46 protein-coding genes and 1 tRNA gene (2 of these 47 running past the window's edge) are annotated in these 57,671 nt (G+C 53.2%); 32 read left to right on the top strand and 15 right to left on the bottom strand.

Going from position 1 to position 57,671, the window contains the following annotated elements; all coding sequences use genetic code 11:
* From IEY39_RS10835 to IEY39_RS10825, 3 genes are all read right to left on the bottom strand, one after another.
* Positions 1–574 carry the 5' portion of an START domain-containing protein gene (locus tag IEY39_RS10835; protein ID WP_188931306.1) on the bottom strand. 38 nt of this gene lie to the left of the window's left edge, so the window shows 574 of its 612 coding nt (coding positions 1–574); it begins with the start codon at positions 572–574; the stop codon falls past the left edge of the window.
* A 120-nt stretch (positions 575–694) separates the two neighbouring features.
* Entirely contained in the window at positions 695–1,777 is a 1,083-nt protein-coding gene (locus tag IEY39_RS10830) for a fatty acid desaturase family protein (protein ID WP_188931304.1), read from the bottom strand.
* A gap of 42 nt (positions 1,778–1,819) precedes the next feature.
* Entirely contained in the window at positions 1,820–2,281 is a 462-nt protein-coding gene (locus IEY39_RS10825; RefSeq protein WP_188931302.1) for a YybH family protein, read from the bottom strand.
* Between the two features lie 75 nt (positions 2,282–2,356).
* Between IEY39_RS10825 and IEY39_RS10820 the strand changes: the two genes are divergently transcribed.
* Positions 2,357–2,728: an anthrone oxygenase family protein gene (locus IEY39_RS10820; protein ID WP_262892853.1), complete on the top strand. Its 372-nt coding sequence runs from the start codon at positions 2,357–2,359 to the stop codon at positions 2,726–2,728.
* Between the two features lie 27 nt (positions 2,729–2,755).
* Here IEY39_RS10820 and IEY39_RS10815 read toward each other — a convergent pair whose 3' ends face one another.
* Both IEY39_RS10815 and IEY39_RS10810 read right to left on the bottom strand, forming a co-directional pair.
* A complete protein-coding gene (locus IEY39_RS10815) occupies positions 2,756–4,060 on the bottom strand; it encodes a RagB/SusD family nutrient uptake outer membrane protein (RefSeq protein WP_188931298.1) in 1,305 nt (434 codons plus the stop codon).
* 19 nt (positions 4,061–4,079) lie between these two features.
* Positions 4,080–7,043, bottom strand: a complete 2,964-nt coding sequence (locus tag IEY39_RS10810) for a SusC/RagA family TonB-linked outer membrane protein (protein WP_188931297.1) — start codon at positions 7,041–7,043, stop codon at positions 4,080–4,082.
* A 337-nt stretch (positions 7,044–7,380) separates the two neighbouring features.
* Between IEY39_RS10810 and IEY39_RS10805 the strand changes: the two genes are divergently transcribed.
* The 4 genes from IEY39_RS10805 to IEY39_RS10790 all read left to right on the top strand — a co-directional run bounded on the left by IEY39_RS10805 (position 7,381) and on the right by IEY39_RS10790 (position 13,273).
* Positions 7,381–9,807 carry an ABC transporter permease gene (locus tag IEY39_RS10805; protein WP_188931296.1) on the top strand — a complete coding sequence of 809 codons (2,427 nt, stop codon included), beginning with the start codon at positions 7,381–7,383 and terminating at the stop codon, positions 9,805–9,807.
* A 156-nt stretch (positions 9,808–9,963) separates the two neighbouring features.
* Entirely contained in the window at positions 9,964–12,468 is a 2,505-nt protein-coding gene (locus IEY39_RS10800) for a glycosyl hydrolase family 28-related protein (RefSeq protein WP_188931295.1), read from the top strand.
* A 103-nt stretch (positions 12,469–12,571) separates the two neighbouring features.
* Entirely contained in the window at positions 12,572–12,694 is a 123-nt protein-coding gene (locus IEY39_RS30230; protein ID WP_188932267.1) for a glycoside hydrolase domain-containing protein, read from the top strand.
* Between the two features lie 318 nt (positions 12,695–13,012).
* Entirely contained in the window at positions 13,013–13,273 is a 261-nt protein-coding gene (locus IEY39_RS10790; RefSeq protein ID WP_188931294.1) for an addiction module protein, read from the top strand.
* Positions 13,274–13,454: 181 nt separating this feature from the next.
* Here IEY39_RS10790 and IEY39_RS10785 read toward each other — a convergent pair whose 3' ends face one another.
* Together IEY39_RS10785 and IEY39_RS10780 are read right to left on the bottom strand one after the other, a co-directional pair.
* A complete protein-coding gene (locus IEY39_RS10785; RefSeq protein WP_188931292.1) occupies positions 13,455–13,976 on the bottom strand; it encodes a jacalin-like lectin in 522 nt (173 codons plus the stop codon).
* A gap of 512 nt (positions 13,977–14,488) precedes the next feature.
* Positions 14,489–15,532, bottom strand: coding sequence for a Fic family protein (locus IEY39_RS10780; RefSeq protein ID WP_188931290.1), 1,044 nt, complete (start codon positions 15,530–15,532; stop codon positions 14,489–14,491).
* Positions 15,533–15,849: 317 nt separating this feature from the next.
* Between IEY39_RS10780 and IEY39_RS10775 the strand changes: the two genes are divergently transcribed.
* Together IEY39_RS10775 and IEY39_RS10770 are read left to right on the top strand one after the other, a co-directional pair.
* Positions 15,850–16,767, top strand: coding sequence for an NADP-dependent oxidoreductase (locus tag IEY39_RS10775; protein ID WP_188931288.1), 918 nt, complete (start codon positions 15,850–15,852; stop codon positions 16,765–16,767).
* A gap of 475 nt (positions 16,768–17,242) precedes the next feature.
* Positions 17,243–18,136 carry an RpnC/YadD family protein gene (locus IEY39_RS10770; protein ID WP_188931287.1) on the top strand — a complete coding sequence of 298 codons (894 nt, stop codon included), beginning with the start codon at positions 17,243–17,245 and terminating at the stop codon, positions 18,134–18,136.
* A 1,101-nt stretch (positions 18,137–19,237) separates the two neighbouring features.
* Here the strand turns inward: IEY39_RS10770 and IEY39_RS10765 are convergent.
* The 4 genes from IEY39_RS10765 to IEY39_RS10750 form a co-directional block, all read right to left on the bottom strand.
* Positions 19,238–19,319, bottom strand: a tRNA-Leu gene (locus IEY39_RS10765).
* Between the two features lie 128 nt (positions 19,320–19,447).
* Positions 19,448–19,951, bottom strand: coding sequence for a hypothetical protein (locus tag IEY39_RS10760; protein ID WP_188931286.1), 504 nt, complete (start codon positions 19,949–19,951; stop codon positions 19,448–19,450).
* Between the two features lie 226 nt (positions 19,952–20,177).
* A complete protein-coding gene (locus IEY39_RS10755) occupies positions 20,178–21,140 on the bottom strand; it encodes a DMT family transporter (RefSeq protein ID WP_188931285.1) in 963 nt (320 codons plus the stop codon).
* Positions 21,141–21,148: 8 nt separating this feature from the next.
* Positions 21,149–21,964 carry a 2,3,4,5-tetrahydropyridine-2,6-dicarboxylate N-succinyltransferase gene (locus IEY39_RS10750; protein ID WP_188931284.1) on the bottom strand — a complete coding sequence of 272 codons (816 nt, stop codon included), beginning with the start codon at positions 21,962–21,964 and terminating at the stop codon, positions 21,149–21,151.
* 17 nt (positions 21,965–21,981) lie between these two features.
* Here IEY39_RS10750 and IEY39_RS10745 point away from each other — a divergent pair, with 17 nt between their 5' ends.
* The 16 genes from IEY39_RS10745 to IEY39_RS10670 all read left to right on the top strand — a co-directional run bounded on the left by IEY39_RS10745 (position 21,982) and on the right by IEY39_RS10670 (position 44,775).
* Positions 21,982–22,587 (top strand): L-threonylcarbamoyladenylate synthase, encoded by a 606-nt coding sequence (locus tag IEY39_RS10745; protein WP_229688869.1) that lies wholly within the window; start codon positions 21,982–21,984, stop codon positions 22,585–22,587.
* Positions 22,588–22,604: 17 nt separating this feature from the next.
* Complete coding sequence (locus IEY39_RS10740; protein ID WP_188931280.1) at positions 22,605–23,654, top strand: glycosyltransferase family 9 protein; 1,050 nt, start codon at positions 22,605–22,607, stop codon at positions 23,652–23,654.
* Between the two features lie 106 nt (positions 23,655–23,760).
* Positions 23,761–25,179, top strand: a complete 1,419-nt coding sequence (locus tag IEY39_RS10735; protein ID WP_188931278.1) for a CCA tRNA nucleotidyltransferase — start codon at positions 23,761–23,763, stop codon at positions 25,177–25,179.
* 69 nt (positions 25,180–25,248) lie between these two features.
* Positions 25,249–25,833, top strand: coding sequence for an IS1096 element passenger TnpR family protein (locus tag IEY39_RS10730; protein ID WP_188931276.1), 585 nt, complete (start codon positions 25,249–25,251; stop codon positions 25,831–25,833).
* Between the two features lie 5 nt (positions 25,834–25,838).
* Positions 25,839–26,729, top strand: coding sequence for a tRNA (adenosine(37)-N6)-dimethylallyltransferase MiaA (gene miaA / locus IEY39_RS10725; RefSeq protein WP_188931274.1), 891 nt, complete (start codon positions 25,839–25,841; stop codon positions 26,727–26,729).
* A gap of 28 nt (positions 26,730–26,757) precedes the next feature.
* On the top strand, positions 26,758–27,480 hold the full coding sequence (locus IEY39_RS10720; protein ID WP_188931272.1) for a hypothetical protein: 723 nt from the start codon (positions 26,758–26,760) through the stop codon (positions 27,478–27,480).
* A gap of 92 nt (positions 27,481–27,572) precedes the next feature.
* Entirely contained in the window at positions 27,573–28,937 is a 1,365-nt protein-coding gene (locus IEY39_RS10715) for a GH1 family beta-glucosidase (protein WP_229688868.1), read from the top strand.
* 184 nt (positions 28,938–29,121) lie between these two features.
* The gene (locus tag IEY39_RS10710; protein WP_188931270.1) at positions 29,122–30,330 is read left to right on the top strand and encodes an ROK family protein; all 1,209 of its coding nucleotides are present in this window, start codon (positions 29,122–29,124) and stop codon (positions 30,328–30,330) included.
* A gap of 18 nt (positions 30,331–30,348) precedes the next feature.
* Positions 30,349–33,732, top strand: coding sequence for a SusC/RagA family TonB-linked outer membrane protein (locus IEY39_RS10705; protein WP_229688867.1), 3,384 nt, complete (start codon positions 30,349–30,351; stop codon positions 33,730–33,732).
* Positions 33,733–33,759: 27 nt separating this feature from the next.
* Positions 33,760–35,361 (top strand): SusD/RagB family nutrient-binding outer membrane lipoprotein, encoded by a 1,602-nt coding sequence (locus tag IEY39_RS10700; RefSeq protein WP_188931268.1) that lies wholly within the window; start codon positions 33,760–33,762, stop codon positions 35,359–35,361.
* A gap of 60 nt (positions 35,362–35,421) precedes the next feature.
* The gene (locus IEY39_RS10695; protein WP_188931266.1) at positions 35,422–35,928 is read left to right on the top strand and encodes a redoxin family protein; all 507 of its coding nucleotides are present in this window, start codon (positions 35,422–35,424) and stop codon (positions 35,926–35,928) included.
* 6 nt (positions 35,929–35,934) lie between these two features.
* Entirely contained in the window at positions 35,935–37,242 is a 1,308-nt protein-coding gene (locus IEY39_RS10690; RefSeq protein WP_188931265.1) for a c-type cytochrome, read from the top strand.
* The gene (locus IEY39_RS10685) at positions 37,239–40,772 is read left to right on the top strand and encodes a VCBS repeat-containing protein (protein WP_188931263.1); all 3,534 of its coding nucleotides are present in this window, start codon (positions 37,239–37,241) and stop codon (positions 40,770–40,772) included. The genes IEY39_RS10690 and IEY39_RS10685 overlap by 4 nt, the downstream gene beginning before the upstream one ends.
* Positions 40,769–42,163: a vanadium-dependent haloperoxidase gene (locus IEY39_RS10680; protein ID WP_188931262.1), complete on the top strand. Its 1,395-nt coding sequence runs from the start codon at positions 40,769–40,771 to the stop codon at positions 42,161–42,163. Before IEY39_RS10685 ends, IEY39_RS10680 begins: the two co-directional genes overlap by 4 nt.
* Before the next feature lie 3 nt (positions 42,164–42,166).
* Positions 42,167–43,420, top strand: a complete 1,254-nt coding sequence (locus tag IEY39_RS10675; RefSeq protein WP_188931261.1) for a multiheme c-type cytochrome — start codon at positions 42,167–42,169, stop codon at positions 43,418–43,420.
* 143 nt (positions 43,421–43,563) lie between these two features.
* Positions 43,564–44,775, top strand: a complete 1,212-nt coding sequence (locus IEY39_RS10670; protein WP_229688866.1) for an ROK family protein — start codon at positions 43,564–43,566, stop codon at positions 44,773–44,775.
* 17 nt (positions 44,776–44,792) lie between these two features.
* Here the strand turns inward: IEY39_RS10670 and IEY39_RS10665 are convergent, their stop codons facing one another.
* Both IEY39_RS10665 and msrC read right to left on the bottom strand, forming a co-directional pair.
* Positions 44,793–45,566 (bottom strand): polysaccharide deacetylase family protein, encoded by a 774-nt coding sequence (locus tag IEY39_RS10665; RefSeq protein ID WP_229688865.1) that lies wholly within the window; start codon positions 45,564–45,566, stop codon positions 44,793–44,795.
* Positions 45,567–45,615: 49 nt separating this feature from the next.
* Positions 45,616–46,098: a free L-methionine (R)-S-oxide reductase MsrC gene (gene msrC, locus IEY39_RS10660; protein WP_188931259.1), complete on the bottom strand. Its 483-nt coding sequence runs from the start codon at positions 46,096–46,098 to the stop codon at positions 45,616–45,618.
* A 38-nt stretch (positions 46,099–46,136) separates the two neighbouring features.
* Between msrC and IEY39_RS10655 the strand changes: the two genes are divergently transcribed.
* Genes IEY39_RS10655 through IEY39_RS10645 form a run of 3 tightly spaced genes read left to right on the top strand, consistent with a single transcriptional unit; the run spans position 46,137 to position 49,984 of the window.
* Positions 46,137–47,216 (top strand): aromatic ring-hydroxylating oxygenase subunit alpha, encoded by a 1,080-nt coding sequence (locus IEY39_RS10655; protein ID WP_188931258.1) that lies wholly within the window; start codon positions 46,137–46,139, stop codon positions 47,214–47,216.
* A gap of 25 nt (positions 47,217–47,241) precedes the next feature.
* On the top strand, positions 47,242–48,675 hold the full coding sequence (locus IEY39_RS10650) for an APC family permease (protein WP_188931257.1): 1,434 nt from the start codon (positions 47,242–47,244) through the stop codon (positions 48,673–48,675).
* Entirely contained in the window at positions 48,665–49,984 is a 1,320-nt protein-coding gene (locus IEY39_RS10645) for a metal-dependent hydrolase family protein (protein ID WP_188931255.1), read from the top strand. The genes IEY39_RS10650 and IEY39_RS10645 overlap by 11 nt, the downstream gene beginning before the upstream one ends.
* Here IEY39_RS10645 and IEY39_RS10640 read toward each other — a convergent pair.
* Both IEY39_RS10640 and IEY39_RS10635 read right to left on the bottom strand, forming a co-directional pair.
* Complete coding sequence (locus tag IEY39_RS10640) at positions 49,981–50,493, bottom strand: cupin domain-containing protein (RefSeq protein WP_188931254.1); 513 nt, start codon at positions 50,491–50,493, stop codon at positions 49,981–49,983. The two genes, IEY39_RS10645 and IEY39_RS10640, sit on opposite strands and share 4 nt — an antisense overlap.
* Positions 50,494–50,497: 4 nt before the next feature.
* Positions 50,498–51,490 (bottom strand): hypothetical protein, encoded by a 993-nt coding sequence (locus IEY39_RS10635; RefSeq protein ID WP_188931251.1) that lies wholly within the window; start codon positions 51,488–51,490, stop codon positions 50,498–50,500.
* An 80-nt stretch (positions 51,491–51,570) separates the two neighbouring features.
* On the opposite strand from IEY39_RS10635, the gene IEY39_RS10630 reads away from it, so the two are divergent.
* From IEY39_RS10630 to IEY39_RS10605, 6 genes are all read left to right on the top strand, one after another.
* Complete coding sequence (locus tag IEY39_RS10630; RefSeq protein ID WP_188931250.1) at positions 51,571–51,981, top strand: hypothetical protein; 411 nt, start codon at positions 51,571–51,573, stop codon at positions 51,979–51,981.
* A 383-nt stretch (positions 51,982–52,364) separates the two neighbouring features.
* The gene (locus IEY39_RS10625) at positions 52,365–53,789 is read left to right on the top strand and encodes an L-serine ammonia-lyase (RefSeq protein ID WP_188931248.1); all 1,425 of its coding nucleotides are present in this window, start codon (positions 52,365–52,367) and stop codon (positions 53,787–53,789) included.
* 185 nt (positions 53,790–53,974) lie between these two features.
* Positions 53,975–54,646 (top strand): hypothetical protein, encoded by a 672-nt coding sequence (locus tag IEY39_RS10620; protein ID WP_188931246.1) that lies wholly within the window; start codon positions 53,975–53,977, stop codon positions 54,644–54,646.
* 68 nt (positions 54,647–54,714) lie between these two features.
* The gene (locus IEY39_RS10615; protein WP_188931245.1) at positions 54,715–55,644 is read left to right on the top strand and encodes a hypothetical protein; all 930 of its coding nucleotides are present in this window, start codon (positions 54,715–54,717) and stop codon (positions 55,642–55,644) included.
* 95 nt (positions 55,645–55,739) lie between these two features.
* Positions 55,740–56,537, top strand: a complete 798-nt coding sequence (locus IEY39_RS10610; RefSeq protein ID WP_188931244.1) for an alpha/beta fold hydrolase — start codon at positions 55,740–55,742, stop codon at positions 56,535–56,537.
* A 126-nt stretch (positions 56,538–56,663) separates the two neighbouring features.
* On the top strand, positions 56,664–57,671 hold the 5' end (the start) of the coding sequence (locus IEY39_RS10605) for an ABC transporter permease (RefSeq protein ID WP_188931243.1). Its footprint extends 1,380 nt past the window's final position; only the first 1,008 of its 2,388 coding nucleotides appear in the window; the start codon lies at positions 56,664–56,666; the stop codon falls past the right edge of the window.

The raw sequence follows: 57,671 nt of genomic DNA, 5'->3' as shown, positions 1-57,671 counted from the left end.
TGAAAGTTTCCAGGGGGCCCTTGCTGGCGAACATATTTACGATCCATGCGGGCAAGGCTCCGCCCGGATCTATTTCCAATACATATTGGAGGTGGATTGTTTTATCCGACTTGGTAGAAATGGTCCACACCGCTCTCGATCTGGGCACGCGCACAAGACCCTTTTTCTCCGGCAGGAAATCTTTTAACCCGTTTGAAACCAGGCAAATGGAATGCATACTGCTGTCTCGGGTAACCTTTATGTCGGCATAAAGATCACGATTGGCCAACGGCCATGGGGCACTGATCTCTGAGTAATAAACGAGCTCATCCTTGCCGATCTGTTTTATCAGGTCAGCCGACTTTGTACAGTACGCCCATTGTGGATATTTTTCAACATCCAACAGGATGCAGGACAATTGATCCACGGTACCGGGAAGATCCATTTCTACTTTAAGGTCATTGAATTTGGAAAGGGCCGAACGCCGGCTGTAAACGGTAACGCCGTCTTTTTCAGTTTTTAGCGCCCAGGGGCTTGCTCCGTCTCTAAATAGGATCAACGGTAAAAAGAGATAATAAATTGAGATCGGGCGCATAAACCTAAATTATTACAAAAAGATCCTGGTATTCGATCTCATTAACGTTTCCCGCCGCTTCCAAAGTATTAGAAAAAGAATATATTTATCAGCCGGTCGCAACGCCTCACCGATCTTAATTCACAAAATCGTGCCTGGTTTCCCTCCCAGCGTCCTGATAAATCGGAAATGCGAAATAACGGCAGCCTTGAAAGTAGGCAGGGAATTATATGGCAGATTAAAAGCCGCACATTCTTTTTGTACAATTCTGCTTAATGCCGGATAGTGGATATGACTGATTCGTGGGAATAAATGATGTTCTATCTGGTAATTTAGCCCGCCGGCAAACCAGGAAATTATCGGGCTATCAGGCGAAAAGTTAGCAGTTGTCTTTATCTGGTGGATAGCCCACTCATTCTCTATCTTTTTTTCATCACCGGTTGCTGAATCGAATTCTGTTTCCTCAACCACGTGTGCCAATTGAAAAACTATGGATAACGTAAATCCCAAACCAATGTTCATGCACAAAAAGAATAGTAACCAGGACTGCCAGCCCGTCAACGCAATGGGGATCGCAATATAAAAAAGCAGATAGAGTATCTTGCTTATCCAGAAGATCATATGGTCAGCTGTCGACATTCTTGAAAGAGGAGTATTGACTATTTTCTTTTTGAAATATTTGTCAAAATCCTGGAAAAGTACCCAGATTATAGAGCTGAAGGAGTATAACAACGGAGTATAAAGGTGTTGCAGTCGATGTGCAGGTACCCAAGGTTGTGAACTGCACATGCGGATATAAGGGCTTTTAGCGATGTCGTCGTCGATACCGTCGATATTCGTATAAGTGTGATGAACAATGTTGTGCTTTTGTTTCCAGATGAAATTATTTCCACCCAAAGCATTCAGCGTAAGTCCCAGTATTTTGTTGACCCATTTACGGGAAGAATAGCTGCCGTGGTTGGCATCATGCATGACATTAAATCCAATACATGCAAGTACGAAACCCAAAAACAAGCTGGATATGATCCTGGGCAGCGGAGACATAGGAACAAATAACAATAATGTATATAAGGAAATCGCCGCAAGGATAAGAATAACTGACTTGGCGTACAGTCGAATATCGCCTGTTCTTCTTTTTTTAGTATATGTAAAATACTTGTTTACAGAAGTTTTCAACGAAGTATAAAAGACGTGATCGCTGTTATTAAAGCTTACTTTAGGCATATCCGGTTGGCGAGGCTTTTGGAAGGTTAATGCAAATGTCGTCTATTTCGTTGCAAAACCGTGGTTGCTACTAAACGAATCACGGAACATTTTCCAGCCGCTTTTGGTCTTCTTCCAAAGTACTAAAAATTTCCCGTCGTCAAATAATTCCCCTTTTGCATTAAAGGATTGCCAGAATCCTTCTTCCGTTACATATTCTTTTCCATCCCCATACACGTTTGTGGTGATGAATTTGCCATTTCTCAGACCATAGTCCTGATAAGCCGATCGGAAGAATTTGGCAAATGCTTCACGGCCGCACGCGGCCGGCGCATTCGGGGCCAGGATACAGGCATTTTCCGCATAGCTATTTATGAAAATGGAAGAGTCATTTTTAACAAAAGACTCAAAATAAATGGCGTTGCTTTCCGCGATGGATTTTTTTGCTTCATCCACTTGAGCGCTGACCAAAAGATGCGCGCAGACCAAAATTACAGCGAGCAGAGATTTTTTGCTATTTCTCATATTTATAAATTTTAGTAAAGGTAAAAGGTGCTTGGAAGGGTAGATTGTAAAAAAGCGAACAAACACTGGTTTATTATGACCTGGCTCATTTCATCAAGGAGTCCAAATCGTACACAGGAATGGCCCCGTCCCAGTTGCCCAGCACTTGTCGCATTGGCCTGCCTGATTCTATTCTGGAAAACTACTCCTTCCATCCGTCTGAGCCTGGCTGCAGCGCTGCTTTTGTATGTATTGGCGGACGTCCTGACCTTTGCTTATTTTTATCCGCGGAACGCGATCTTGTTTGTTAGTAATGCTACCCAGGATGGGCCTACCCTGAAAAAGGTGTGGATGGAATGGAGCCCTATGAATTGGCTGAGGACAATGATCGTCCTTGCAGGGCTGGCCCTGTCGATGATTTCCCTTCACCGGTGTTACAACCACGACCCCCAGCGTCTGGCTGTATAAGCAGTTGTACATGGGCCGGCCCCTGCATCATTCCGTAGCGGGCCGCGGAAACTGTGTCCATACGTGATCGCCCGGCCTGTCCAGCGGCAGCAGGTTTAATTTATTATATCGCCGCATATCGATCCACCGATGGCCTTCGCCAAATAAAGAATACCTCCGCTGATTGAGGATCTCATTGATAAGGCTGTTCAGGTCGGTGCCGCCTGCGTAATTGGCCAGGCCGGCCGCATTCCGGATAACATTTATGGCGCCTACAGCATTGGCCGAACTGCCGGACTGGGCCTGTACTTCCGCGTAGATCAGGATCAGTTCCTCATTTCTGATGAGGGGGATCGATGCGACGTTGGATTGGTAAACATAGAAATCATAGTCACTTTGCAACCCGTCCTGGAAAGCGGTGGCCGTGCGTTTACTCGTTTTAGTGGTAACGCGGTTATCACCTGCCGCTGCATCGGTAATAAAGGAGGGTTCTACCACCCTTGTTTCCCCATTCGAATTCAGCGGAAAATATTGGGGGTTGAGCTGGTCGCCACCCGCTGTGGAAAATAAGTGGTAGGCGCCGAAATTCAAATTGCCGTTTAGATTGAAAAAGGATCCGGACAGTGCAGTACCTGCCTGGTTCCAATCCTGCCGGTAAATGGCCACTCTGGCGGCGAAAGCCCGGTTAAGCTTGGAAAAATCACTTGCCACGTTGCTGTAAAGGCTGGTGGTGAAAGGGAGGCTCGCGCTGTTGCCTTGAAGATCGGTGTTCGCCTTATTCAACAGATCTTGGATGGCGTTAAGCGAGGAATCCTTTGACAGAAAGGGCCCCAGGTTGTTGGGGTCCGCTACATCCACCCGAATCCCATTGCCGTACTGCTGATTGAAAACCATTAACAGCTCGTATGCCTGTATCGTCTCCGCATAGGCGATCCCCGCCTTGCGTTGCGCATCCGTAATGGCCGCCTTCGTGTTTTGCAAGGCCTTGATGAGAATATTGGTATTCTTTACTACCCGGTATCGGGCATCAAACGGATTGGTAGTATAAAAAGTGTTATTATCCAGTACGGCGCTGCCTTTCCCGAGCAGGTCGGAGGTAAAACGCGGATCGGAAGTGGAATACCGGTAGAACTCCCTCCCGATGACCCCAACGCCGTCGTAATAATTATTCAGGTTGTCACGCATCCCGGATTCTGACCCATCAACAAGGTTTTGCAGCTCGGCCAGGGAAGCATTCACGGTAATCGTATTCGCACCAGGATTATTGGGGTCGTTAATAACATCCACTTTACAGGATGACCAGGCCAGTATTGCCGCAAACAACAGTATCGAAATATATTTTGAATTTTTCATAATTACTCATTTTTACAGTTTAGAAGGTAACCGTTAGATTAAAAAAGATGCTCTTGGCGGAAGGAAAGGGTGTGACCTCCACATTGCTGGAAATCGCGTTCGTACCGAAGTTGGATACTTCCGGGTCATAACTGTTGTAGCTGAAAACATTGATCAGATTCCGCGCCGATACGCCTACCTTGATAAGCGATATTCCCTGGACGATCCCCTTGGGTAGTCGATAGCTTAGCCCCATCTCCCGAACACGGAAATACGAAGCGTCTTCGATCCAGGTGCGGGCCGACACGCCTAATTGGGATAGCCGGTACGCGCCGTTAACCTTCTGCCCGGTCGGGTCGAGCGATTTCTTGTCGAAGTCCGGCGAAGTACCGAATATGTCACTTAGCAGGGTCGTCAGATTGATATTGCTGCCGCCTTTTTTCCAGTGCATCAGGACGGTGAATTCGAAGTTCTTCCAGCTTACCGTATTGCCGCAGGAAAATTGAAAATCGGGCTCTGCATCGCCGAATCTATGAAGACCCGATTGCGGATCTTTTGACTCCCCGGGACCTGCTATGCCGACCAATTGTGTCGGGCTCTGATCCAACTGGATCCTGTACGTACCCAGTGTGGCCCCGAAAGCACCTGTGTTGAAGGCAGGCACGTCCAGCCGGGTCACCTTCGCCGTATTCTTCCAGAACCGGATCTGCAGATTCCATTTCCAATCATTGTTGATGACGGGGATGGTGTTCACGGCAAGTTCGACACCATTATTCCGGATGGCGGCAACATTTTTCCAGGCGAGGGTGAAACCGGATGATCCCGGAACCTGCACATTCAGCAACAGGTCGTCTACCGTTCGGATATAATACGTTCCTTCAAACGTCACCCTGTTCTTCAGGATGCCGAGATCGAGGCCGAATTCCAGTTCCTTCTGCTTTTCCGGGCCCAGGTTGATATTGCCCTGCGTAGTGCCGATGAGCGAACCTGTCGATCCGTTAAAGATCACAGGTACGAGAGGAGTATAAATGGCCCCGAAGGGAGCGAAATTGCCGGCTTGTCCATAGGCAACCCTTAGTTTTACCTGGTTCACCTCCGTCCATCTCCATGACGGCAGATTATGGAGATTGAAAGCGCCGGATGCTTTGGGGTAATAGTAATACTTATTGGGATCGCCATTTCGACTGGACTTATCTCCCCTTAGTCCGGCGGTTAAGATGGCAATGTCCTTGTAATTGAATTCTTCCTGTGCAAAGAAGCCCCTGTCTTTCTGAATGAGCTTGTTTTGTTGCACCTGGATGGACCCCGCCTGATTCAGATTGGTCTGCGTGCCTATTAATTGGGTAGCCGTGCTTACTACCGTATTCTGATCGATATTTTCAGCGGTTATCCCGGCCTGGGTTCGAAAACTCATAGAAGTAGATGGCCTGAAGTCATAGACTGCAAAGGCATTGATATTGGAGTTTTTCGAAAGCGTCGTTCCATAGATAGAAGCGCCGTTCGTTCCATTGCCTCCGTTCTCGAATTGTAACACTTTCGGGAAAATGGCGGTCGTCGCCAGCGTATATTGATCGATCCCCGCCCTGGCCGTTATTTTCAGGCTGTGCATGTCAGAATTGACAATCCGCCAGTTTGCCGTGCCTCCTAATAATGTTCGCGTTACATTTTCCCTGTTGGTGATGAGATCTCTCGTTTGTATGAAATTGGAAGGGGCGACGGGGTTGTTCGGGTAGTTGCCATTCGCGTCGGGATAGAGGTTTACCCAGCTGGGCGTGGAAACGAACGAAACACCCAATGTCGTACTGGTATTGTCATTATTAAAGAATCCCCGGTTCGACTCGGATTCCACATAATTGGCGTTTAAGGACACGTCGATGGTATTGGTGATCTTTTGATCGAGGTTCAACCGGTAGGAAGTTTTTTGATAGCCCGTATGTTTTACGATTCCCTGGTCATTTTTATAGGTCACGCCTGCATAATAGGTGGTTTTATCGCTGCCGCCGCTTACGTCCAGCCGCGTATTGTTCATTACCCCGTGACGGCCATATAATTCATCTTCGTAATTATAAATTTTCCCGTTGTTGGCATTATAGATCGCCAGGCCGGCAGCCCCGAACGCATCTTTCACCTTAGCGGTATCCCAGCTGCGTTGACCGAGTTTACGCAACTGCCATTGTTCCCCCACAGTTTGCCCCACTTCAACCCTGGGGTTGCCCCTGATCCCTCTCTTGGTGGTGATAATAACGACACCTCCCGCGGCCTTCGAGCCATAGATGGCGGCTGCGGAAGCCCCCTTTAAGATTTCGATCCTGTCTATGTCTTCCGGATCCAGATCGGCAATCCGGTTGGAGGGGTTGTCCTGGAACAGGGTGCTACCCTGGCCTGCCGCTTTTGAGACGATATTGAGCCCGGCATTAATGGACGAATTATCAAAATAGACCCCATCTACAATAAACAAGGGTTGTGAATTTGCTACGATGGAAGTAATGCCCCTTAGCTTCACCGAGATCCCGCCGCCGGGAGCGCCCGAATTGGCGGAGACATTGGCGCCCGTGAATTTTCCATACAAGGCGCCATCGACGGTCTCCTGGGTGGTGGTGCCTATCAATTCCTTACTGGAAATGGAGGCGACCGAATTGGCCAGATTCGACCGTTTGATGGAAGTGGCAAGACCGCTTACGACCACTTCTTCCAGTTTGCCGGCTTCTTCGGTGAGAATAACCGACAAGCTTTTGTTATTGGCATCGACGTTGATGGTCTGGGGGCTGAATCCGATATTGGAAACGACTATGACGCCCTTGTCACCGGGGACGGTCATAGAGAATTTGCCGCTATTATCCGCGGTGGTGGAAAAATTGCTGTTTTTCAAACTGATGGTTGCTCCGGGTAATGGATTCTTTTTTGAGTCCGTAACTGTTCCCGTAATGGCCACCTGTGCCACCGAGAGATAAGGTAATGACAGTAAAAGCAATGGCAAGGCAACAATCGTTAGTAATTTTCTCATGGCAATTCGTTTTGGTAAATGAATGAAATGGTTTCAGGAGAGGCCGATGTACGGAGGATAGCCCAGGGCCGGAGGTAGGTGATATAATCCCTACAAAATATAAGAAAAAAAAGACATATTATGAAATCTAAATGTAGTAACTCATTGCTAACCGTTAGGAGCAAATAAGGGAGAATGTGGGGTTCGGCCTTTTAACCTTGCAAAGTTGTATCGTATTCGAACATGGCTGTAGCAACCACGTACACTCTCTCGCGGTCAGCCAATTTCAACAAATTGATTGTCAGCAATCTAAAATCCAGTCCGTATTTTGATATACAAACGGCATCAACCCCCGCACATGATCAAAAATTATTTCAAAACTGCCTTCCGCAGTCTGCTTAAAAATAAAGGGTTTACCGCCATCAATGTCCTTGGCCTTACGCTGGGCATCGCCACCTGCTTGCTCATCGTCTTCTATGTGTTTGACGAACTGAGCTATGACAGATACAATGACAAAGCAGACCGCATATATCGTGTCAACAACGACATCAAATTCGGCGGCAACGAGAATTCCTATGCCGTTGCACCTGCGCCCGCCGCTATGGCTCTAAAAGCGGACTTCCCGGAAATAGAACAGGCGGCTAGGATCATCTCTGTCGGTGGTGTACGTGTCAGGAAAGGCGGCCAGTTCCTCCAGGAAGACCGGGTCCTCTATGCCGACTCCACTCTATTTTCCGTTTTCACCTTCCCCATGATTGAGGGCAATCCCACAGATGCGCTTAAAGCGCCAAACTCCATTGTGATCAACGAGCGGACGGCCAGGAAATATTTCAATCGTACGGATGTCGTCGGTCAGTCACTGACGCTTGGCGACGACGGCGTCTTCCAGATTACGGGAGTGATAAAAGACATTCCAATACAATCCCATTTTAACGCCGATATTTTTATCTCGATGTCCGGCCGGCCAGACAGCCGGGAAGATGCCTGGCTCAGCAATAATTTTTTTACGTATATCCTGTTGAAACCAGGCTCGGATCCTGCAGCCCTGCAGGCGAAATTCGCTGCCTTTTTACAGCGTCATGCCGGCCAGCAGGTCCAAAACTTGCTCCATATGGATTTTGCCGCCATGGAAAAGAGCGGGAATTATTTCCGGTTTAGCCTTGTCCCGCTGACCGATATTCATCTCCGGTCCAGAGCAGTAGGCGACCTGCTTCCCGGTGGCAGCATCGCCTACGTCTATATCTTTTCGGCCATCGCCGCCTTCATCCTGATCCTCGCCTGTATCAATTTCATGAACCTGTCCACAGCCCGCTCGGCTAACCGTGCCAGGGAGGTCGGAGTTAGGAAGGTGCTGGGCTCACCCCGCAAATACCTGATCGCCCAATTCCTCACCGAATCGGTGATGGTCACACTGGCGGGCGCCATCCTGGCAGTGGTGACGGCCTGGGCGCTGCTACCTCTTTTCAATGACATCTCCGGGAAGGAATTGGTGGTCAGTTCTCGCCTGGTCCGCTGGATGGTACCCATCTTGCTGGTCTTCGTGCTGATCATCGGTTGTCTGGCCGGATCCTATCCTGCCTTCTTCCTGTCCGCCTTTCAGCCCATCGACGTACTCAAAAGCAAATTGGCGCGAGGGTTCAAAGGCGGCGGTCTGCGGAGTTTCCTGGTCGTATTTCAGTTCGCTATTTCCATATTTCTGATAACCGGTACCCTCGTAGTCTACAACCAGCTGAAATATATCCAGTCCAGGGATCTCGGCTTTAATCGGGACCATGTATTGATCGTACAAAATGTATATGGGCTGGGCAATCAGGCCAAATCCTTCAAACAGGAAGTCAAAAAAATAAGGGATGTAGACGATGTTACCATGACGGGCGCGTTGCCTACCGCAAATTATCTCCAGGGCTCGTCCTTTTTTAAGGACCGGAGCCTGAGCCAGGAATCAGCGGTCCTCAGTCAACGCTGGTATGTCGATGAAGGCTATATCACTACGCTCGGAATAAAACTAAAATCGGGAAGGAATTTCTCCGCCGCGATGCCGACAGATTCCAGTGCGATCCTCATCAACGAAGCCGAGGAAAAGATGCTGGGCTATTCGGACCCACTAAATCACACTCTGTATGCTCCATTGGATAATACCCTTCAGCATATTGGGGCCTTTCATATCGTCGGGGTGGTTAAGAATTTCAATTTTCGCTCACTTCGCCAGCAAGTGACGCCGATGGTCCTTCATTTCGCGGAGAACCGTAGTGCCCTGAGTATCCGCATCCATGCCGGCGCCAATATCGCGGCGGTCACGGCGCAGATCAGCAACAAATGGAAAGAGCTATCTTCATCTCAGGAGTTCACCTATACTTTTATGGAGCAGGACTTCGAGGCCCTTTACCGTTCGGAACAACGCATGGGCAAGCTGGCTATATCCTTTACTTGCTTTGCCATTCTCATCGCCTGTCTCGGTCTTTTCGGTCTTGCCGCTTATGCGGCCGAACAGCGGACCAAGGAGATCGGAATCCGGAAAGTACTGGGAGCCGGTGTATCGACGATCGTAGGGATGCTCTCAAAAGATTTTATCAAGTTGGTGCTTATCGCCATCCTCATCGCCTCACCCCTGGCCTGGCTGGCCATGCACAAATGGCTACAGGGCTTTGCCTATCGGCAGGACATGCAATGGTGGGTGTTTGCGCTCGCAGGTTTTTCGGCGGTGCTGATTGCTTTTATTACCATCAGCTTTCAATCGATCAAGGCGGCACTAAGCAATCCCGTCAAAAGTCTGAAATCGGAGTAGCAACGAATGAGAACGCCCCTCATCTTCGACTGCACGACGCCGGCACTCGGACAGGAAGAAGCGCTCGTATGCTGGCAAATTTTCACATTGTTTTAATGTGTAAGTCTCGTTATGAATTCGGTCGTTCGTTACCTTTAGTTACATAAAACCTTTTCTATGAGCACAAGTATGCCTTCCGCTGCCGACCTCGGTATCGTGTCCGGCGGCACTGTCGATCAGTCAGGATTGATCAATGCAGCCCTCGCCAATCCAAATTATGCAGGTATCGTTTTCGATTTCTCCCCTCCCGGTTTTGTATACATCAGCAACAACATAATCGGGCACAACAAGGTGTTGCGATTCGAGCCCGGCAGCTATCTATCGGGCCCCACCGGGTCTACACCAGTAGCCTCGGTCAATTCCTTTGTACTGGATTGCGGGCTCAGGCAAAAGTGCTTCGATCCTGGGGCTGCGCTTACCTTCAATCCTATAGGAACTACGCTTGGGAAGATATCCCCTTGGGTCTTTGGCGCTGTAGCCGATGACACAACGGATGATGCCCCGGCGATCCAGAAGACGATCAACCTGATCATAGCGAATACCGGCGTTCAGACCCTGTTCATTCCTTCCGGGACGTATAAATGTAATTCACCGCTCATCTGCGCCAATTCTACGGGGACGGATTATGCTTTTTTCCAGATATCGATAGAAGGAGAAGCCAACTTCTGGGAAGCATCGGGATATGGCACTGTGTTGGACTTCCGTGGGTTCAACAACACTTTCGGCATAGGCTTGCACCAGGCGAAAGGGGCATCGATCAAGCGTATCAAGCTATGGGGTGCATGGAATTACACCTTCACCGACGCGTACACCTTCTACAATACGGCGCTAAGCGCGTTTACGGACGGCGTATGCAGGGATAAACCCTATTCTCCCTATGCGGGTATCGTCATCGACCCTTTTGGCCCTTCGGTGCCCTCGGACGGCGGTTATCCGGGATTAAGCGCATATTACCATGGCTCCGATGCCGGAAGCACAGGCGTTACGCTGGAAGATGTCTTTATCACCAATTTCGTGATAGGGTTTATTACCTCTCCCAACGGGCAGACGCTAAATGCGGAGCTTATAAGGGCGGAGAAGATACAGTTTTCGAATATGAAGATCTGCATCCTCAGCTGCCAGGCGCAGGAAAAGATGAATGTATTTCGACACCTGGGAATATGGGGCGTTTGCCACACCATATTCGTGGCGGGATCCGGCGGCGGTGCAGCCTACGGCGCCAACAGCCCGGGAAATTATTACGTGGAAGACGTGAACCTGGCCGGATACAATAACCAATTTGTCTATCTTAATTCACAGGGCTATTTCCCTTCCTATTTCAAGAACATCTATGCCGAGTCGCTTGGCAAGTTCGGGACGGTCTTTACGTCAGTCGGTGGCACCGTCGAAAGCAGCAGTTTCGATTTCGCCAACTATATGGATGCCGGTTCCTATCAAAATCAAATAGACGCGGCTATTTCTTTCATTGGCTGTAGCTTCCGGATGTATGGGACAGGCAAACCCGTTACCATCACTGCCGGCTGGGGACCGTATTTCAACAGTTGTAGTTTTGAAACGGTGCCCTTGTTTCCGCTGGGCGCCCACCGGGGGAGTGCCATTTTCGAGAATTGTTCGGTTGGCGACTTCGGCATTGTCCTGGGGCCGCCGTCGTCGCTGTCCGTGTATGAGTACTCGAACACGTTTGCCTATGGCGATAGAAAGATCACCTCCACCTCCCGGGGCATCACTTTTGACTATAACAGCCCTAATCCCGCTGCGCCTATGCCGATCAACAGGACGACCGCCAACTACGCGATCAGCAAGTCACTGGTGGGGGGCTTTTATCAGGCGGTCGTCACCTGTTCCAGTGACGAATTGAACCGGGTGTTCGTGGGAGATGTCGTCGCAGGTGATACGACCGGCGACAATCAAAACTTACAGATCATCGGAATGGTGAGTGCCGTCGGATCGGGCAATTTTACGATCAACTATATACCGGCATGGGTGGTGACCGGCAACTATTACCTGTACGTTTGGCTGCCGTTATACAATGTTGCCTTTACCGGCGATACCACCAACGGCAGCAATCAAATCACGAATGTCAATGTCGTTGCCGGCGATCTTCCTACCATGATGAGCAGGGGCGGGCTTCTTTCCACAACTTCGGTGCAGGTCTCCGATGGCTGGCAGTCCGCTCTTATCCGTTTGCTCGGCTATAATGCCGCCTCCGGAACACTCACTTTCGACAAAACGGCCACGGCCACGGCCACGATGAACCTTTTCACGAATACGAATGCGGCTCCCGGGACCTTATCCCCGTCGATTGCGGCGGGTCCGGGGGCAGGCAGTTCGCCAGTGGTGGCCATCACCAAGGTCAACTATAAAAATATGCAGATCAGCATCACCACGGGAACTACACCCTCTGCATCTGCGGTCGTCGCTTCGATCAGTTTCGGTGTGCCGTTTGCCGGCGGTTATGTACCCAGTCCCCGGTTTAGTCCCGCCAACGCGGCCGCTGCAGCCCTCAGCGGTGCCAGCGAGGTATTTATGGATGCGAATTCAAGCAGTGGATTTACGATATCTTCCGGTCCTTCAGCACTTGCGGCGTCAACGTTGTACCTGTGGAATGTAGAAGTCGGGTAGCCTATCGCACTAACCCTGTTATCCTACCCATATCTACTCGTACTGCCGGGCTGAACGCATCTCCGCTTCCAGAAATCCATGAAATAGTCATAGCCGTTGCCGTATTGGGCTGTATCCGCTATGCCCTGGCGACAGCCGCTTTGAGATTACGAGCCCGGTCTTTGAAGAAGCGACCATCCGGCTGCATATGGGTATACGAAGAGCCCGGGGACTGTTTTCACCGTAAAGGTGGCACATTGCAGCTGATCATGGGAGAGCAGCCGAGCAGGAGGGGCGTACCCGAAGCCCCCGCGCGCTTCGCTCGTTCGTTTTTGCATTCATCCGCTTAGGCAAGCAAAGCTTGCCCCGCTGCCGAAATGCCAAAACCCCTCAACATTCGTTGAAGGGCCTTCGTGCCCAGGACTGGATTTGTAATTATTTGATTATCAAAATACAATATTTAAATGAGTCAATGGTGTGGCAGGAAAAGGGGTAAAAATGGCAGGAAAATGATAACTTCATTTTCTTCAACTCAATGACTGATTTTGTCGAAGAATTAATATTTATGAACCCAGATAAAAGCGCATCCACACGGCATAAACTCTACGATTACATACGGCTTGCGGATGATAAAAAATTGAATGCCATCTATAGCCTTCTTGAGGGAGAAATTGAAGAAGCCAGTGAGTGGTGGAAAGATAAGGGCTTCGTGGACGAATTGGATAGACGTTATAAAGCTTTGGAAAGTGGATCCGATGAAGGATTTACTGTTGAAGAACTGAAGGCTTCCATAGGTAAACTGCGTATAAAGCGCTATGGCAAATAAGCCGGCAATTTCCGTTGTTATTTGCAGTCGTGCTCAAAAGGAAATTGCAGAATCCTGCATCGGGCTGCTGATGACAGAGCTAACGGGTTTATTCCTTCTTTATACGATTTGGACCATGCACGTGACTGCTGAGTATTGACGATGAATCGTTTCTGCCGCGGAGTGGTCTTAGCTGTCAATGCTATCCTCTCGGGTTCGCAATAACGCTCCTCAACACAATACCCACCCGGTCGATGAGAGCGCCCGATGCCCCCCAAAAACCAATAATTTCATATCCGTCCGGTGCGTTGTATTCAAATCTGACAGACCCGCTTGTGCCAAAGGCAATATTTTGTCCCAGGTTGGTGTCGATCTGGAAATTTTTCACCACATCGCTGTACTCTCCAAATATATGCGTGATAAACTCCCCCTCCTGCAGCTGCATGATTTGCTCACCACCCCCATTTCCGCCCATTTTATAGGAACCATAAGAAACGTCATTTGCGCCAACATAAGAAACGGTGATGGAATCGATGCTCTCGCCGGAATTGATGATCAATTCCCGTATCCGCGCATCGGGGGTGCCAAACAGATCGTTTAAAAGCGGGAAATGCTGACTGGCTGTCACATCGATAAATTGGGGCTGATCCTTTTTTACTCTCGGATCGATTATGCCGCCACCGGTCCCGCCCGAAGGCCCCTGATAAAATAAATTAACCGCCATAGAAAGGTTTTTTGATGATAGGTTGTTTTTTGGTTACTTCTACTCGTTACTCCGGTTTGGAGGAGCCCTGGAACAATGACCCTTCTTGTCTACTTACCCGAATATACTTCCTTGCCAATTGCTTTCCCACGGTGAAAACACCCATTTTTAAGGGGTTTTATTATCGGTCTTTTTCACAGGCCGACCTTTGCCATTCTCGCTTCCATCATTCCAGACTAAATACTGGCGCCCCCTTTGGATCCAGGTTCCTGAACGGCTATTTCCCGCTTGACTGAGGGGTAACAGACGAACTGCCGGAGGAGTTGGTGGAGGAGCCGGACGAAGAGCTCCCTGAGGAGCTGCTCGATGAGCTGCTTTGGGTGTTAACGGTCGACTTGGACAGCGGTAGATTGAAGGATAGCTTGTAGATCCATTCTCGGTTTAGCGCCATGGGGATGGTCCTAGAGGATTGGCTGGCGAAGGGTTGCCTCAACTGGGCACAGGTTGCTCCAGAAAGGCACCCATGGTATTCATCACCTGAAATAATTATTCACCGCAAACGTAAACTGCTCGATAAACAGTTTTTTATAAGCCGCCAGATTAGTCTGCTCATAAAAAAGTATCATAGCCTTTTTGTAATCCACCGGTTTAACACTCCGGTAAGATAGGGGGCAGTATCCATTCTCGATCAGAATTCCGCTGCTGGTGATTCGACCTGTTCTTTTGTTCCCATCCTCAAATGGCTGGATATAGGAAATGAATAGAACAGCCAGCAAAGCCTTTTCGAAAATGGAAGCGCGGAGGTTGATTACTTCGCAAGCCCGGTCCATATATTCCCGTATTTGGAATTCATTTTCCGGGGGAGTATAGCTCGTTCCCGTTATCCCGACGATCCTTTTGCGGATGTTTTTACTTACTCCAAGGTCTGCGATTAACAGGGAATGGATATCTTCGATGGCACTTGTGCGTAATGGGTTTAAGACGACCCTGCCTTCATAGATATAGTCCAATGCTGTTTTGTGATTGAGCAGCATGGTGGCCTCATCTTTCTGCTTTCCTTCTGCAGGAATATTCTCAGACAAAAGGACTTCCGTTTCGAGTAGGCTGTAGGTGTTCCCTTCGATTTGGGATGATTTCCAGCTGAGCTCGATCGTGAGACGGTTTCTTTCCTTTCTTATGATATCCTGTGGTAGGGTCCGGATGCTTTCACGGAAATCCTTTTGAAGAGCATTCAGTTGATTTAACTCTCCCTCGGTAAATATGTCTACCTTTTCCAAGTAGGTGAATACCTCGGGGTCAATCCTTTTATTTCCTTTTCGTTCGTCGACATCCTTATCGAAATAGGAGTCGCCAATGTTTCCGTAAATAAGCCGGTATGCTGGAGCTACTGTGTAAACCGTCGAGCGGCCTTTACCAGTTCTTAACAGTAAGTGGCTGTCTACCAGTGATTTGAGATCTCTGTTGACCGTAGAGACAGGCTGTTGATCTGGTAAATGTTTTAAAATATCGGCGATCCCGGCTTCAGGATTTTCTAAAATCCAATCCAGTATCTGCCGTTTACGCACGCTAAGTTCCATAGATCGTTTCTTTCCTCTCAAAAATACACTTATTTCCTCTCACTTTGAGAGGAAATAAAGGCCAAAATGAGGGGAAAATAGTCTTTCCTCTCAAAATGAACGACTTTTCCCCTCATACCTAGGGGGAAATCGCCAGAAAATGAGAGGAAAACCGAAATTGCCACTGGGAAGGCAGGTTAGAGTGTAAATCCCCGAAAAGAGGATGAAGGAAGCCGAAATATCAGATCCTCCTGAAGCAAGGAATGTATCTCTGATTTTCGCTGGTTGATGATAGCATGGGCACTGCATTTGCTGATAAGCAAAAAGGGAGGTGCGCTATGAAAGCAATAGTGGTAACAGATCAGGCTGCGGGAACGGCCGGGATGAAACTGGTGGAGCGGCCCGAACCGCAGGCAGCGATAAACGATGTCGTCGTGGAGGTTCACGCGTCGAGTATCACCGGGGATGAGCTGTCGTGGCCCTCGACCTGGACGAATCGCGTCGACCGTGACCGGACGCCGTCGATCCCCGGCCACGAACTGGCCGGAGTGGTCACCGCCCTTGGCTATGGCACAACGGGGCTATCGGTGGGACAGCGAGTGTTTGGCCTTACGGACTGGTATCGCGACGGCACCCTAGCGGAGTATGTGGCCGTCGAGGCGCGCAACCTCGCGCCGCTGCCGGGTGACGTTGACTTCACGGTGGGTGCGGCCCTCGTGATGCCGGGCCTGACCGCGTGGCAGGGGCTGTTCGAGCACGGTCGCCTTCGGGCGGGCCAGAGCGTCCTTGTGCATGGTGCGGCCGGCATTGTCGGTTCAATGGCGTCCCAGCTCGCACGTGAAGCCGGTGCATACGTCATCGGCACTGGGCGCGCTACCAGCCGTCAGACGGCTCTCGACTTCGGCGCACAGGATTTCGTCGACCTCGATAACGACGTCTTAGAAGACGTTGGCGGGGTTGATCTGGTTTTTGATGTCCTCGGCGGCGACATCGCGAAGCGGTCTGCGGGTATGATTCGCCCCGGAGGAACGTTGGTGACTGTCACTGGTCCGACCGAGGCGCGGCCCGCAGGGGGTCTGACTATTGACTTCGTCGTCGAACCGGATCGCGCTCAATTGAGTGAGATCGTCCGGCGGTTCCGGGAGGGTCGGCTGCGGACAAACATCGGCAACATCGTTACCCTCGAAGGTGCCGTGGACGCCTTCAATCCGACCAAGCGAACCAAGGGAAAGACGATCATCCGCGTTGTCCCATAAAGAGTCGGCGAGGTCCAGCGGCTGTGGCCTCCCGGTGGACGGGTATAGCGATGAACCGTCACAGCGTGCATAAAATGTAGAAGTGCACCTGGATGAAGGTGTTCCAGGGATCAATATAAAAGATGGCCCCGATTCGGATTCAGTCGAGAAGAAGCCGCTCAGTTTATCCGGGCGATCGTATTAGCCTGTCTGGCTGAAATAGCCCATTCAAGAAAAGGGGAGGAAGACCCACAAAAGACCTAAAATTGTAATTCCTACCTGCGCGTTTCCGTTAGAATAATTTTGTCACTGTCTCCTATTGTTCTATCTTTATAGTACTTCCCACTTACTTTCCAACTCTCACTTTTTGAATCGAAATGACTCTTGCGCCAGATCGTTTCCTTGCGCGCGCAAGCAATTACTTAACAATTAACGGGAGGTAATGATTAAGCCGATCGTGATATAGGCGATTTTGCAGAATTATAAATCTTGAAGTATGCAGCACAATAAGGATATTCTGTGGAAGGGCGTTTTACAGTGGGTTTTAGACGATCTGCTGCGGTTTGTTTTTCCGGATGCAGACCAGGTATTCGATTTGCAAAAAAGATTCGTATACCTGGATAAGGAACTCGCGGAGCTAAACCCTGGACCTGGAAAGAAAACGGATGTTAGGTATGTAGATAACCTGGTCAAGGTTTTCCGCAAGGATGGCGGAGAGGAATGGGTACTTATCCATGTGGAGGTACAGGATATAACGAAAGCGGAGGACCGACCTATTTTTCCTGAAAGAATGTTTCGATACTATTATCGCTGCTTTGATCGGCACCATAAGCCGGTGGTAGCAATTGCCATTTTTTGCGGACCCGACGGGAATCTCTTGCAGGGAAGCTACAGTTATGAGTTCATGAATACCCGCCTGCAATATGACTACAATACACTTAGTGTCCTGGATTATTCGGATGAAGAACTGGCGGAGAGTAACAATCCCTTTGCCTGGGTGGTTTTGACCGCCAAAAATGCCCTTCTGAAGGGAAAAAACGTTGACAAAAAACTGCTCGAAGGGAAATTGTTTATTTTCAGGAAATTGTATGAGAACGGCATTTTCGAGAAGAAGAAGCTGCAAGCCATTTTGAAATTTCTGGATAAATATGTCCTCTTTGAAAAACGCGAGACAATTCGTACTTTTGGGAAAGAAGTAGATAAGATCACCGGTAAAAAGAATACTATGGATATCTTGAGTGAAATCTATGCAGAGGAAAAGACCTGGGCGATTGTAAAAAATCTCCTCACAAAAACTACTCATACCATGGAGGAGATAGCCGCTTTGGCCGAAGTGCCTGTTGACTTTGTGAAAGAGGTGAGGAAGAGCCTTAGGAAGCAGAAAAAATAGCTTCTCGTTGTAGATACGATATTGAAACCGTCGGGATGATCCCGGCGGTTTTTTGTTTTATGACCTGCTCAACGGGCTACGCGCTTGTGCGTAGCCGATGCAGCGCGCGCTACGCGGACTACGGGGGCTCAATAGGGAATTCTACGAGTTTTGGGGCGCTTGTGCGTTGTGGTATAAACCGGATCGCTGGACTGCTTTAGTTTAGATGTCACAAACTAAAACCGAGCAGTCATGATGAAGCCGTTTGATGCGTTGTTCCAGGATTTGGAAAAAGCCTTGAAGATGGTGGACAAAAGCTATGGGAGGCCCGAAAAGTAGAAGGGCAAGCGCTTCCTTGTTGTGGTTTTTTTGTATTTGATCCTTGGGCTTGGTGTAAATAAATATGCCGGTTGTGGGCCGCTGCCTTGGATCGCGACCAAAGTCATAATAGAATGTGATTTTGTCGCCCTTTGCATTCTTTCGCTTCAAGATATTTATAGCGAGTAAAGTTGAAGGGTTGAAGAATAAGGATACAAGGTAAGTGCCGGTTTGAGGACATCAGCCTCCCGGGCAATGCTGCGACGCAGGGGTTGTTGAACACGGTAAAATGTGAGAAGACCTGTGAAGGAAAATATTTTGTTACTGGCTGACTATGCCGGGGCCTTTCTGCCAAAGTGGCTTTGAAAGGCATGTCATTGTAGCCTGACGTTTCGCTTTTCGGTTGTTGCGCGCCGTGAGGTTCTGATAACGGAAGTTCCCCCTTCTTTTCGACCGAGGTGTGTTGGTCTTGTGCTGGCGGCAAGCACGCAATTTCGTGTGTCATTTGGAGTGTCAAATTTGTGTCGTGAATAGTGGTAGAAAGCGGGGAAAAGCGACACAAATTTGACGCAGGGGGAATAAAAAAGCCTTGTAAGTCAATACTTTACAAGGCTTTTGTTGTGCCCAGGACTGGATTATCTCCGGCCTGACGGCCTCCGCTGATCCAGATACTCCTGCGAGGGGCGTACCCGAAGGCCCCCACTCGCTTCGCTCGTTCGTTTTTGCATTCATCCGCTTAGGCAAGCAAAGCTTGCCCCGCTGCTGAAATGCAAAAACCCCTCAACATTCGTTGAGGGGCCTTCGTGCCCAGGACTGGATTCGAACCAGCACACCTTACGGCGCTGCTACCTGAAAACAGTGCGTCTACCAATTTCGCCACCTGGGCATCCTCTTGATAATGAACACTCTCCGTAGAGAGAATTCCTTATTCGGGGCTGCAAATATAGGAAAAGAAAAAATTGTAACCCAAGAAAACTTTGTTTTTTATCCGGAATGGCGAAATTCTTTCGACCCCTAATTTATCCTTACCAGGTTCTTCGCTATACTTTGCGGCAAATTGTTGATGTTGGCGATCTTCAGAGTGGGCGTCTGTTCGACGCTACCGGTAGCATCCTTTGCCAATCTCGCATCCACAGCCGGAGTCTCCAACTTGTACATGGCCCCCGTAGCAGGATCGATAACTAAAAAGCCGAGAAGACCTCCGATGAGAAGGTTTCCCCAATACCAGCCATTGACCTTGCATTCCAGGGGGATATCCTGAGAAGCGTATCCCGCGAACTCAAAATGGACAGTGTAGGACTCCTTCTTGAAAAAGCCGGCTCCCGATTTTAAAGTGAGCATTACAGGTGTGGTCCCTTTATACACCTGTACCCCGTGACGGTTGGTGATCATGACGGTGGCGCCCGCCGGATCACTGGCCACGTGCACCGGCCAGTTCGATTTGCTGACAATAGAAGCGCATGAATTAAGTACGGTCAGAGCAATAATTAAAATAAAGGCGTAGAGTGTCCTTTTCATATCGGTTATTTAGGTTTAGAGAACCAAAATAACATCTTAGGTGTTAAGGACAAAGCAGATGCCATTTGCGGGGTGGGAAATTGGGGAAAACACCAAGGAAAAAATCAAGAGAAATGCACGACTATCCTTAAAGCGTACACGCCGTCGGGCGAAATTGACACGACGGTGAAGTCTTGTTTTTTTACCATAATAACAAATGAATAACCTTTCAAGCGCCGTCTCCGCCCTAATGCGCCGCCTCCTCCGCCTCTATCGCGGCCTCCGCCTTCCTTCCCTTCCACCCGATGATCAGCACTCCTGTGATCACCAGCACCGTCCCCACCACCTGCTCCGCGAAGATCGGATCACCCAAAAGAAAATGTGCCTGGAGGATCGTCGACACCGGCCCCACACTCGTCACTATGGCCGCATTGTTCGGCCCGATGATCTTCATCCCCGCCGACAGCATAAAGGAAGGGATCACCGTCGCCACCAGCGCCAGCAACACGCCATAACCCCAAAGCCCGCCGCTGCCGGTCGACACAGGCAGCAACACGCCACCCTGGGCCAACTGCCGTACAAAGTAATGCAACAACACCGCCCCCGTCGCCGCCAGCATACTATACGTCGTAAACTTCGCCGCACCAAGCACCGGCACCATCCGCCCCGTACCCGACAGGTAGAAAGCATAGGTAATGGAACACAAAAAAATAAGAAAACTACCCCAGTAGAAATGCGGATTCGCCGTATCGATCTTTAACTCTCCGAAATAAGCGATGCCGATCCCCAGATAGGTAAGCGCCAGCGCCCAAAACTGCGCCCGGCTGATGCGCTGCCGGAACACCACGGCATTGATCAATACCGAAAAACTCGGATATAGGAACAGGATCAGCCGCTCCAACCCCGCCGAAATATACTGCAGCCCGATAAAATCAAAGAAACTGCTCAGGTAATATCCCAGCAATCCAAGCAACACCACATAAAACCACTGCCGCCGACTCATCCGCACATTCCCCTCTTTCCGGCTACCCCAAAACGCCACTATCAGATAGAAGGGTAGGGAGAGCAGCATCCGCAACATCAGCAGCGTCAGGCCATCCGTATGCGTGCTGCGGAAGGCCAGCTTCACCAAAATGGCTTTTGTGGAAAAGATAATGGCGCCTGAAAAAGAGATCAGGAACCCGGTCAATAAGGTCTTGCGCGTTGCCATCGCTAAGGCTAAACAGACACGTTAAAGTCCCTCAGCGCATCATTCAAACTCGTCTTCAGATCAGTACTCGGCTTCCGCTGCCCGATGATCAGCGCACAGGTCACATTATATTCACCCGCAGGGAACTTCTTCGTATAGCTACCCGGTATCACCACGCTCCGCGCCGGCACCCGGCCTTTATATTCTACCGGTGACGCGCCGCTTACATCGATGATCTTTGTCGATTGGGTCAGCACCACATTGGCGCCAAGCACCGCCTCCTTTTCAACGATGACCCCTTCTACCACGATGCTCCGGCTTCCGAGAAAAGCCCCATCCTCGATGATCACCGGCGCTGCTTGCAACGGCTCCAGCACTCCGCCGATGCCGACACCCCCACTGAGGTGTACCCCCTTGCCTATCTGCGCACAACTGCCAACCGTCGCCCACGTGTCCACCATGGTCCCTTCGTCGACATAGGCGCCGATGTTCACATAGCTGGGCATCAGCACGACATTCCGGGCCAGGAAAGCCCCATAACGTGCTACCGCATGCGGCACCGCCCTTACTCCCAGGGATTTATAATCTTTTTTCAGCAGCATCTTATCATAGAATTCAAAGGGCGCCAAATCCCAGGTCTGCATCTGCTGGATGCCAAAATATAGAAGGATGGCCTGCTTCACCCATTCATTCACCGTCCATCCGCCCCCATCTTTGGGCGACGCCACCCGCAACCGGCCTTTATCTACTTCCTCGATGACGGTCCGCACCGCGTCGGAATAGTTGTTCTCTTTTAATAATTCCCGGTTACCCCAGGCTTCCGTGATCAATTGTTTCAATTCCATTTCAGCGTTTTTTGAGGATGCGAATTTACAAGTATTTTTGCACCTTCAGCACCATGAACTTCGACATCGATATCGACCGCTCCCTCGCCGTCCTCCAATCTGGAGGACTCATCCTATATCCAACCGACACCATCTGGGGCATCGGCTGCGACGCCACCGACCCGCAAGCCGTCGCCAAAGTCTACTCGCTCAAACAACGTGAAGCCGCCAAAAGCCTAATCGTGCTGGTGGCCGACAAACGCGATATTTTGAAATATACCAGCCAGCCCGACCTCCGCATCTTCGACTTTCTGGATATCGTCAAAAAACCTACCACCGTCATCTACGAAGGCGCCATCGGACTCGCACCTAATCTCATCAATGCCGACGGCACCATCGCCATCCGCCTTGTCGACGACCCCTTCTGCCGGCATCTGATAAAGCGATTCCGGAAACCCCTCGTCTCCACTTCTGCTAATATCTCCGGCGAGCCCGCCCCCCCTTTTTACAAAGAGATCGATCCACGCATAAAACAAGGCGTCGACTACATCGTCGAACACCGCCGTGACGACGAAACACCCCGCGAACCCTCCGCCATCGTCAAATGGAACGCTGACGGCACCCCCACGGTCATCCGCTCTTAATATACTAAATTTGCCCGGTGCAAAAATTCCTGGTTATACAAACCGCCTTCATTGGCGACGTCGTCCTCGCAACGGCCCTCATCGAAAAGCTCCACGCGTGCTACCCCGACGCCCGCATCGACTTCCTGGTCAGAAAAGGCAACGAAGCCCTGCTCACCGGCCATCCCTATCTCACCGAAGTCCTCATCTGGGACAAAAAACAAAACAAGTTCAAGAACCTCCTGGACCTCACCCGTCGCATCCGTAAAACAAAGTACGACAAGGTGATCAATGTTCAGCGTTTCGCCGCCACCGGCCTGCTCACCACTTTCTCCGGTGCAAAGGAAACCATCGGTTTCGACAAAAACCCCCTCAGCCGCTTCTTCACCCACCGCATCCCGCATATCGTCAGCGCCCCCGAAAAAACGGCGCTCCCCATGACTGGCGCGGGCGCGCCGCTTCACGAGATCGAGCGCAACCAGGCCCTCATCGCCGCCTTCACCGACGACAAACCGGCCAAACCCCGGCTCTATCCCACACCCACAGACGAGGATAAAGTCAAGCCGTACAAGACAAAACCCTATATCACCATCTCACCCGCCTCCGTCTGGTTTACCAAACAATATCCAAAGGAGAAATGGATCAGCTTCATCCAAAATCTCCCGCCGCAAACCACCGTCTATCTGCTCGGCGCCCCTTCCGATAAAGACCTCTGTCAGTACATCCAAACTAACGCCCCCGGCGAAGACATTATCGACCTCTCCGGCCGGCTCACCTTCCTCCAATCCACCGCCCTGATGCGCGACGCCGTCATGAACTATGTCAACGATTCCGCCCCCATGCACTTCGCCTCCGCCGTCAACGCCCCCGTCACGGCTGTCTACTGCTCTACCATCCCCGCCTTTGGCTTCGGCCCCCTCAGCGATAAAAGCTACATAGTCGAGACCCCAGAACCCCTCGACTGCCGCCCCTGCGGTCTCCATGGCTATAAGGCCTGCCCCCGCGGACACTTCAACTGCGCCAATAAAATTCAAGACCGCCAACTTTTGGAAACCATGATGGACGGCCGCCCGTCGGTCGGATATTAGGACACATTCTTTAACTTCGCCCCTGGCGCCTGCGCCCAAGAACAGACATTAGCGCTTTGCTGGAAATGCGCTATTTTTCCTGAGGCGCATTTCCAGCACATGAATTATGGACATCAACTGCACAGAAAAGGAATTATTCGTCTTCGAAAAGATCGCCCGCGCCGCGGCCGCCCTGGAAGCCCCGGTCTATCTTATAGGCGGCTTCGTCCGTGACAAACTCATCGGCCGGCCCACAAAAGACGCCGACATTGTCTGTGTCGGGGACGGCATCGCTCTTGCTCACAAGGTTGCCGAATCGCTGAAGCCAAAACCTTTGGTCTCTTATTTCAAGAACTTCGGCACCGCCCAGATAAAATACGAGGATTGGGAGATAGAATTCGTCGGCGCCCGAAAGGAGAGCTATCGCGCCGAATCCCGGAATCCCGAGGTCGAACCCGGCACTTTGCAGGACGACCAGCTTCGCCGCGACTTTACCATCAATGCCATGGCCATCAGCCTCAACGCCCCCGACTATGGCCAACTCATCGATCCCTTCGAGGGAATAAACGACCTCGAGGCAAAGATCATCCGTACCCCGCTCGATCCGCTGAGGACCTTCAGCGACGACCCGTTGCGCATGCTCCGCGCCATCCGCTTTGCCACCCAGCTCAACTTCACCATCGCCGAAGCCACGCTCAACGCCATTAGGGAAGACGCCCCCAGGATAAAGATCATTTCCCAGGAACGTATCACTGACGAGCTGAATAAGATCATCCTCAGTGCAAAACCCTCCATTGGCTTCGATCTGCTCTATCGCACCGGCCTCCTTAAGATCATCTTCCCGCAGATGGTCGACCTCGCCGGCGCGGAATACATCGATGGCCACGGCCACAAGGACAACTTTTACCACACCCTCCAGGTGCTCGATAACATCAGCCGCAATACTACCGATCTCTGGCTACGCTGGGCCGCCATCCTCCATGATATCGGCAAGCCGGCCACAAAGAAATTTGAGAAAGACCATGGCTGGACCTTCCACGGCCACGAGGTCGTCGGCGGTCGCATGGTTCCCAAAATATTTACAAAGCTCAAACTGCCGCTCAACGAAAAAATGCGCTTTGTACGCAAATTGGTGGAATACCATCTGCGGCCCATAAGCCTGACAAAGGAGAACATCACGGATTCGGCCATCCGCCGGCTGCTTTTCGATACCGGTGACGACATCGACGCTCTCATGACACTCTGTGAGGCCGACATTACAAGCAAGAATAAACAAAAGGTCAAACGCTACCTGGAGGATTTCGAACTGGTTCGCCAGCGCCTCAAAGAGGTGGAAGAGAAGGACAAGATCCGCAACTGGCAACCCCCGATCACCGGCGAGATGATCATGGAGAAGTTTGGCCTCCCTCCCGGCCGCACCGTTGGCGATATCAAGAATGCCATCCGCGATGCCATTCTCGACGGCGTCATCGACAACAATTATGACTCCGCCCATGATTTCATGATGAAGAAAGCGGCTGAGTTGCAGTTGGTTCCGGTGAAATAACAGATTTCCAGTGAGATAGCAGAATTGCACAATTATTGTATCTTGTGAACTCTAAATTGCATTGTAGCCATGGCGATATTGAAATTCCGGGTATATTTCGAAGAAGACGATAGCATTTACAGGGATGTGGCTGTACGGCACACGCAGTCCTTTTTGCAATTACACCAGGTGATTCTGAAGGCATATGAATTCGATAACAAGCATCAGGCAACTTTCTATCGGAGCAACGACCATTGGCAGCGGGGCCGGGAGATCTCGCTTGAGAAATACGATAAGCCCTATAAGGCAGAACCCTTAATGATGGATGCGACCACCATCGGCTCGGAGATTCGCGATCCCAACCAGAAATTCATCTATGTCTACGACTTCGTAAAGAACTGGGGCTTTCTCGTCGAATTGATCAGCGTCTCCAAGGAAGAGAACGGAAAACTGGATTATCCTGCCATCGTAAAGGCCGAAGGCATCGCACCCTCCCAATATGGAACAAAGGGTCTCGTCGGCGACAAACTCACCGAGATGGAAGAAAAATACGATCTCACAAAGGGCACCGAGGGCTTTGGCGTCGAAGGCGACAAAGAGTCGGAGGAAGAAAGCGAAGAAGGTGAAGGTGAAGGTGAAGGTGAAGAGGAAGGTGGTGTCGACGAAGTACTGTAAATCCTATGGCCCTTACAGCACCCATCGTAATCATTGTTGTTGGGCCGACGGCCGTCGGCAAGACGGCTGCCGCAATTCGTCTCGCCCGTCACTTTAAAACAAAGATCATCTCCGCCGACTCCCGTCAATGTTATCGCGAGCTCAACATCGGCGTCGCAAAACCATCTCCCGCCGAACTCGAAGCCGTGCATCATTATTTTATCAATTCTCATTCTATTGAGGAAGAGGTCAACGCCGCCACCTTTGAAGAGCTCGCGCTTGGCTGGGCTGCTGACATCTTCCGCACGGCGCCCGTCGCGGTCATGGTAGGCGGAACGGGGCTTTATATCCGCGCCTTCACCGATGGTCTCGACACCATTCCCCCCGTCGACCAGGCTATCCGCAGCCATATCCGCTTTCACTATGAAGAGCGCGGCCTCACCTGGCTACAGGAAGAAGTAAAAAAATATGATCCCGCCTTCTACGAGCAAGGCGAGATCCAAAACCCCCAGCGGCTCATGCGCGCACTCGAGGTCCGGATGTCCACCGGTCAGTCGATCCTTTCCTTCCGCACCCGGGAGCCGCGCACGCGGCCCTTTACCATCCGCACCATCGGGCTGCAGCTGCCAAAAGAACAACTCCACCAGCGCATCAACCAGCGCGTCGACGCCATGATGGAGGCCGGCCTCCTCAATGAGGTAAAAAGCCTTTTGCCCTACCGCAACCACAACGCCCTCCAGACAGTGGGGTATAAGGAGCTCTTCGATCACCTCGACGGCAAACATACCCTGGCCGAAGCCGTCACGGCTATAAAGACGAACACCCGCCAGTACGCCAAACGGCAGCTCACCTGGTTTCGCCGCGATCTGTCCGTTCGCTGGGCCGATCCTGCCACTCCTCTCGAAACGCTTGTGTAGTTCGCGCCGGGTTTTGTATATTCCGGATATGAAGCACATGCTGACTGCTGCCCTCCTTATCCTCTTTCTGGTGCAAACCAGGGCCCAGAAGATCATCGACGTCACCAATAGCGACGGCACCGGCGCCATCGACTACAATACTACCTCCGCTGTCATTGGCCAACTCTACACCGGCATCAAATACGTCCGTGTCACGGCAGGTACCCCCTTCTTCAAAGAGCAATTCATGAAGGCCCGGCTCTTCGACGACGGCGGTGGCCACTACCGCTGCAATGCCGTCCGCATTAATCTCCTCGACAACGAGATCAATTACCTCGGCTCCGATGGAAAGGAAATGATCGCCTCCTCACCCGTCCGGCGCATCATCCTCACCGATAGTACCACCGGCGAGCAATATTATTTCGTCTGGGGCTGGGAGCTCACCCCTACCGATAAGGCGCTGGAAAAGGTCTGGTTCCAGGTACTCGTCAACGACGAGGTCAGCCTCTGCCGCCAGATAAAGAAAAGGATACACGAGACCCCCTCTTACGGCACCGCCACCACCGACCAGGATATCGTCACCATCGAGACATACTATCTCCACCGCAAAGGCGCCCTTGTCCTGGTGAAAAGCTGGCAGGATCTGCAAGACCAGCTCCAGGACCGCAAGGCCATCCTTACGCAATATATCCACGACCATCACCTGAAAGGCCGCAACACCGATGACTATATCCAGCTGGTCACCGCTTACAATGCTGTAAAAAATAACTGAATGGTAATATTGAGTTAACACGCTTTCGTCCGAATATTGCACGCGCAAATCCAAATTGGACGGAGTCCAATTCACGTCATTAAATACAACGTTTGGTCAATCCACACCTGCACAAACTGATAGCCAGGGAATTCGGCGAAGATTTTCAATGGGGCGTGGCGATGGCCGCAGTACAGAATGAAGGTGCATGGAACAGCTACGGTAAAGGTCCCTCCATCTGGGACGCCTTCTCCCGCCGCCAGGGCAAGATAAAAGGCGGTGGCCGGCCCACTGTCGCCTGCGATTTCTACCACCGTTATAAAGATGACATCCTGCTGGTAAAAGCCCTTGGCTTTTCCGTCTTCCGTTTTTCCCTTTCCTGGGCGCGTATCCTCCCCGAAGGCATGGGGCGGGTAAATAAGGAAGGCATCGCCTTTTATCACCGGGTTATTGACGAATGCCTCAAACTCGGCCTGACCCCCTATGTCACCCTCTACCACTGGGACATGCCCGTGACCCTGGAAAAAGAGGGGGGATGGACCAGCCACTTCATGCTCAAATGGTTCACCCGGTTTGCAACGGTATGTGCCGAGGAATATGGCGACAAGGTGAAGAATTGGATCGTCCTCAACGAGCCCTTTGGCTTTACGAGCCTCGGCTATATGCTGGGCCGCCATGCACCCGGCAGGGTAGGGCTCTCCAACTTTCTGCCCGCTATCCACCACGCCGCCCTGGCCCAGGCGGAGGGTGGTCGCATCCTCCGGCAACTGGTACCCAACGCCCACATCGGCACCACCTTCTCCTGCTCCGAAGTGCTGCCTTTTACGAATAACCCCGAAGACATCCAGGCGGCAAAACGCATGGATATCCTCATGAACCGCCTTTTCATCGAACCTGCTCTCGGTCGCGGCTATCCCCGCGAGGACTTCAAATTCCTCGAAAAGCTCGAACTCCACAATCGCAGCTGGAAATACACAGAGCGTATGAGCTTCAACTTTGATTTCATCGGTATCCAGAACTATTTCCCCATCGTCGTCCGCTTTAACCCGCTCATCCCGATCGTCCAGGCTTCTGAGGTAAAAGCCGCTGCCCGCGGGGTACCCCACACCGCTATGGGCTGGGAGATCAACCCCGACAGCTTCTATCGCATCCTGAAAAAGTTCTGGCTCTACGGCGGCGTAAAAGAGATCATCATCAGCGAAAGCGGCGCCGCCTTCCGGGATGAGGTGGTCAATGGGGCCGTCGACGACCAGTCCCGCATCGACTACTATCAGCAATACCTGCTCGCCCTGCTCAGGGCCAAAAAAGAAGGGGTAAATATAAAAGGCTATTTCGCCTGGACCCTTATGGACAATTTCGAATGGGCCGAAGGGTATAAAGCCCGATTCGGACTCATCCATGTTGACTTTGATTCTCAACTCCGTACCATCAAAAACTCGGGGTATTGGTTTCGTGACTTCCTCAACGGCAAAAAATAAACCCCACCTTTTTCCTCTCTTTTAATAACTCCGCGTTAAAAACCTGGAAATCACTGTTCCGGGTTTTGTTTTTCCTATATGTTCGCCAACTTCTCTAAAAAAAATAATTTCTTTTTAACTTTTTTATAAAAGTTTATTAACTTTAAATTCATTTATAATCGGACCTGTACACTAACCGAAGCTTATGCGTGAGAAAAACTTGCTATATAAGGGAAAGATTATCAAAGAATTATATTTCGCTGGCGCCTTATCCTGTTCCGATCTGAGCACCCAGATCAAAACAAGTCTCCCCTTAACGACCAAAATGGTAAATGAATTGATTAGGGACAACGAAATCGTTGAAACAGGTTATGCCCCTTCTACCGGCGGCCGGCGCCCCCAGATGTATTCCATCCGGCCCGACTGGATGTATACCGTTGCCGTCGCCATGGACCAGTTGTTCACCCGCATCGTCATCATGGACATGCAGCGCCATCCCGTCAGCGAACCGGAGAAGATCGAACTCCACCTGGCCCGCAATCCCCTGGCGCTCGAAACCTTCGCCGCAACACTGGACGAGCACATCCTTAAATCCGGGATCAGCAGGGAAAGGATAGCCGGCATCGGCATCGGTATGCCGGGATTCATAGACTCCAGGAAAGGCCTCAACTACTCCTTCCTGGGCAACGGGGAGAGGAGCATTACGAGATATATAACGGATAAGGTTAATGTACAGACCTATATCGAGAACGATTCCAGCCTCATTGCACTCGCGGAGCTCAGCTTCGGGGCGGCACGCCACAAGAAAACCGCCATGGTCGTCAACTTAGGCTGGGGCATTGGCCTGGGCCTGATCATCAACGGCGAGCTGTTCCGGGGCTACAACGGGTTCGCAGGCGAATTCAGTCATCTGCCGCTTTTTACCAACAACAAGTTATGCAGTTGCGGAAAGATGGGCTGCCTCGAGACGGAGGCTTCCCTGATGGTCGTAGTCGAGAAGGCCAAAGAAGGCATCCGCAACGGGCGCGTCACCCTGCTGCAGGAAAAACAGCTGGCGGACGATCTCGACCAGGCATCGAAGGCTGTGATCTCCGCAGCCGGCAAAGGTGACAAATTCGCCGTGGAGCTTTTGTCGGAGTCAGGGTATAACATCGGCAGAGGCGTCGCCATCCTGATCCACCTCCTCAACCCCGAGACGATCATCTTAGGGGGCAGGGGCGCTTCGGCAGGCAGGATCTGGCAAACGCCCATCCAACAGGCTCTCAACGAACACTGTATTCCCCGCCTGGCTGGCAATACCGAGCTGGAGATCTCCAGGTTAGGCTATGACGCCGAACTCATCGGCGCCGCTGCCCTGGTCATGGACAACTATGCGAAAGAGCGTCATTTTCTTACAACACACACTAACAATTAAAATCAAAACAAACTGCTCATGAAACGAACAATTAAGCCAACGTTCGCATTTGCGATGTTCTCTGTTGTCGCCTTCCTGCTGTTTGGGTTTTCTGTCGATGCCCAACAGCGGAAGCTGATCACCGGGACGGTAAAGGACCAATCGGGTCAGCCTCTCCCTGGTGTCACCGTGGCGATAAAGGGATCAAAGACCGGTGGCGTCTTCACAGACGAGAACGGTAATTTTTCCGTCCACGCCGATGCTAATGCTACTCTTCTCTTCAGTACCATCGGCTATGACGGCAAAGAGGTACTGGTAGGAGAGAATTCCACCTTTTCGGTGCAGTTGGCAAAGAATAGTAAAGAGCTGACGGAAGCGATCGTGACGGGCTTCGGCGTAAAAAAAGACGTCCGCAAACTATCTTACTCGGCGACCCAGATCCAGGGCAGCGAGATCGTTGCCACCAATAACTCCAACCTGGGCGATGCCCTTCAGGGTAAGGTGGCTGGTGTTACCGTCTCCCAGGGCACTGGCGGTCCTTCGTCGAGCTCCCGTATCCAGATCAGGGGTAATGCCCGGCTCGATCAGAATACAGAACCCCTGGTCGTCATCGATGGTATTCTCCTTCAACCGGGTACCTCCGGTGCCGACTCCTGGGGCGGCGGCCAGGACTTCGGTAACATCATCAAAGACCTTAACCCCGATGACTACGAAAGCATCACCGTGCTGAAAGGCTCAGCGGCTTCCGCGCTCTATGGTTCGCAAGCCCTCAACGGCGTGCTGCTGATCCAGACCAAAAAAGGCCGCGCACGGAAAGGACTCGGAGTCACCTACAACCAGACCGTTTCTTTCGACCAGGCGTATAAGCTGCCCGACCTGCAGAATACCTATGGCGGCGGCCTCAGCTCCACCTTTGCAAAAGACGGTTCGGGTAACGATGTGGTCGACGTCTCCGCCAGCGCATGGCCCAACCCCAACGGCGGGTACTCTTACGGCCCCGCATTCGATGGTCATATGGTAAAAGATCTCGATGGCCGCATGGTTCCCTGGAAGGCCAATGATGCCTTGAAGGAATTCTTCCAGACAGGCAGATTTGTCAATACCAACGTCTCCACCGAAGGAGGAAATGACAACGCGAGCTTCAGGGCTTCCTATACCAACCTCTACAACACCAGCGTCGTCCCGAATAATAGCTTAAACAAGAACAGCTTCGCCCTGCACGGCACCGCGAAGCTATCTAACGTGCTCTCGCTCGATGCAAGCGTCAACTATACTACGACCAAGGTGCTGAATCCCATCATCCAGGGTGGCGGCGGCACCTCCAACCCCATCGGCGGTATCCTCTATTTCGCGCCCCGGAATGCACCGATCTCCTACTTTAAGAATAATTACATCGACCCTGTGAATGGCGGCATCAAAGCGACTTCTTCCAACGACCCCTATTACTTCGCCCACCTCTTCTGGCCGATGTTCGAAGAAAATCTCAGCCATACCGAGAACGTCCTGCTGGCCAACCTCGATCTGACGGCGAAGTTCACCCCCTGGCTCACCGGCCTGGTACGCGCCAATGTGCAGAACTATAATGATGTGACGGAAAACCAGCAGCTTGGTCAAGGGGCAAACTTCTCAGGCGGTTATTATGAGATCGACCAGAGCTCTTATAAGAATACAAGGGTGCAGGGACTGTTGACGGCCAACAAAGAGTTGGGCAAGGATTTCGCTTTGACGGCAACCGTCGGCGGCGAAGAGCAGAATTTCCTCGGCGGCCCCATCTCAAGATCGCAGACCAATGGCGGTCTGACGGCCCCGGGTCTTTATTTCATCGCTAACTCCGTCAGCGCCCCCACCACCACGGTCGGTACCAATCCCAAATCGATCCTGGCAGCGGTGTACGGCTATGGTGACCTCACCTGGCGGAACATGCTGACGTTCAACTTCAGTATTCGCAATGACTGGTCGTCTGCCCTGACATATGCGGATGGCCATGGCCACTGGACCTATGCTTACCCCAGCCTCGGTCTGGCCTGGGTCTTTACGGAATTGCCTTCCTTCAAGAACTCCAACTCCATCCTGTCCTTTGGCAAGCTGCGGGCCAGCGTGGGCTGGACAGGCTATAGCGCCAATCCCTATGTGACCAACAGCACCGGCAACTACGGCTCGGTGGGCACCTTTAACAATGCCAGCAATGCCAACCAGACGCTGTATTCCTTCAGCGACGGCCAGGGCAACTACAACACCACGCTGGGTAACCAGACCCTTGTCAACGAGCTGGCCCGCGAGATCGAGTTCGGTACCGACCTCCGTTTCCTGAAGAACCGCGTGGGCATCGACATCGCCTACTATAAGAAGAACTCCTTCAACCAGATACTCTCCCTGTCCGCCGACCAGGAATCTGGCATTTCCGGCCGCACCATCAATGCCGGTAATATCCAGAACCAGGGCGTAGAGATACTCCTCAACGCCTCGCCCGTGAGGTCGAAGGACTTTAACTGGGATATGACCGTTAATTTCGCAACCAACAAGAATAAGATCATCTCCCTGTACCCCGGAGTGACCAAGTATCAACTGCAACTGGCATTCGGCGCCGACGTTGCTGCCTACGCTATTGCGGGTAGCCAATATGGCACCGTCACCACCGGTTACGGCTTCGCTACCTACCACGGTAAGGTGGCTGGCGCCGCCGGCCAACGCGTCCTCGGCAATGCGCCTTACGGCACCACCGGTGGCTACTACACCTACATGCGTTCGCAGGACTACGACGGTTCGACAAAGACCCTCGGCAACATCATGCCGAAATTCCTGTGGGGAACCTTCCAGACATTCACCTACAAGAGCTTCAGCCTCGGCATCCAGGTGGATTCCAAGGTCGGCGGCCTGATGGCTTCCGCTACCGACCAGTACGGTTCGGAGACGGGTAATTTCAAGAACTCCCTTCCCGGCAGGAACGCGAAGTCGGGCGGCCTCACCTACACCGACGCCAGCAACGTTTCTCATGATGACGGCATCATCCCCAATGGCGTATTCGCCGATGGGACCCTGGTCGGTGGTACGGATATTGGCGGCATGACCTACGCCGCTGCTGTGAAAGCCGGCCTGCTCAAACCCGTCCCTGCTTACGCCTATTATGAGAACCTCACACAATGGTCCAGCGGTATCCGCGAAGTATCCATATTCGATAATTCCTGGGTGGCCCTTCGCCAGGTATCGGTCAGCTACTCGTTGCCCGCTTTCGTCTACAAGAAGGCCCATCTCCAAGGGTTGAAGTTTACTCTCACCGGAAGGAACCTCGGCTACATCTGGAAGAATGCAAAAGACGGTATCAACCCGGAAGGCCTGTATAACAACCAGGCGGCTTCGTTCGCAGAAGGCGGCGGCCTGCCTTATGTCAGGAGCATGGGAGCCACACTCAACGCCACATTCTAACCAGTCTAACATTCAAATAGTATTATCATGAGATATAATAAATATTTTTTCTTCCTTCTCCTGGCGGGCACTACGGTAGTATCCTGTAAGAAATCGACCTTCGTCGATGCCAACGTCAACCCAAGCACGCTGACGAGTACCGACCCGGGTAACCAATTCCTCTATGCAGCTGTACACTGCCCCAACGATTTCGAGGCTTACTATGATAACCTTCGGGCGGTGAGTCCCTGGATGCAATTTTTCACCGGCAACGCCGGCAACGGCCCCAGCTTCACCAACGAAGGCGGCAATTTCAACTACCGTTACGGCAACTTCTACGGTAATGTAGGCGTCCCCTTGTCGGACATCCCCCATCTCGTCGCAAAGATGACCACGGCACAGCAAGCGGCCAGGGTATATGAAGAAGCCATCGCCACCATTTACAAGGCATACTATGGCTTTTACGTGAGCGATGTCAACGGTAGCATTCCCTTTACACAAGCTTTCCTCGCCCGCTACGGAGGGACATTGACGCCCACATACGATCCCCAGCAGGCCCTGTTCGATACACTCGACCTCCAGATCAAAACCGCCGTGAAGACCCTGGAGACCAGCCAGTCCACCACCCAGACCCTGTATGGCGGCTACGATCCCTTCTTCGGTGCTTCCAGCAACCAGGTCACCGCCTGGATCAAGGCCGGTAACGCCCTGCGCCTCAAGATCGCCATGCGCCTCCTGAAGAGGGATCCGACAACGCTGGCGGCCATCGCAAAGGACGTGCTGTCGGATGCCAACCAGATGTCGTCGATCACGGACTCGTGGGTACTCACCGCGGGGCCCTCTTTTGCCACGCAATCCAGCAACTATAACCCCCAGGGATTCCTGGCCTCCAGGACCCTGGTCAATTTCATGAGCACCTATGGTGATCCCCGCCTCCGTATCTTCTTCCGGAAGAACAAGAACGGCAATTACCTGGGCAGCCCCGTGAACCCGGACACCTGCAGCCTGACGTACTACCAGAACCTGTACCAGAGCAGCCCTGATACCTTCTCTGCCGTTCAGCACCGGCTCTTCACCCCGAATTACGATGAAGGCGACGGCAACGGCGTCGGTACGGGCACGTCCTTCTTCCCGGTGATCACCTACGCGGAATATTGTTTCATCCGTGCGGAACTGGGCGCAAGGGGCATCACCACGGATGCCGCGGCTACCTGGTACACCAATGGTGTGACGGCCTCCATCCAGTTCTATAGCTCGATGGGTTCAGCCGCCGGGATATCCAATTTTACGGCTGTCTCCTCCGCCGAGATCACGGCTTACCTGGCTACGCCCGGAATTACATTCAATCCAGCCAAGGCAATCGAACAGATCTCCTGCCAGGCTTACCTGGACTTCTTCCGTCAACCCTCCGAGGCCTGGGCCTGGTGGAAGCGGACTGGCTATCCGACGACTACTTCCGTGGTAGCGTGGTCTCCGCTGACGAGCAGTGGAACCGCACTTACCCTGGCTCGCCGGGTTGCCCTGCAATCGCTGCCTGTCTCTGATGCCAACTATAACAACCAACAGGCGGCCTTCAAGGCGATGGAAGCCGATGCCGGCTTCGGTACTCCCGACAACGCCGGCGGCCGCGTCTGGTGGGATATGCCTTAATCGTTTTATTCTCCAAACTCCGGGTGGCGCCAATCACCCGGAGTTTTGTATTTTTATATTATGCCATCACTTGCAAAGTATATGTGGGTCTTCCTGGTCTGTGGCTGGCATCTTACCCTTGCTCAAGGAGGGACGATGAGGGTCTTCGTCTTCCTCTCACCCGAATGCCCCCTCTGCCAGAACTACACCCGCACGCTCAACCAGCTTCAACAACAATATGCCGGCAAAGTCAAATTCACCGGCATCATCCCCGGTAAGACCTGGAAACAATCGGATATCACCACTTTCACGGAAAAATACCACATCGCTTATCTCCTGCAGGTAGACCGCGATCTCCACATCACCCATAGTCTTCACGCAACCACAACCCCCGAGGCCATCCTCCTCGGCCCGGATAACACCGTCATCTACCAGGGCGCTATCGACAATTGGTACAAAAGCCTGGGTCGGGCAGGCAATAAACCAACTCAAAATTATTTGCAGGATGCCATCGATTACACCCTCCGGCACCAGCCGCCGCCTGTAAAAAAGACGACGCCTGTCGGCTGCCTGATAAACGACTTTTAACCCATCATGAAAACCCTCCTCCTTCCCCTCATCGCTCTCAGCGTACTGACCATCCGGGCGCAGGAACCTACGTATCACAAGGACATCGCCCCCATCATCCTGACCAATTGCGCCCCCTGTCACCAGCCTGGTGAAGCCGCTCCTTTCCCGCTGCTCACTTACGAAGATGTAGCCAAACGCGCCTCTTTCATAAAAAAGGTCGTCCTGAGCCATTATATGCCGCCCTGGCGCGCCGACCGCACCTATACCCACTTTGCCAACGAACGGGGCCTTACCGACGCCCAGATCGCGCTGATCACCAGGTGGGTCGATAACAAAGGTCCCGAAGGGAAACCGGCAGATGCCCCGGCGGCCAGGCCTCCCGTCCCCGGTACCCTCTACGGCCGCAAACCCGATCTCGTGCTCACCGCCACCGACTCCTTCCACCTGCAGGGCGACAACGGCGAACGCTTCGTCATCTTCAAGATACCTTTCGAGCTGAAAGACTCTGCCAACGTCGAAGCCATCGAATTTTTCTGCAACAATAAAAAATTGATCCATCACGCCAACTACGCCATCCAGGCCGTGCCCGACCCGGCCATCGATATAAAGAGCACAGTCCCCTATGTGAACCTCACAGATGACGATCGCACCAAGGTAGACCAGTACATGCCCTATCGCCGGATCATGTCCTATTATGGAGGCTGGATACCCGGCGCCAGCTATGAATATTTTCCAAGGGAATTTGGTTGGGTGATGCCCAAAAGAGGCGTCATCCTGCTCACCGTCCACTACGCCCCGTCGGCTACCGACGAAACCAGCATCTGCGGCGTCAACCTCTTTTTCAAAAAGACCGCCATCACCCGGGTGATGAAAGTAGTGAGCTTCGGCTCGGGCGGTATAGGGGAACAGCAGATCGAGCCCATCTTCTATATCAAGGCCGGTACCGTCCAGACCTTCCGCCTCGAAGTCACCAACCCCAGCCAGGACCAGTCCCTGCTCTATGTGTGGCCCCATATGCACCTGCTGGGAAAAGAGTACAAGGCTTATATCACCACCCCGAATGGAGATACCATCAGGCTCGTACACATCCCCGACTGGGATTTTCGCTGGCAGGAAATATACCGGTTCCCTCATCCCATCAAGGTACCCGTAGGTTCGGTGATCCATATCGAGGGCACATACGACAATACGACCGATAATCCCGCCAATCCTAACAATCCGCCCAAAAATGTCTTCTCTATGGGCGATATGAAGACCAAAGACGAAATGATGACCCTGATGATGGGGTTCCTGCCCTATAAGGAAGGTGACGAAAAAATCGATCTGCAATGAACAAGCTCATCATCGCCATCGGCTGCCTGTTCCCCCTGCTTTCGCTTGCGCAGAGGAACCCACTCCATTCCCCTCCGCCGCAACCCCCGCAGGTGCAACAGCCCCTGTTCACCCTGCTCAACGAAAAGGAGACCGGCGTCTCCTTCCTGAACAAGATCGAAGAGGACGACTCGCTCAACATCTTTCGCTACGAATACCTCTACAACGGTGGGGGAGTAGGCATAGCCGATCTCAACAACGACGGCCTCGACGATATCTTTTTTTCAGGCAACACCGGACCCTGCAAGCTCTTCATTAACAAAGGGAATTTTCGGTTCGAGGACGTCACCCGCCAGGCCCATGTCGCCGGCAACGGAACATGGTGCACCGGCGTGAGCATCGCCGACGTCAACGGCGACGGCCTGATGGACATCTATGTCTGCCACTCAGGCAAGTATGATGATTCGACGAAACTCTCCAATCAGCTGTTCATCTGCCAGGGAATAACCAACGGCATCCCCATCTATAAAGACATGGCAAAAGAATATGGGCTCGATGCGCCGGGAACACAGTCCACGCAGGCCGTCTTTTTCGACTACGATAAGGATGGCGACCTGGATATGTTCCTCCTCAACCATTCCAACCACACCTACAACCCCTTTCTCAATACCCGCAAGACCCGCGCCACGCCCGACCTCCACTTCGGCAACCGGCTCTTTCGCCAGGACAGGGACGCCGCCGGCCATATCCATTTCACCGACGTCACCTTCCAGGCAGGTATTATCAACAACCCCCTGAATTTTGGACTTGGTGTCACGGTCAGCGATGTCAACGGGGACGGGTGGCCCGACATCTATACAACCAGTGATTATACCGAACGGGATTACTTCTATCTCAACAACCACGACGGCACCTTCACCGAATCGCTCGAACAGTCTTTCACGCATGTCTCCAAGTATTCCATGGGCAACGATATCGCGGACTACAACAATGACGGCCGGCCCGATGTGATCACCCTCGATATGCTGCCGGAAGACAACCACCGCCAGAAGCTGCTAAAAGGCCCTGATGAATACGATGCCTACCATCTGCTGCTGGACAGCGGCTACTACCACCAGCAGATGCGGAACATGCTGCACCTCAACGAAGGCATAGATGACAATGGACATCTCCGCTTTTCTGAGATCGGCCAGCTGGCGGGCATTTCGAATACCGACTGGTCCTGGTCACCATTACTGGCCGACTTCGACAACGACGGCTGGAAAGACCTGTTTATCAGCAACGGCTACCTGCGGGATTTTACCGACCTCGACTTCCTCAAGTATACCGTTCCCGATGCAAAAATGGCGGCGGCAAAACGGGGCGATCAGAACTTCAAAACCATCGACCTCGTCCGTAGGATGCCCGCCAACAAGCTCAGCAATTATATCTTCCGCAACAACGGCGATCTCACCTTTTCCAACGTTACTGCCGACTGGGGGTTCTCACGGCCCACCGTCTCCAACGCGGCCGCCTACGCCGACCTGGACAATGACGGCGACCTCGACCTCGTCGTCTGCAATAACAACGAGCCGGCGATGATCTATCGCAACAACGAGAACCAACTCTCCGGCAACCATTGGATCCGCCTGCGCCTCACCGGCCGGGGCCTCAATACAAAGGCCTATGGTGCAAAAGCGATATTGACTACCACTGACGGCGCCAGCCAGTATGAAGAGCTTTATCCTGTCCGGGGCTACCAGTCCAGTATGGCGCCAGAACTTTTCTTCGGCTTCCCGAAAACCCAATCCATCCTCCGCCTCACCATCACATGGCCCGACGATAGCGTCACCGTGCTGAACAACCCTGCGCCGGATCAAACGCTCAACCTGAACGAAGAAAACCTCGCCCCCGCCGCCCTCAGCCCCGCCGCATCTTCCCCGCCGCCCGCCGCCAACACGACAACTGCCCCGGCCTCATCAGCTGCCGCCGCAACCACCCCCTCACCCGCGGCTCACGCATCCTCCGCCACGCTAACCGCTCCGGCAGCCCCGGCAACACCCGCCGGGACGCGTCTCTTCACCGATATCACCGCAACCGCCGGCATCGGCTTCCGCCACCGGGAAAATGAATTCATCGACTTCAAGGACGAACCGCTGCTGCCCTATCAGTTGTCGCGGGAAGGTCCCGCGATGGCTAAGGCGGATGTCGATGGCGATGGACTGGAAGATGTCTTCTTCGGCGGCGCCATCGGCCAGGGCGGCCAGCTCTTCCTCCAGACCAAAGACGGTCATTTCTCTCCGGCGCCGTCCCAACCCTGGGCGGCGGATACCGCCTATGAAGAGGTGAACGCTCTGTTCTTCGATGCCAATGGTGATGGCTTTCCCGACCTGTATATCGTCAGCGGCGGCAACGAATACCCCGACCAGTCCCCCGGCTATCAGGATAACCTCTACCTCAACGACGGCAAAGGCCATTTCACGAAAGCACCCGCGAATGCCCTCCCGGTGATGAACAGCAGCAAGTTCGCCATCGCCGCAGGCGACTTCGATCATGATGGTCGTATCGACCTCTTCATCGGCGGCCGCGGCGCCCCGGGTTCCTTCCCGCTGCCCTCGAACAGCTATCTGCTGCACAACGACTCGCATGACGGCATCGTCAAATTCACCGATGTGACGGAAGCCATCTGCCCCTCTCTCCGCCAGTCCGGTATGGTGAAAGCCGCCGTCTGGTCGGCTCTGGACGACACGCAATACCCCGACCTCCTCATCGCCGGCGATTGGATGCCGGTTCGGCTGTTCCGTAACGTCAAAGGGAAACTAACGGATGTTTCCACCGCTGCCGGACTCGCCAACCTCGATGGAATGTGGTCTTCCATCACCCCCGCCGATGTCGACGGCGACGGCCGGACAGACTTTATCCTGGGCAACTGCGGGCTTAACAATCAATTCAAGGCTTCCCTCGACCAACCCCTTTCCCTCTACGTCGCTGACTTCGATGACAACGGCTCCCTCGATCCTATCCTTTGTTATTATATCCAGGGAAAGAGCTATCCAATGGTCTCCCGGGATGAATTGCTCGACCAGATCGTTTCCCTGAGAAAAAAATTCAACAGTTATAAGGCCTATGCCGACGCCACCATCGAAGACATCTTTCCACCGGAAAAGCTGGCCAAAGCAAAAGTCCTGCATTGCAACGAACTTGCCTCCGGCATCCTCTACAACCGGGGTGGGGGACATTTTTCCTTTAGCCCCCTGCCGTTGCCCGCCCAATTCTCCAAGGTCTACGGCGCCATCCTGGATGATTTCGATGGCGATGGCAAAAAGGATATCCTGGTCTCGGGCAATTTCTTTCCCTATCGTACTCAACTGGGCCGATGCGATGCCAGCCTGGGTATGCTCCTCAAAGGGCCCGGCCCATCCTTCCACGCCGTAGACCCTGCCCTCAGTGGCTGCTACATCGGTAGCGACGTCCGCGGAATCATCGAATTAAGGGGCCCGGCCGGCGAAAGACTGGTGATCATCGCAAAAAATAACGATGCCGTACAGGTATTAAAAGTAAATTCCCGATGAAAGTCATTATCGCGATCCTATCAGTCTGGTTAGCTGCTGCTCCTGCCCCAGCCGCCGCGCAGCACCCCGCAACCGCCGCGCAGCATCCCGCCGGGCCGCAACATCCCGCCGGGCCGCAACATGCCGCAATCGCCCCCGCCGTTGCGCAGGACAACAGCGAAGCCTTACGTCGCGCGGAAGATGCTGTCACCGATATCATGGTCCATGACATCTTCTCGCCTCCCGTGGCCAGCCGCATCTACCTGTATACGAATATTGCGGCTTATGAGACCCTCGTTAAAGCCCATCCGCAGGAATATTCCTCGCTTTACGGCCAGGTGAAGGGATTCCCGGAGATACCGGCGCCGGATAAAGCCATCTCCTTTCCTGTCGCCTCCGTCTATGCCTTCCTGTTGGTAGGCAAAAAGCTGGTCTTTTCGGATTCGGCCATGCAGGATTCCATCCACGCGATATTGCACGATCTCCGCTCCGGCGCCCCCGACCCCTCCACCTACAAGGCTTCACTCGAATATGGTCAGCAGGTGGCGGCAGCCGTCATCGCCTGGGCAGAAACCGATCAATATAAAGAGACCCGCCGCCTGCCGCGCTATCGCATCTCCCGGCAAAAAGGGAAGTGGATCCCGACTCCCCCCGTGTATATGGCGGCGGTGGAACCCTACTGGAACAGGATAAGACCCATCACCCTCGACAGCGCCGGCCAGTTTCGTCCTCCCGCGGCGCCACCCTTCAGTGCCGACAGCAGTAGCCCCTTCTATCATGCGGCTTACGACGTCTATCGCACTGTAAACTCCTTGTCTGACGAGCAGAAAGCCATCGCCAATTTCTGGGACTGCAATCCCTTCGCCGTTACAACGGAAGGCCACCTGATGTTTGCCACCAAAAAGATCACGCCCGGCGGCCATTGGATAGCCATCGTTTCGACGGTATCCCGGCAACAGCACCGCGACATCATGGAGACGGCGGCCGCCTATACCCTTACTTCCATCGGCATCTTCGATGCCTTTATCAGTTGCTGGGATGAGAAATACCGTAGCAACGTCATCCGTCCCGAGACGTATATCGATGCCTATATCGATGAAGGCTGGCGCCCGATCCTCCAGACGCCGCCCTTTCCGGAGTATACCAGCGGCCATAGCATCGTTTCGATGGTCGCCGCTACCGTGCTGACACCCTTTTTAGGCGGGCAGTACGCTTTCAACGATGATACGGAGAAGAAATACGGTTTGCCGGAAAGACATTTTGTATCTTTCCGCCAGGCGGCACAGGAAGCAGCTGTCTCCAGGCTTTATGGCGGTATCCATTACCGGGCAGCCATCGAAGAGGGACAGGTATCGGGAAGAAAGATAGGGGAGTGGGTGCTGCAAAAGATAAAACTTAAAAAAGCAGGCTGACAGATGCCGGCCATTAAAAAATACCACCTTACCCTTTTGCTGATACCAGCGATCTACCTCACCACTGCCCGCTGGACGCCGCCCACTGCGCCCGTGCTGCACCAAACGGCGACCGACAACCAGGAGGCTGCCGGTAACCAGGAGCCAGGGAAATTCATCGGGTCGGCCGCCTGCCAGTCCTGTCACAAAGAAATTTATGCCGCCCATATTCATACGGCCCATTACCTCGATTCCCGGCCTGCCGCCGCAGCTTTCATAAAAGGCTCTTTCAAAGGCGACAAAAGCCGGTTTGTCCTCAACGAACACATGGAAGTGCGGATGGAGAAAAAGGCCGGCCGATTCTACCAAACGGCTTTCTTCAACGGCAATCCCATCGAAAGTGAAGCATTCGGTATCGTCATCGGTTCCGGCCGTAAGGGACAGACCTACTTGTATTGGGACGCGGGCCGACTGTTTCAGCTGCCTATTTCCTACTTTGTTCCGCTCGACAGCTGGTGTAACAGCCCCGGGTATCCGAAGAATATGATCTATTTCGGCAAAGAAGCGCGCGGTCAGTGTATAGAATGTCATGGCACCTATGCGGTGACTGCCGAACTGGAGGGTAGGGGGACGGTGTTCGACAGCGCCAGCATCATCTACGGCATCGATTGCGAACGGTGCCATGGACCCGGCGCGGAGCACGTCGCCTGGCAGGCCGCACATCCCGGAGACCTTACGGCCAGGTACATCGTCAACACCCGGCATCTCAGCCGTCAACAGCGCCTCGACGCCTGCGCGCTCTGTCACTCGGGATTCAGGAAAGAGAATAAGCCCTCTTTTTCTTTTGCCGTAGGCGATACCCTCGACAACTATTCCAAGGCAACCTACGACACCACGGCGACTGCAGCGCTCGACGTCCATGGAAACCAATACGGCCTGCTTACGGCAAGCAAATGCTTCCGGCTGGCCGACGGGCTGGATTGCTCTTCCTGTCACAACCCACACGTCAATGAACATGGCAGAATGGAAGTTTATTCGCAGCGATGCGCGGGTTGTCATAGCGGCAACGGCCAGCACTCCTGTTCCTTTTCTCCCGTGAAAACGATGGGCCTCACCAACAATTGCATCGATTGCCATATGCCGGCCCTGCCCTCTAACGCGATCACCCTGCAGCTATCCGGCCAGGACCAGCTCGTACATGACCTTGTCCGTACACATCGGGTAGCGATCTATCCCGATGCTGCGAAGGAATACCTCGAAAAAATAAAGCATCGCTGATGCGCGCAAGTAAACAACGCCTGCGCGTAATCGAACAACAACTGTAGCAAAACGAACGATATCTGCGCGAAAAAGGAGAAAATCTACACGAAGGCCAATAATACCTGACCCATCCCGTCGGTTGTCCGAAAAACCAGTTACTTTTGCATGTCCTAGATGAATGGGCCTACTTTCCTATGAGTGAAAAGAGTGTGATCTATAAAAAGAAGATCATTAGAGAACTGTATTTTGCCGGCAACCTATCCTGTTCTGATATCAGCGATCGTACCAGCACCAGCCTTCCCCTGGCTACGAAGATGGTCGGCCAACTGGTGGAAGAGAAATATGTGATGCCCACGGGCTACGCACCTTCTACGGGTGGCCGGCGCCCCCAGAGCTATTCCCTCCGTCCCGAATCCTTCTATATCGTCAGCGTCGCGATGGACCAACTCTTCACCCGCATCGTCATCATGGATATGCATCAAAAGCAGGTGACGCCGGTGAGGAAATTCGAGTTTCCGCTGACAGCCAAAGAGGCTACACCCGATCGGCTCGCCGTCCTGATCAACGAGTTCATCCTGGAGTCCGGCATCGGAAGCACCCAGATCGCCGGCATCGGCATCGGGATGCCCGGTTTCGTGAATGCCCGCGAAGGTATCAACTATAGCTTTCTGAAGTTGGCAGGTAAGGGACTCGCCCGGTACTTAACCGAACGCACCGGCATCCAGACCTTCCTGGAGAACGACTCCGGCCTCATCGCCCTGGCGGAGTTTCGGTTCGGGATAGCGCGCAACATGAGGAACGTACTGGTCATCAACCTCGGATGGGGCGTGGGGCTGGGCATGATCCTCAACGGGGAGTATTTCCGTGGACATAACGGATTTGCTGGAGAGTTTAGCCATCTGCCCATCTATTCCAATAACAAATTATGCAGTTGCGGCAAGACCGGTTGCCTCGAGACCGAAGCCTCCCTGCTCGAACTGATCGCGAAGGCCGAAGAAGGCATCCGCAACGGCAGTCTGACAGCCCTCAGCCATTCCCTGCCGGCCAGGGACCGCGACCTGGCTGCCCAGGCCATTCTTTCGGCTGCCGAAGACGGTGACAAATTTGCGGTCGGTCTCCTGTCGGAGGCCGGCTATACCATTGGAAGAGGCATTGCCATTCTCATCCATCTTCTCAATCCCGAGTTGATCGTGCTAAGCGGAAGGGGTGCATCTGCCGGCAAGATCTGGCAGGCGCCTATTCAACAGGCGTTGAACGAACATTGCATACCACGCCTGGCTTCCCAAACGCGTATCGAAGTCTCGGAATTAGGAAACAACGCAGAACTCATCGGGGCCGCCGCATTGGTGGTTGAAAGCTACTATTCGGCTTGACCGCCGGGGCCCCCCTGCTAATGAAAATCCCTGTTGATCGCTGCGCTAAAGGTCTTCAGGCTCCATCCTCCGCCTACGATAATCCGCCGCACCGTCATCAGCGGGTCGGTAGGATCCATCTTGTCCGCCAGTTGGAAGGCCATGATGAACCCACGCTTGCGCAGTTCGGGGAAGGCGGCGCGGTTCTGTAGCCCAAAGGGATAAGCGAAGTAGTGTATCGGCGTACCCGTTATGGCTTCGAGTTGTTTTGTCGGCTTGTCTATCTGTATCTCCCAGTCCTTACCCTGGTATTTCTTCACATTGTGATGGTCCCAGGTGTGACTGCCGATCACATTGCCGGCGGTATACAATTCCTTCACCTGCTCCTTGGTCATATAGTGTGGTAACTTGTTCAAACTAATGGTCATAATGAAGAACACACCTTTGAACCCATACTTCTTCATCTCGGGCCAGGCCACGGTATACTGGTCTTCATCCGTGTCGTCGAAGGTCAGCATGATAGGCTTGCTTGGTAAAGCCGCGCCCTTCGTCAGGTAAGCATAGAGCTGATCGGGGAGAATGGTGTGATATCCGCTGTCATGAAGCATCTTCAGTTCAGCCTTAAGGTCGGCCGGCGGCATGATGTAATCTTTTGATACTTTGGAATCCGTCGCTTTCCAGTCCCGAACCTGATGATAGCAGAGTATCGGCACTTCCTTCTTACTCATCACCACCGACGGCGCCACCGGTTGGGCGATGGTCGCGCCAAAAACAAACCAACTCAGACCCAAACAAACAAAATGCTTTTTCATATAGATGATTAAAAATTTACGCATTCCCACGCGGCCGGAGGCCGCGAAGCTACGCATTGACTCCCGGCAACACCCGCACCACTTCTTCCAGCCAGCGCTGATCTTCGCTATCGAACGCCCCCAGCTCAACGCTATCCACATCCAGCACGCCTACTACTACGGTCCCGCTGAAGATCGGCACGACGATCTCGCTCCGCGACAGGCTGCTGCAGGCGATATGCCCCGGGAAAGCCTCCACATCGGGCACGATCAGCGTCTGTGCCTCCGCCCAGGATGTCCCGCAGACACCCCGGCCCTTCCTGATCCGCGTACAGGCTACCGGCCCCTGGAAGGGACCAACTACCAGCTCTCCGTTCCGGACAAGATAGAACCCCACCCACAACCAGCCGAATTGTTCTTTCAGCGCGGCGGCGATATTGGCCAGGTTGGCCGTACCGTCCGTTTCCCCTTCGACCAGGGCCTTTATCTGGGGTAACAGCGAGCCGTACTGCTCGGCCTTGCTCCCCTTGATGATTTGCAAGTCTTCCGACATGGGCGCAAAAATACAATAACTTAATCTTATCTTAGAATATGCCACGATTTACCATCGATGCCGACATCAGCAAGGCGCGTACGCCTCATACCGATCTGTATACCGATGTACAGCTATTCCACGAGATAAAGGAAAAGTTCTTCGCTTCTTCCTGGCAATTCGTCGGCGACAGCGATTGCATCCCGACTCCCGGGGATGTCCATCCCTTCACCCTGCTGGAAAACTATCTCGACGAACCCCTCGTGCTCGTAAACGATAATCATGCAAGCCGGCTCCTTTCCAACGTCTGCACGCATCGCGGCAACCTGGTCGTAAACGAACCCTGCCGCCTTTCCCATCTGCGCTGCCGTTATCATGGCCGTCTCTTCCACCTCGACGGCGTCTTTCGCAGCATGCCGGAATTCAAAGAAGTGCAGGATTTCCCATCCCCCGCCGACGACTTGAAACAACTACCGCTGCAGGCCTGGGGTAAATGGCTCTTCACTTCCCTGCATCCCGGCCAACCCTTCGACGCCTTCTGGGGCGATCTCCAACAACGGCTCCACTGGCTGCCGTTGGACGAATATGTGTTCAAGCCCCAACTCTCCCGCGACTTCACCGTCCGCGCCAACTGGGCGCTGTACTGCGAGAACTATCTCGAAGGCTTTCACATCCCTTTCGTTCATGCCGGTCTCAACACCGTTATCGACTTTGGCAACTATACCACCGAGCTCTTCGCCAACGCCAGCCTCCAGCTGGGCATCGCAAAGGACGACGAGGACTGCTTCGACCTGCCGCCGGAGTCACCCGACTACGGTAAAAAAGTCGCCGCCTATTATTTCTTTGTCTTCCCCAACCTCATGTTCAACTTCTACCCCTGGGGCCTCAGCATAAACATCGTCAAACCCGAGACCCTTACCCAGACCCGGGTGTCTTTCCTCACCTATGTCGCCGACGAGGAGAAGTACGACAAGGGCGCCGGCTCCGGCCTTGATACCGTCGAGATGGAGGACGAAGAGGTGGTGGAAGCCGTACAGAAAGGCGTCCGCTCGCGGTTCTATACCCATGGCCGTTATTCCGTCACCCGTGAGCAGGGTACGCACCATTTCCATCGCCTCATCGCAAAGTACCTGGATTGACCAAAACCCTAAAAACCCGGCATCCATGGCACTCACTTTAAAAAGATCGCTTGGCCTCTGGTCCGCCGTTTCCATTGTCATCGGCAGCATCATCGGTGCCGGCATTTTTATGCGGCCCGCATCTATGGCCGCCCGGTTGGGATCACCCTATCTGCTGTTGCTCGTCTGGCTTGTTGCCGGTGGTGTCTCCATCCTCGGCGCCATGATCTTTGCCGAACTTGGCACGATGTTTCCCGACACTGGGGGACCCTATATCTATTTTCAGAAGATCTACGGTGACTTCACCGCTTTTATCTACGGGTACAGCGCCTCCATGGTCATCAACACCACGGCCCTTGCCTCTATGGCCTTTGTCGCCGCGCAATATCTCGGATTCTTTATTCCCTTGCCCCGCTTTGCTCCTGCCGTCGAGACATCGATAAGGCTGCATCTTCCTTTTGTCGCCGATATCTATCCCTTACAGGATTTTGGAGTAAGGTCCACCGCCGCCCTCATCCTGATCTTCCTCACGGCGCTCAACTATTACAGCACAAAGCAAAGCAACGCCCTGCAAGTCGTCGCCACCTTCGTAAAAGCGCTTGCCCTCTTCCTGCTCGTCGGCGGCTTGCTCTTTACAGGCAAAGGTCATGCCGTCAATTTCATCACCAATAGTCCGGGCTTCCATCCGACCCATTTCCTCCTTCTGGCTGCCTTCATGGCCGCTACATCCGGCGCCTTCTCCTCCTATGATGGCTGGTACAATCTTAATATGATCGCCGGCGAGATCGAGAACCCTCATCGCAACATCCACCGCAGTCTGCTCATCGGGGTCGGCGCCTGCATCGGCATCTATGCCCTCACCACGTTGGCGTATATCTATGTCATCCCCGTAGAGCAGATGGCCCATTCCTCCCTGGTTGCCGCCGATGCCATGGAAAAGGTGCTTGGCGTGGCCGCGGCGGGTCTCGTCTCCGCCCTCATCGTCATCTCCGCTTTTGGCGCAACCAATTCCAATCTTCTTGCCAACATCCGCGTCCTGTTTGCGATGGGGGAAAAAGGTGACTTCTTTGCGTGGAGCGGCAGGGTCCATCCCCGGTTTGGCACCCCCGGCAATGCCGCCATCCTGATGGGCATCATCAGCATCCTTTTCGTCTTCAGCGGCAGCTTCGACATCCTCGCCGATATGTTCGTATTCCTCTCCTGGATATTCTATGGACTCACGGGGGTGGGGCTTTTCCTCCTCCGTCGCAGGATGCCGGACATCCCGCGACCCTATCGCGTAAAAGGCTATCCCGTCCTCCCGGCCATTTTCGTCATCTTCACCGCCGTATATCTCGTCATCACCCTTTACAACGATATCAGCGCCTACAACAGCGGCAGGAGTCCGATCATCCAGTCCGTCTTCGGTCTCCTGCTCACTGCTACGGGTATTCCTTTTTATTTGTATTTTCAGTGGCAAAAGCGGAAACATGCGAAATAACCTTCTCCTTGTCGCGTTTGTCCGGGTCGCCCGCCCAGTCCTGTACTTCCTGCTATTTCTCGCCTTCGCCGGCGTCGCCAATGCGCAATTCCCCGCCGACACTTCGCGGAAGGTCTACGTCCTGCGGCCCGACCGCGTCTTTGATGGCGAACAAATGCACGAAGGCTGGCAGGTCCTCGTCCGTGGTCGCTTCATCGAGGCCGCCGGACCACCAAACACCATCAAAGCGCCCGAAGGCGCCGTCGTCATCGACCTCCATGGCGCCACGCTGCTGCCCGGGCTCATCGAAGGACATAGCCATCTTTTTCTCCATCCGTATAATGAAACCCCCTGGGATGACCAGGTCTTGAAAGAATCCCGCGCCGAACGCACCGCCCGCGCCGTCGTTCATGCACGCCAGACCCTCCTCGCCGGCTTTACCACCGTCCGCGATCTTGGCACCGAAGGTGCAGGGTATGATGATGTCGGACTAAAGGAGTCGATAGAGAAAGGCATCATTCCCGGTCCGCGGATGCTCTGTGCCACCCGCGCTATTGTCGCTACGGGCAGCTATGGACCGAAAGAGCTGGCCAATGATCTCGAGACACCCCATGGCGCGGCCGAAGCCGATGGCCTCGAAGGCGTCACAAAAGAAGTGCGTACCCAGATAGGACATGGGGCCGATCTTATCAAGGTATATGCCGACTATCGCTGGGGCCTTCACGGCGTCGCACAGCCGACATTCACCGTCGGGGAATTAAAGAAGATAGTAGAGGTGGCTGCCAGCAGCGGTAGAGAGGTCGTCGTTCATTCGTCGACAACGGAAGGCATGCGCCGCGCCATCGAAGCCGGTGTCAATACCATTGAACATGGGGAAGGCGGCAACCCGGAGCTCTTTGCTGCTATGAAGGCGAAGAACATTGCTCTTTGTCCCACCCTTGCCGCGGGGGAAGCCATCCTTGGGTACAATGGCTGGAAAAAAGGCGTCGATCCCGATCCTGCCCGGATAAGGGCAAAGAAAGAAAATTTCCGCCAGGCGCTTGCTGCAGGTGTGACCATTTGCATGGGTGGGGATGTTGGTGTCTATACACATGGCACCAATGCCCGCGAGATGGAAGATATGGTGGAATATGGGATGAAGCCCCTCGATGTTCTGCTTTCGGCCACCTCCGTCAATGCCGACGTCTTTCATATCGCCGACCATGTTGGCAGGGTAAAGCCAGGGCTTTTTGCCGATCTGCTTGTCGTCGAAGGTGATCCCTCCGCCAACATCTCGCAGATCCGCAAGGTAGTCTGGGTCATGAAAGATGGTGTTCTCTATTATCCCTAGCGAGTCAGGCGCCCGATCACCTCAGCATGTTCCGGGTATTGTGTGGTGAGTGCTTCCCGTTCGGCCAGTTCGAAGTCGGCAAAGTCAAAACCAGGCGCCACCGTGCAACCCACCAGCGCATATTCGCTCCCGGGGGCGGGTACACTGGCAAACCAGCTGCCTGCCTTCACCACTGTTTGGAATGTCTCTCCTAATTCGGGGTTTTGGCCGAGCCGGTGTTCCATCATTCTGCCGTTGTGCGTGATCTCATAGACCAGCAGCGGGTCGCCGAAGTAAAAATGCCATAGTTCGTCCGAGGCGATGCGGTGGAAGGCCGAGAACTGGCCGTGGGCAAGCAGGAAGTAGATGCTGGTGGAAGCACACCGGTTGCCCTGGAAGAACAGCGGCAGGGCGCTGCGGGGAAGGATCAATTCGCTTCTGTAGACTTCGCCGAATGCGCCGCCTTCCACATGTGGAGTGAGTTGCAGTTTCTCGATCCAGTAGGAGGCGGGTGGCCGTATGGTCGTCATAACATCATTGTTCGATGGATACGTGCGCGGCATAGACGTCGGCAAGGGAGTCTTTGATATGCGTGGTATCCTTTATGGCTGCGGCGATGGGGAAATACAGCTTGAACAAGCTCGAATCCTTCTGCTCCATGTGTATATTCAACTGGTAGCCAAGTAATTGATTATACCGGCGAAGGGCGTGGTTCTTGTTTGGCGTTTGCAGGATGACAAACCGCCAGAGGCTTTGTCCTGCTTCCGGGACGGGCGTATGCTGTACAGTCGTCGGTGGTGCCGGTTGAATAGTGGCCGGGTTGGTCGTCCTGGCCAGTGCCGTGTCTTTCGGGGCCGTTGCTTGACCTCCTGTGCTGCCCGTCGCCGGCGCTGAGGATAGTGTCGTCGTGTCTGCTCGTTGGGTCGTCGTCGACTCGGGGATCACGCGTGCCCGGTTCTCTGCCGTCGATTCGGTATAGTTGTTACGTTTGTACAGGTAGTAGCCGCCCCAGGCGATGACGATGAGTCCGCCGACGAGGCCTATCAGCAGCAGGGTCTGGCGGACGTTGCTGCCTGTAGGTTCTTCGCGGGGTGGTTCGTCGAAGGAGGTGGCGCCGGGGCTGCGGCGTTCGGGGTGGTGGAGGTCTTCTAGTTTGGGGATCAGGTATTCGCCGGGCGTAAAGTCGAGGCGACCGTCCTTGTTTTTAAGCAGTGTGCCGATGCCTTCGAGGTAGAAAGGTTTACCGATATTCAGCAGTTGCCGGCCGGTGGTCAGGAAGAAGTCCAGGTCGGCTGCGGCCAGGGACTTCATTTTTCCCGTATGTTCCTTGATATAGGTGATCAGGGTGTCGTCGGCGGCCGGAATGTTGGCGTTCTTGAAGGTGATACCGGAGGCTGGCACATGCCCTAAGCGGTCGGACTCTTGCGGTATCGTTGCAGACGCGTCGAGGGTGAAGGTCCCGATGCCGGGCAGGTCGAGCCTCTTGGTCTGATACAAAAATTGCGACAATAGCTGTGGTAGTTTCAAACCATCGGATTTTAGGATGGGTTAAAGATAGTCAACTTCTGCAACTTACACCTAACTTTGTGGAATAAAGCGAAATAGCTATGTTGTCGAAGGAAGAAGAGCGTTTCATCCGGTATTGGGAGCAGAACCGGCTGCGGCGTAAGAAAGTCGTTCGTCAGTTCCTGTTAGGTATTCCCATTGGGTTACTATTCGTCATTCCCATCGTCATCAATTTCGCCTCGGGCTGGAACAAGTCTGCCGGTGTGGAGGCCAACAGTCAGGACTTCGACCCGCGGGTTCTTTTTATAGCCTTGTTGCTCATCGTGGGGTTTACGTCTATTTTCTACCAGCGGCATAAGTGGGACCAGTATGAGCAGCGCTATCGCGAGCTGCTTGCCCGCCAGGCGCGGGACGAACATGCTGCTCAGGCCACCCATGCCACTAAAGCCACCGCCGACCCCGCGACCGACCCATCATCCACCCCCGCGTCAGACCAACAGGGTGGGGAATAGGCAAAAAAAAGCCCCGGTATTAGACCAGGGCTCTTAGCAGGTAGTTCATGGTTACTGCACATCAAGCAGATGTATATCTAAATCAGGGATGGAAGAAGCGATGAATTTCGGGGATGGATTATCAACAGGGAAATCCTGCAGATGTCAGCCATCGATAAGGTTAGATTTGGATGAAAAGAAGGTAAACTATTAGATAATCAATCTCTTACGTCGGAAGCATATCCTCTTATTTCCCCTTTCGTCAAAAATAGTCCCTGTAATTAGACAACCCCTTACCCGGGATTGCTGCAAGAAAATTAAAAAATCTTCAAAATTTTTTAATGCCAACCCATTAGTTCGCCCAATAAGCGCAACCACCTAACTTTGCCCAAAACCCATCTATCTTGCCACACGAAAGCATCTCCGTATTCGACATGTTTAAAATAGGTGTCGGCCCTTCCAGCTCCCATACCCTCGGCCCCTGGCGCGCCGCCCAACGCTTCACCGACACCCTCCAATCCAAAGGCCTCGACCGCCTCACCTCCGTAAAGGTGCTCCTCTACGGCAGCCTCGCAAAGACCGGCAAAGGCCACGGCACCGACATCGCTATCCAGCTCGGCCTCGCCGGCGAAGACCCCGTCACCTTCGACCCCGGCAACATCACCCCCGCCATTGATGCCATAAAGAACCAAAAACAACTCAATATCCGGGGGACAAAGCTCATCACTTTCGACCCTGCCACCGACATCGCCTTCCTCTATTCCGAAACCCTGCCGTACCACCCCAACGCCATGACCTTCCTCGCCGAATGGCAGGACGGCCGGCAGCTCGCCGAGACCTGGTACTCCATCGGCGGCGGCTTCGTAAAAAAAGAAGGCGATGACTCAGCTACCGGGACTGCCGTCCAGCTGCCTTTCCCTATCGACACAAATGCCGATCTTCTCCACTGGTGCCGCAAGACCGGTATGTCCATCAACGACATCGTCATGGAGAACGAAACCGCATGGCGGCCCGAAGCAGAGACCCGCGCCGGTGTCCACCGCATCTGGTCAGTGATGCGCGACTGCATCTACCGCGGTTGCCATTCCGAAGGCATGCTCCCCGGCGGCCTCCACGTCCAGCGCCGCGCCGCTGCTCTCAACCGCCGCCTCATCGGTAACAACAGCTACCACGATTTCGATACCTGGATACAGGCCATCCGCAACGGTGGCAACAGCTTCAAATATACCCTCGACTGGGTCAGCTGCTTCGCTCTCGCCGTCAACGAAGAGAACGCCTCCTTTGGCCGCGTCGTCACCGCCCCCACCAATGGCGCCGCCGGCGTCATCCCCGCCGTCCTGCAATATTTCGTCATCTTTTGTGACGGTTATAAAGAAGAAAAGATCCTCCAGTTTATCCTCACCGCCTCCGAGATCGGCAGCATCTTCAAGAAAGGCGCCACCATCTCCGCCGCCATGGGTGGCTGCCAGGCAGAGATCGGCGTCAGCTCCGCTATGGCCGCCGCGGGCCTCACCGAATGTGTAGGCGGCTCCCAGCGCCAGGCCATGATGGCCGCCGAGATTGCTATGGAGCACCACCTCGGCCTCACCTGCGACCCCATCGGCGGCCTCGTCCAGATACCCTGCATCGAACGCAACACCATGGGAGCCATAAAAGCAATCACTGCCTCGCAACTCGCCCTCCAAAGCACCCCGGACTACGCCAAGGTCTCTCTTGACGCCGTCATCCAGACGATGTGGCACACCGCCCAGGACATGAACAGCAAATACAAAGAGACTTCCGACGGCGGCCTCGCCGTTCAGATACCCCTCGGCCTCAGCGAATGCTGAGCCGCGCCAAACGCCGGGAATTTTCTCCCATTCGCCCGCTTGTTCTTCAATTGCTTCCGCCCGAATTTGTTAATGGGTTGTTAAGCGCGCATTCCTGATTAAATTTTCCCTTTCCACAGCCTTCTCATATAGCGAACTTCAGGAATATTAAAAACACATTAAAAAACCCTCTAAAATTCACTGTGATGAAAACGCAAGCAACCATCCTTGTAGCGGCCCTGCTAAGTATCGGCACCCTGGCCCAGGCGCAGAAACCCCCGCATGTCCATCATGACATCCACCACGATCGCGCGGATATCCATCACGACAAAAAGGATATCACCGCCGATAAAAAAGACATCGCATCGGACAAGCAGGACATCTCTAACGATCGCAAGGACATTGCCACAGACAAAAAAGATATTACTTCCGACAAGCAAGACCTCAACAAAGATCGCCAGGATGCAACCGCTGACAGGAAAGACCTGAACAAGGACAACACCGACATCCAAAAGGACAAGACCGACCTGAGCAATGACCGTAAAGCGCGCAATGAAGATGTAAAGGATCACAACTATGAAGCCGCGGCCCAGGAGCAAAAGGACATCAATGCCGACAAAAAAGACCTTTCCGCTGACCGTACCGACCGGAACAAGGATGCCAAAGACCTCTCCGCCGACCACAAGGACATCTCTAAGGACAAGCAGGATCTCTCCAAAGACAAATCAGATCTGTCCAAAGACCGGAAGGATCTGAAAAATGACAAGACAGATTTGTCCAAGGACAAGAAAGATCTGAAAAACGACAAGAAAGACCTCAAGAGCGATAAAGCCGATCTGAAAGAAGACAAGACGGAAGCCAAGAGCACCAGCAACTAATCCCTTTATTATAACCCGGAACTATCAACGCAATGTAGTTCCGGGTTTTTTTCGCCCAAACGCTAAAGATGAAAACATTGTACCCCGCCCTTTTACTGCTCTTCGCCTTTACAATAATTGGATCCTGTCTTCAGGCCCAATCCCCCGATACTTCGGCGGCTGCACACGACTCGACAACGGCGACCGGCAACCCCGCGAAACCACATCATCACTCGCACTTCCTGGCTGAAGTCTCTTACCAGAGTAACAATGTCTACATGGGCCGGAAGGACTCTGAAGCATTACAATATTATATGCCCTCGATCACTTATGAACATAAGTCAGGCATGTATTTCTCTGCTTCGGCCGCTTACCTGGATAATTCGACGGAAAGCCGCATCGATGTCTTCACCCTGGAAGGCGGCTATGCCTTTGACGCCGGTATTTACAGCGGCGACTTCACCGCTACGAAGTATTTCTATAACAGCCAGAGCACAAGTGTGACATCCGGCATCACCTTCTCTATGTCCTATCGAAACGAGCTCGATCTCGGATTTATCACCCCCTCCCTCACCACCGGCCTGGACTTCGGTCCCACCACGGACGTCAACGGCTCCTTTGGGTTGGAGCATGAATTCGAAGCATGCAACGATAAATTGAGGATTACCCCCACCTTTATGGCCAATGCCAGCACGCTGAATTTCTATGACAGCTATTTCCAACAAAGGCGGTTCAAAAAGCGCAGTGGTACCAAAATCATAACCGGAACCGAAAAGATCACCGGCACTGTTCAGGATGCCGGAACCTTTCGCATGCTCGATTATGAAGCCAGCCTGCCCCTGAGCTATACCGTCAGAAAATTTACCTTCAGCTTCACCCCTACGTATGCCATTCCGGTGAACCCCGCAATTGTCGATGTACATACCGTCTACTCCACCGGGTCCGTCTCGAACAAGAAGACAGTAGAGAAACTCGGTAATACCTTTTTCTGGACACTGGGTGTTAGGTGTAAGTTCTAGATCACCAACATCTGATCTACCCGAAAATCGCATTTCTGCATCTGTTCTGGCATGTACGATGCTCTTAACTTTGCCCCGCAAGCAAAACCACTTTCATGCCGGTAACATCCATCAGAGGCATAAGCCTTGCCTACGACGATCTCGGCCAACCCAATGGCGCCCCTCTCGTCTTCATCCACGGCCATCCGTTCAATCGTACGATGTGGAGCGAACAGGTTGCTCACTTTAAAAACGACTACCGCCTCATCCTTCCCGACCTCCGCGGCTATGGCGAGACAGACGTGACTACACCCCGCGTCCTGCTCGACGAAATGGCCCTCGACATCATTCATCTTCTCGACGAACTCAACATCGAAAAAGCCGCCTTCATCGGCCTTTCCATGGGCGGGCAGATCGTGCTCGATCTCTACAGGCTCATCCCGCATCGGTTCACCGCCCTCGTTATCGTCGACTCCGATGCCCGCGGCGAAACGGCTGAATCCGCCGCCCGCCGCCTGGAGACAGCCGAACAAATCCTAAAAACAGGCATGATAAAACACACCGACGAAACCATCCACAAATACATCGCTAACGCCTCCTTGCAAAACCCCGCCGTCTACAACCCGCTCTACAAAATGATGTCCGCTACACGCCCTGAAGGCGCCGCCGCGGCCCACAAGGGTAGGGCCCTTCGCCGCGATCACACCGCCATCCTCCCCGCCATCACGGTCCCTTCCCTCATCATCGTCGGCTCCGAAGACTTCTTTACACCCATACCCGTCGCGCGTCTCATGAGTGATAACATTCCCAACGCCGGCCTCGTCGTCATCAACGGTGCCGGCCACCTGCCCAACATGGAATCCCCTACGGAATTTAACAACGCGCTCGGCTCGTTTTTGCGCCGGCTTCGTTGATCGTACACCCGATGTATCGAATCCGCACAATTTCCCGCCTTCCCGCCAACCTAATCGGCTGAAAACCAGTTGACAGCAAATCCGGCATCGCTTTGGTCCTCGTAATGATAACCAACGCAGCCTACCATGTTCCGCAATTACTTCCTCACCGCCTGGCGCAACCTCCAACGCAACAAAGCCTACAGCGCCCTCAATATACTCGGCCTCGCTATCGGCATGGCCGTCGCTCTCCTCATCGGCCTCTGGGTACAATACCAGTATTCTTTCGATCGTTTTCTGCCTGGCTATCGACAGGTCTACCAGGCGCATATTCGCTTCGACCGCAACGGCGAGACAAGCGAGATGATGGCTACCCCCCTGCCGCTTTCCATCGATCTCCGTAAGGAAATTCCCGAAATAAGATACGCCACCCACACCGACTGGATGGGCAATCACGACCTTCTGGTGGGGGATAAGAAATTCTTCCTTGCCGGCGCCCAGGCCGACACGGACTTCTTCAACATCTTCCGCTATCCCGTATTGAAAGGCGACCTCACCACCGCCCTAAAGGAAACCTATTCCATCGTCCTCACCGAATCCACCGCCCGCTCACTCTTCGGCAACGCCGATGCCCTCGGCAAGGCCGTCCGCGTCGACAACCAGCACGACCTTATCGTAAAGGCCGTCATCCGCGACCTCCCGCCCAATTCCACCTTCACCTTCAATTACGTCATCCCCTTCAGCTATTACATGGCCACCCACGACTGGGTACGACGGTCCTACGAAACCAGCAGCTGGGACAACAACTCCTTCCAGACCTTTGTCGCGCTGCAGCCCAACGTCACTTATGCCCAGGTGGAACCAAAACTAAAAGCCATCGTAAAAAAATATGACCCTGAGGGCTACCGGCAGGCCAAGGCGGAGATCTTCTGCCAGGCCATGACCGACTGGCACCTCTTCTCTGACTTTAAAGACGGCCGCCAGGACGGCGGTTTCATCGAATATGTGCGGCTGTTCAGCCTCATCGGCGCACTCGTCCTGCTCATAGCCTGCATCAACTTCATGAACTTAGCCACTGCCCGCAGCGAAAAACGCGCACGGGAGGTTGGGGTTCGCAAAGCCATCGGCTCGCAGCGCAGGGACATCATCGTCCAG

The sequence above is a fragment of the Puia dinghuensis genome (genome assembly GCF_014642875.1).
Classification (GTDB): Bacteria; Bacteroidota; Bacteroidia; order Chitinophagales; family Chitinophagaceae; genus Puia; species Puia dinghuensis.
This window is presented reverse-complemented; position numbering and strand designations above follow the sequence as displayed.

Excerpts from the sequence above, each read along its gene's own strand:
- IEY39_RS10730 (WP_188931276.1), top strand. The coding sequence starts at position 25,249 with ATGGCGATATTGAAATTCCGGGTATATTTCGAAGAAGACGATAGCATT.
- IEY39_RS10695 (WP_188931266.1), top strand. The coding sequence starts at position 35,422 with ATGCCATCACTTGCAAAGTATATGTGGGTCTTCCTGGTCTGTGGCTGG.
- IEY39_RS10800 (WP_188931295.1), top strand. The coding sequence starts at position 9,964 with ATGAGCACAAGTATGCCTTCCGCTGCCGACCTCGGTATCGTGTCCGGC.
- IEY39_RS10735 (WP_188931278.1), top strand. The coding sequence starts at position 23,761 with ATGGACATCAACTGCACAGAAAAGGAATTATTCGTCTTCGAAAAGATC.
- IEY39_RS10810 (WP_188931297.1), bottom strand. The coding sequence starts at position 7,043 with ATGAGAAAATTACTAACGATTGTTGCCTTGCCATTGCTTTTACTGTCA.
- IEY39_RS10805 (WP_188931296.1), top strand. The coding sequence starts at position 7,381 with ATGATCAAAAATTATTTCAAAACTGCCTTCCGCAGTCTGCTTAAAAAT.
- IEY39_RS10640 (WP_188931254.1), bottom strand. The coding sequence starts at position 50,493 with ATGACGACCATACGGCCACCCGCCTCCTACTGGATCGAGAAACTGCAA.
- IEY39_RS10675 (WP_188931261.1), top strand. The coding sequence starts at position 42,167 with ATGCCGGCCATTAAAAAATACCACCTTACCCTTTTGCTGATACCAGCG.
- IEY39_RS10745 (WP_229688869.1), top strand. The coding sequence starts at position 21,982 with ATGCGAATTTACAAGTATTTTTGCACCTTCAGCACCATGAACTTCGAC.
- IEY39_RS10615 (WP_188931245.1), top strand. The coding sequence starts at position 54,715 with ATGAAAACATTGTACCCCGCCCTTTTACTGCTCTTCGCCTTTACAATA.
- IEY39_RS10755 (WP_188931285.1), bottom strand. The coding sequence starts at position 21,140 with ATGGCAACGCGCAAGACCTTATTGACCGGGTTCCTGATCTCTTTTTCA.
- IEY39_RS10785 (WP_188931292.1), bottom strand. The coding sequence starts at position 13,976 with ATGGCGGTTAATTTATTTTATCAGGGGCCTTCGGGCGGGACCGGTGGC.
- IEY39_RS10750 (WP_188931284.1), bottom strand. The coding sequence starts at position 21,964 with ATGGAATTGAAACAATTGATCACGGAAGCCTGGGGTAACCGGGAATTA.
- IEY39_RS10790 (WP_188931294.1), top strand. The coding sequence starts at position 13,013 with ATGAACCCAGATAAAAGCGCATCCACACGGCATAAACTCTACGATTAC.
- IEY39_RS10710 (WP_188931270.1), top strand. The coding sequence starts at position 29,122 with ATGCGTGAGAAAAACTTGCTATATAAGGGAAAGATTATCAAAGAATTA.
- IEY39_RS10685 (WP_188931263.1), top strand. The coding sequence starts at position 37,239 with ATGAACAAGCTCATCATCGCCATCGGCTGCCTGTTCCCCCTGCTTTCG.
- IEY39_RS10825 (WP_188931302.1), bottom strand. The coding sequence starts at position 2,281 with ATGAGAAATAGCAAAAAATCTCTGCTCGCTGTAATTTTGGTCTGCGCG.
- IEY39_RS10780 (WP_188931290.1), bottom strand. The coding sequence starts at position 15,532 with ATGGAACTTAGCGTGCGTAAACGGCAGATACTGGATTGGATTTTAGAA.
- IEY39_RS10680 (WP_188931262.1), top strand. The coding sequence starts at position 40,769 with ATGAAAGTCATTATCGCGATCCTATCAGTCTGGTTAGCTGCTGCTCCT.
- IEY39_RS10815 (WP_188931298.1), bottom strand. The coding sequence starts at position 4,060 with ATGAAAAATTCAAAATATATTTCGATACTGTTGTTTGCGGCAATACTG.
- IEY39_RS10760 (WP_188931286.1), bottom strand. The coding sequence starts at position 19,951 with ATGAAAAGGACACTCTACGCCTTTATTTTAATTATTGCTCTGACCGTA.
- IEY39_RS10650 (WP_188931257.1), top strand. The coding sequence starts at position 47,242 with ATGGCACTCACTTTAAAAAGATCGCTTGGCCTCTGGTCCGCCGTTTCC.
- IEY39_RS10775 (WP_188931288.1), top strand. The coding sequence starts at position 15,850 with ATGAAAGCAATAGTGGTAACAGATCAGGCTGCGGGAACGGCCGGGATG.
- IEY39_RS10700 (WP_188931268.1), top strand. The coding sequence starts at position 33,760 with ATGAGATATAATAAATATTTTTTCTTCCTTCTCCTGGCGGGCACTACG.
- IEY39_RS10705 (WP_229688867.1), top strand. The coding sequence starts at position 30,349 with ATGAAACGAACAATTAAGCCAACGTTCGCATTTGCGATGTTCTCTGTT.
- IEY39_RS10620 (WP_188931246.1), top strand. The coding sequence starts at position 53,975 with ATGAAAACGCAAGCAACCATCCTTGTAGCGGCCCTGCTAAGTATCGGC.
- IEY39_RS10610 (WP_188931244.1), top strand. The coding sequence starts at position 55,740 with ATGCCGGTAACATCCATCAGAGGCATAAGCCTTGCCTACGACGATCTC.
- msrC (WP_188931259.1), bottom strand. The coding sequence starts at position 46,098 with ATGTCGGAAGACTTGCAAATCATCAAGGGGAGCAAGGCCGAGCAGTAC.
- IEY39_RS10655 (WP_188931258.1), top strand. The coding sequence starts at position 46,137 with ATGCCACGATTTACCATCGATGCCGACATCAGCAAGGCGCGTACGCCT.
- miaA (WP_188931274.1), top strand. The coding sequence starts at position 25,839 with ATGGCCCTTACAGCACCCATCGTAATCATTGTTGTTGGGCCGACGGCC.
- IEY39_RS10630 (WP_188931250.1), top strand. The coding sequence starts at position 51,571 with ATGTTGTCGAAGGAAGAAGAGCGTTTCATCCGGTATTGGGAGCAGAAC.
- IEY39_RS10820 (WP_262892853.1), top strand. The coding sequence starts at position 2,357 with ATGACCTGGCTCATTTCATCAAGGAGTCCAAATCGTACACAGGAATGG.
- IEY39_RS10645 (WP_188931255.1), top strand. The coding sequence starts at position 48,665 with ATGCGAAATAACCTTCTCCTTGTCGCGTTTGTCCGGGTCGCCCGCCCA.
- IEY39_RS10665 (WP_229688865.1), bottom strand. The coding sequence starts at position 45,566 with ATGAAAAAGCATTTTGTTTGTTTGGGTCTGAGTTGGTTTGTTTTTGGC.
- IEY39_RS10770 (WP_188931287.1), top strand. The coding sequence starts at position 17,243 with ATGCAGCACAATAAGGATATTCTGTGGAAGGGCGTTTTACAGTGGGTT.
- IEY39_RS10690 (WP_188931265.1), top strand. The coding sequence starts at position 35,935 with ATGAAAACCCTCCTCCTTCCCCTCATCGCTCTCAGCGTACTGACCATC.
- IEY39_RS10720 (WP_188931272.1), top strand. The coding sequence starts at position 26,758 with ATGAAGCACATGCTGACTGCTGCCCTCCTTATCCTCTTTCTGGTGCAA.
- IEY39_RS10830 (WP_188931304.1), bottom strand. The coding sequence starts at position 1,777 with ATGCCTAAAGTAAGCTTTAATAACAGCGATCACGTCTTTTATACTTCG.